Source organism: Pseudomonas sp. IT-P260 (assembly GCF_949768395.1).
GTDB classification, from domain to species: domain Bacteria; phylum Pseudomonadota; class Gammaproteobacteria; order Pseudomonadales; family Pseudomonadaceae; genus Aquipseudomonas; species Aquipseudomonas parakoreensis.
Map to the genome: position 1 here is coordinate 229,148 of NZ_CATKPO010000033.1, position 57,671 is coordinate 286,818.

At 60.4% G+C, this 57,671-nt stretch carries 42 protein-coding genes, 1 tRNA gene and 1 pseudogene (2 of these 44 running past the window's edge); 13 read left to right on the plus strand and 31 right to left on the minus strand.

Features of this window, described 5'->3' with window-relative positions; genetic code table 11:
- Positions 1 to 480, plus strand: partial view of an EAL domain-containing protein gene (locus tag ACM6HV_RS14995; RefSeq protein WP_414904599.1) — the end only. The gene continues 2,142 nt to the left of window position 1, outside the view; 480 of the gene's 2,622 nt are visible here — the last part of the coding sequence; its start codon lies beyond the left edge, outside the window; it ends in the stop codon at positions 478 to 480.
- Between the two features lie 346 nt (positions 481 to 826).
- Complete coding sequence (locus tag ACM6HV_RS15000; RefSeq protein ID WP_414904761.1) at positions 827 to 2,137, plus strand: ArnT family glycosyltransferase; 1,311 nt, start codon at positions 827 to 829, stop codon at positions 2,135 to 2,137.
- 191 nt (positions 2,138 to 2,328) lie between these two features.
- On the opposite strand, the pseudogene ACM6HV_RS15005 reads toward ACM6HV_RS15000, so the two are convergent.
- Positions 2,329 to 2,553, minus strand: a pseudogene (locus ACM6HV_RS15005) (hydrolase); the annotation flags it as partial.
- Positions 2,554 to 2,757: 204 nt separating this feature from the next.
- Between ACM6HV_RS15005 and ACM6HV_RS15010 the strand changes: the two are divergent.
- A complete protein-coding gene (locus ACM6HV_RS15010) occupies positions 2,758 to 3,387 on the plus strand; it encodes a DUF3885 domain-containing protein (protein WP_414904600.1) in 630 nt (209 codons plus the stop codon).
- A gap of 220 nt (positions 3,388 to 3,607) precedes the next feature.
- A complete protein-coding gene (locus tag ACM6HV_RS15015) occupies positions 3,608 to 3,826 on the plus strand; it encodes a hypothetical protein (protein ID WP_134786422.1) in 219 nt (72 codons plus the stop codon).
- A 310-nt stretch (positions 3,827 to 4,136) separates the two neighbouring features.
- On the opposite strand, the gene ACM6HV_RS15020 is transcribed toward ACM6HV_RS15015, so the two are convergent.
- The 6 genes from ACM6HV_RS15020 to ACM6HV_RS15045 form a co-directional block, all read right to left on the minus strand.
- Positions 4,137 to 5,384 (minus strand): MFS transporter, encoded by a 1,248-nt coding sequence (locus ACM6HV_RS15020; RefSeq protein ID WP_414904601.1) that lies wholly within the window; start codon positions 5,382 to 5,384, stop codon positions 4,137 to 4,139.
- Between the two features lie 819 nt (positions 5,385 to 6,203).
- The gene (locus ACM6HV_RS15025) at positions 6,204 to 7,550 is read right to left on the minus strand and encodes a glutamine synthetase family protein (RefSeq protein WP_414904602.1); all 1,347 of its coding nucleotides are present in this window, start codon (positions 7,548 to 7,550) and stop codon (positions 6,204 to 6,206) included.
- A 21-nt stretch (positions 7,551 to 7,571) separates the two neighbouring features.
- Positions 7,572 to 8,129, minus strand: a complete 558-nt coding sequence (locus ACM6HV_RS15030; protein ID WP_222014369.1) for a helix-turn-helix domain-containing protein — start codon at positions 8,127 to 8,129, stop codon at positions 7,572 to 7,574.
- 13 nt (positions 8,130 to 8,142) lie between these two features.
- Positions 8,143 to 9,432, minus strand: coding sequence for an NAD(P)/FAD-dependent oxidoreductase (locus tag ACM6HV_RS15035; protein ID WP_414904603.1), 1,290 nt, complete (start codon positions 9,430 to 9,432; stop codon positions 8,143 to 8,145).
- Positions 9,433 to 9,572: 140 nt separating this feature from the next.
- Positions 9,573 to 10,901, minus strand: coding sequence for an ATP-binding protein (locus ACM6HV_RS15040; protein ID WP_041064080.1), 1,329 nt, complete (start codon positions 10,899 to 10,901; stop codon positions 9,573 to 9,575).
- Positions 10,898 to 11,608 carry a response regulator gene (locus ACM6HV_RS15045; RefSeq protein ID WP_414904604.1) on the minus strand — a complete coding sequence of 237 codons (711 nt, stop codon included), beginning with the start codon at positions 11,606 to 11,608 and terminating at the stop codon, positions 10,898 to 10,900. Before ACM6HV_RS15045 ends, ACM6HV_RS15040 begins: the two co-directional genes overlap by 4 nt.
- Positions 11,609 to 11,773: 165 nt before the next feature.
- Here ACM6HV_RS15045 and ACM6HV_RS15050 point away from each other — a divergent pair, with 165 nt between their 5' ends.
- Together ACM6HV_RS15050 and ACM6HV_RS15055 are read left to right on the plus strand one after the other, a co-directional pair.
- Positions 11,774 to 12,097: a hypothetical protein gene (locus ACM6HV_RS15050; protein WP_414904605.1), complete on the plus strand. Its 324-nt coding sequence runs from the start codon at positions 11,774 to 11,776 to the stop codon at positions 12,095 to 12,097.
- 65 nt (positions 12,098 to 12,162) lie between these two features.
- A complete protein-coding gene (locus ACM6HV_RS15055) occupies positions 12,163 to 12,804 on the plus strand; it encodes a DUF3313 domain-containing protein (RefSeq protein ID WP_371260331.1) in 642 nt (213 codons plus the stop codon).
- A gap of 24 nt (positions 12,805 to 12,828) precedes the next feature.
- Here the strand turns inward: ACM6HV_RS15055 and ACM6HV_RS15060 are convergent, their stop codons facing one another.
- The gene (locus ACM6HV_RS15060) at positions 12,829 to 14,451 is read right to left on the minus strand and encodes a mechanosensitive ion channel family protein (protein ID WP_414904606.1); all 1,623 of its coding nucleotides are present in this window, start codon (positions 14,449 to 14,451) and stop codon (positions 12,829 to 12,831) included.
- 173 nt (positions 14,452 to 14,624) lie between these two features.
- Entirely contained in the window at positions 14,625 to 15,230 is a 606-nt protein-coding gene (locus ACM6HV_RS15065; RefSeq protein ID WP_041064099.1) for a TetR/AcrR family transcriptional regulator, read from the minus strand.
- A 159-nt stretch (positions 15,231 to 15,389) separates the two neighbouring features.
- Between ACM6HV_RS15065 and ACM6HV_RS15070 the strand changes: the two genes are divergently transcribed.
- Both ACM6HV_RS15070 and ACM6HV_RS15075 read left to right on the plus strand, forming a co-directional pair.
- On the plus strand, positions 15,390 to 16,772 hold the full coding sequence (locus ACM6HV_RS15070) for an aspartate aminotransferase family protein (protein ID WP_414904607.1): 1,383 nt from the start codon (positions 15,390 to 15,392) through the stop codon (positions 16,770 to 16,772).
- Between the two features lie 194 nt (positions 16,773 to 16,966).
- A complete protein-coding gene (locus tag ACM6HV_RS15075) occupies positions 16,967 to 18,259 on the plus strand; it encodes an OprD family porin (protein ID WP_414904608.1) in 1,293 nt (430 codons plus the stop codon).
- A gap of 248 nt (positions 18,260 to 18,507) precedes the next feature.
- Here the strand turns inward: ACM6HV_RS15075 and ACM6HV_RS15080 are convergent.
- From ACM6HV_RS15080 to fdnG, 7 genes are all read right to left on the minus strand, one after another.
- A tRNA-Sec gene (locus tag ACM6HV_RS15080) sits at positions 18,508 to 18,603 on the minus strand.
- A gap of 7 nt (positions 18,604 to 18,610) precedes the next feature.
- The gene (gene selB / locus ACM6HV_RS15085; RefSeq protein ID WP_414904762.1) at positions 18,611 to 20,527 is read right to left on the minus strand and encodes a selenocysteine-specific translation elongation factor; all 1,917 of its coding nucleotides are present in this window, start codon (positions 20,525 to 20,527) and stop codon (positions 18,611 to 18,613) included.
- Positions 20,524 to 21,936 carry an L-seryl-tRNA(Sec) selenium transferase gene (gene selA, locus ACM6HV_RS15090; protein ID WP_414904609.1) on the minus strand — a complete coding sequence of 471 codons (1,413 nt, stop codon included), beginning with the start codon at positions 21,934 to 21,936 and terminating at the stop codon, positions 20,524 to 20,526. The genes selB and selA overlap by 4 nt, the downstream gene beginning before the upstream one ends.
- Before the next feature lie 49 nt (positions 21,937 to 21,985).
- On the minus strand, positions 21,986 to 22,912 hold the full coding sequence (gene fdhE / locus ACM6HV_RS15095) for a formate dehydrogenase accessory protein FdhE (RefSeq protein ID WP_414904610.1): 927 nt from the start codon (positions 22,910 to 22,912) through the stop codon (positions 21,986 to 21,988).
- A 3-nt stretch (positions 22,913 to 22,915) separates the two neighbouring features.
- On the minus strand, positions 22,916 to 23,581 hold the full coding sequence (locus ACM6HV_RS15100) for a formate dehydrogenase subunit gamma (protein ID WP_414904611.1): 666 nt from the start codon (positions 23,579 to 23,581) through the stop codon (positions 22,916 to 22,918).
- The gene (gene fdxH, locus ACM6HV_RS15105) at positions 23,578 to 24,513 is read right to left on the minus strand and encodes a formate dehydrogenase subunit beta (protein ID WP_414904612.1); all 936 of its coding nucleotides are present in this window, start codon (positions 24,511 to 24,513) and stop codon (positions 23,578 to 23,580) included. Before fdxH ends, ACM6HV_RS15100 begins: the two co-directional genes overlap by 4 nt.
- The gene (fdnG, locus tag ACM6HV_RS15110; RefSeq protein WP_414904613.1) at positions 24,514 to 27,579 is read right to left on the minus strand and encodes a formate dehydrogenase-N subunit alpha; all 3,066 of its coding nucleotides are present in this window, start codon (positions 27,577 to 27,579) and stop codon (positions 24,514 to 24,516) included.
- A gap of 325 nt (positions 27,580 to 27,904) precedes the next feature.
- On the opposite strand from fdnG, the gene ACM6HV_RS15115 reads away from it, so the two are divergent.
- The 4 genes from ACM6HV_RS15115 (at position 27,905) to ACM6HV_RS15130 (ending at position 31,957) form a co-directional block, all read left to right on the plus strand.
- Positions 27,905 to 29,059 carry a MalY/PatB family protein gene (locus tag ACM6HV_RS15115; RefSeq protein ID WP_414904614.1) on the plus strand — a complete coding sequence of 385 codons (1,155 nt, stop codon included), beginning with the start codon at positions 27,905 to 27,907 and terminating at the stop codon, positions 29,057 to 29,059.
- A 206-nt stretch (positions 29,060 to 29,265) separates the two neighbouring features.
- Positions 29,266 to 30,123, plus strand: coding sequence for a glucose 1-dehydrogenase (locus ACM6HV_RS15120; protein ID WP_414904615.1), 858 nt, complete (start codon positions 29,266 to 29,268; stop codon positions 30,121 to 30,123).
- A gap of 6 nt (positions 30,124 to 30,129) precedes the next feature.
- Entirely contained in the window at positions 30,130 to 31,473 is a 1,344-nt protein-coding gene (locus ACM6HV_RS15125; RefSeq protein WP_414904616.1) for a cation:proton antiporter, read from the plus strand.
- A 187-nt stretch (positions 31,474 to 31,660) separates the two neighbouring features.
- Positions 31,661 to 31,957 carry a hypothetical protein gene (locus ACM6HV_RS15130; RefSeq protein ID WP_414904763.1) on the plus strand — a complete coding sequence of 99 codons (297 nt, stop codon included), beginning with the start codon at positions 31,661 to 31,663 and terminating at the stop codon, positions 31,955 to 31,957.
- 54 nt (positions 31,958 to 32,011) lie between these two features.
- Here the strand turns inward: ACM6HV_RS15130 and ACM6HV_RS15135 are convergent, their stop codons facing one another.
- From ACM6HV_RS15135 to ACM6HV_RS15155, 5 genes are all read right to left on the minus strand, one after another.
- Positions 32,012 to 32,548 (minus strand): hypothetical protein, encoded by a 537-nt coding sequence (locus tag ACM6HV_RS15135; RefSeq protein ID WP_041064140.1) that lies wholly within the window; start codon positions 32,546 to 32,548, stop codon positions 32,012 to 32,014.
- 66 nt (positions 32,549 to 32,614) lie between these two features.
- A complete protein-coding gene (locus ACM6HV_RS15140) occupies positions 32,615 to 34,537 on the minus strand; it encodes a PAS domain-containing sensor histidine kinase (protein WP_145598173.1) in 1,923 nt (640 codons plus the stop codon).
- Between the two features lie 97 nt (positions 34,538 to 34,634).
- On the minus strand, positions 34,635 to 35,543 hold the full coding sequence (locus ACM6HV_RS15145; RefSeq protein WP_145598174.1) for a zeta toxin family protein: 909 nt from the start codon (positions 35,541 to 35,543) through the stop codon (positions 34,635 to 34,637).
- Positions 35,544 to 35,728: 185 nt separating this feature from the next.
- Entirely contained in the window at positions 35,729 to 38,014 is a 2,286-nt protein-coding gene (locus ACM6HV_RS15150) for an ATP-dependent DNA helicase (RefSeq protein WP_414904617.1), read from the minus strand.
- The gene (locus ACM6HV_RS15155; RefSeq protein ID WP_414904618.1) at positions 38,011 to 39,663 is read right to left on the minus strand and encodes a VRR-NUC domain-containing protein; all 1,653 of its coding nucleotides are present in this window, start codon (positions 39,661 to 39,663) and stop codon (positions 38,011 to 38,013) included. The genes ACM6HV_RS15150 and ACM6HV_RS15155 overlap by 4 nt, the downstream gene beginning before the upstream one ends.
- Positions 39,664 to 39,868: 205 nt before the next feature.
- Between ACM6HV_RS15155 and ACM6HV_RS15160 the strand changes: the two genes are divergently transcribed.
- The gene (locus ACM6HV_RS15160) at positions 39,869 to 40,093 is read left to right on the plus strand and encodes a YgdI/YgdR family lipoprotein (RefSeq protein ID WP_047294538.1); all 225 of its coding nucleotides are present in this window, start codon (positions 39,869 to 39,871) and stop codon (positions 40,091 to 40,093) included.
- Between the two features lie 120 nt (positions 40,094 to 40,213).
- On the opposite strand, the gene ACM6HV_RS15165 is transcribed toward ACM6HV_RS15160, so the two are convergent.
- The 10 genes from ACM6HV_RS15165 to ACM6HV_RS15210 all read right to left on the minus strand — a co-directional run.
- Entirely contained in the window at positions 40,214 to 40,588 is a 375-nt protein-coding gene (locus ACM6HV_RS15165; protein WP_414904619.1) for a hypothetical protein, read from the minus strand.
- 239 nt (positions 40,589 to 40,827) lie between these two features.
- Entirely contained in the window at positions 40,828 to 42,681 is a 1,854-nt protein-coding gene (locus tag ACM6HV_RS15170) for a polyurethanase (RefSeq protein ID WP_414904620.1), read from the minus strand.
- A 272-nt stretch (positions 42,682 to 42,953) separates the two neighbouring features.
- Entirely contained in the window at positions 42,954 to 44,642 is a 1,689-nt protein-coding gene (locus ACM6HV_RS15175; RefSeq protein WP_414904621.1) for a polyurethanase, read from the minus strand.
- Positions 44,643 to 44,698: 56 nt separating this feature from the next.
- Positions 44,699 to 47,785 (minus strand): autotransporter domain-containing protein, encoded by a 3,087-nt coding sequence (locus ACM6HV_RS15180; RefSeq protein WP_414904622.1) that lies wholly within the window; start codon positions 47,783 to 47,785, stop codon positions 44,699 to 44,701.
- A gap of 301 nt (positions 47,786 to 48,086) precedes the next feature.
- Positions 48,087 to 51,038: an autotransporter domain-containing protein gene (locus tag ACM6HV_RS15185; RefSeq protein ID WP_414904623.1), complete on the minus strand. Its 2,952-nt coding sequence runs from the start codon at positions 51,036 to 51,038 to the stop codon at positions 48,087 to 48,089.
- A gap of 172 nt (positions 51,039 to 51,210) precedes the next feature.
- Positions 51,211 to 52,575: a TolC family outer membrane protein gene (locus ACM6HV_RS15190; protein WP_047597221.1), complete on the minus strand. Its 1,365-nt coding sequence runs from the start codon at positions 52,573 to 52,575 to the stop codon at positions 51,211 to 51,213.
- 2 nt (positions 52,576 to 52,577) lie between these two features.
- Positions 52,578 to 53,927, minus strand: a complete 1,350-nt coding sequence (locus ACM6HV_RS15195; RefSeq protein ID WP_007963525.1) for an HlyD family type I secretion periplasmic adaptor subunit — start codon at positions 53,925 to 53,927, stop codon at positions 52,578 to 52,580.
- Positions 53,924 to 55,699 carry a type I secretion system permease/ATPase gene (locus tag ACM6HV_RS15200; protein WP_414904624.1) on the minus strand — a complete coding sequence of 592 codons (1,776 nt, stop codon included), beginning with the start codon at positions 55,697 to 55,699 and terminating at the stop codon, positions 53,924 to 53,926. Before ACM6HV_RS15200 ends, ACM6HV_RS15195 begins: the two co-directional genes overlap by 4 nt.
- A gap of 203 nt (positions 55,700 to 55,902) precedes the next feature.
- Entirely contained in the window at positions 55,903 to 56,331 is a 429-nt protein-coding gene (locus ACM6HV_RS15205) for an AprI/Inh family metalloprotease inhibitor (RefSeq protein WP_414904625.1), read from the minus strand.
- A 92-nt stretch (positions 56,332 to 56,423) separates the two neighbouring features.
- Positions 56,424 to 57,671: the 3' portion of a serralysin family metalloprotease gene (locus ACM6HV_RS15210; RefSeq protein WP_414904626.1), read on the minus strand. The gene runs 216 nt beyond the window's last position; the window shows 1,248 of its 1,464 coding nt (coding positions 217-1,464); its start codon lies off the right edge, out of view; the stop codon is at positions 56,424 to 56,426.

Below are 57,671 nucleotides of genomic sequence, written 5' to 3' on the forward strand. Positions count from 1 at the left end.
GAAGCGCTGATCCAGACCCGTTTCCCGGCCAGTCGCCTGGAACTGGAAATCACCGAAAACGTGATGCTCGTCGACACCGATGGCGCGCTGGCCACGATGAATGCGCTCAAGGAACTCGGCGTGCGCCTGAACATGGACGACTTTGGCACCGGCTATTCGTCCCTCGGCTACCTGCGCGCCTACCCGTTCGACGGGATCAAGATCGACAAGCGCTTCATCGCCTCGATCAGCAACGGCGCCAACGATCGCGCGGTGGTCCAGGCGATCATCGGCCTGGGTAAAGCCATGGGCCTGACCGTGACCGCCGAAGGCGTGGAAACCGAGGAGCAACTGGCGATTCTGGGCAAGGATCAATGCAATGAGGTGCAGGGTTATTTCATGAGTCGGCCCATCGACAAAGCGGCGTTCGCCCGATTGTTGCAAACCGCCAGAACCGGGCCGGCCGATCATTCGCCGTCGAAGAAAGGTCGCGTCATCTAGCCGGCCTTGTATCACTGCCATTCAATCATTGAAATGCACAAAGCCCGTTTCGACACGCGTTGTTAATACGGTTTTCCTGTTGACTTCAATTGGTTTTGTTCAGGGTGTGTTTAGGGCCGTCATGCTTGAATAGTCCTCGCCGCGGGCCAGGCTCAACATCAAACTCGCGCCACACACAAGTTCAATGCAGGCGTCACCGGACTGTCAGGATTGCGGTCAAAAGAACAACTTCACTAAAGGGTTAGCGATGGATCGATATGATGCCCGGCTTGTTGTAGAGCGCACTTCGCGGGCTGGAATGTTGACGGGACTGATTACGAGAAATCCATGCCTGAGCATTTTTTTCATAACACTGGCCGTGTTCATGGCATTGCAGTACAAACCCGCGGTCCTCAACTACACAACACGCTTTGTCGACTTTGCCGATTACATGTTGCTGCACGGCATCACACTGTTCCCGATCGCCGAAGACCTAAAACCCTATCCCGACTACACGGTCCTCAATACCTTGTTGGTCTACCTGGTGTCCTTGCCATTCGGCCGGGTATCCGTTCTTTCCATGGGTTTTCCGTCCTGCGTGGCCGCGTCGCTGATGCTGGTATTCATTTATCGACTGGGCGCGCTGCACAGCAAGAAGTGGGGGGCGTACGGCGTTCTTTTCAGTCTGCTGACCTGGGCTTTTCTCGACGGCGTCAACTCGCTGGCACTGGATATCTATCCGGCGCTGTTAACGGTGGTGTGCTTCTACTTTGCCTATACGGCCGAGATCAAAAAAGACCCGCGCCGCCTTGTGTTTCTGTACGTCGGGCTGGCACTGGGTTTCGCTTTTCGTGGGCCTATCGGCTTGATCGGACCTGCGAGTGTCATTGGCGCTTATTACTTACTGAGCCGGCAGTGGCGCATGTTGCTGCTGTTTTCACTGCTCTCGGGGGTGATTCTGACTGTAGGGGTGGTGTTACTGGCATGGGCGGCCTACGTGCAAGGAGGGCCAGCGTTCCTCGACGAAGTGCTGAACATGCAGGGCATCGCACGCTTCGGTTCCGACCACGCGCCACGCTATTACTTCTACTTCTCGACAGGTCTGCTGACCTACGGCATCACGGTGTTTTACGCCATCAACGTCATTCTCAAGAAGTACAAACTGTTCTTCCGTTCGAACCGCGATAGAAACATCGACCTGCTGCGCTATCTAACCGGCTGGCTGCTAGTGCTGCTGGTGCTGTTCACTCTTCCGAGTTCCAAGAAAGCACGCTACATCCTGGCAATCACCCCGGCGATTTCATTGCTGGCCGCTTACCTCTTCGTCAGCAAGGAAGCCGCCTTCGTCCGCGCCAAAAACGGCCTGCTCAACGTCTGCCTGAAGTTGCCCCTGCTTGGGTTGGGGATGCTGGTAGCGGTGCTGGTCTACAACAACTTCGCCGATGTTCCGTTACAGCCCAACTACTTGGGTGTAGCCTTGGGATTGTCTGCGCTGCTGAGCTTCTACCATGGCAAACACCAGTACTTCGCCGAGCATCCCTATCGGGAGTTCATGACGCTGTCGTTTGGCGTAGCGGCTTTTCTGATACTGGATATGTTTTTCTTCAACCCGATCACCTACCACCTGGAACTCATGATCGAACCCACGCCAAAGTTTTTGCCGTATTGGTTTTGGTGAAGCCTCTTCCTGATTCATGAGTAAGCGACACGACTGTCCAGTATTCACATGTTGATATCTGACAGAGTCATGACGCATTCAGGGTACTGAATCGGCGGCAGGGCCCTGCGCAAAAGCAGTCGTTTGCAGCAGGAAAAAAATAAAGGTGGCGCCCGCTTTCGCGAGCGACACCTTCATCCACTGCCCGCTAATCAGGCCTTCTTGTCCGCTTCTTCCAGCGCTTTTTCAGCGTTGAACCCGTCGAAGTTCTCGAATACGCCCAGAAAGCCCGGTACGGTCACTTCTCGCGCCCAGTCGCGCTGTAGTTCGCAGTACATTTGCGCCCGGCTTATGAGCTTCGCGCCCGCCTGTTCCATTCTGCGCAACGCCGCCTCGTGCGCGGCGAGCGATGTGCCGCCGACCGCATCGACCGGCACATCTTTATCCGCCATTCGCGCAGGGCCGCTATGGGAAAGCGGTCACTCGCGGGTGTCGCCTTCTGACCGGAAGCTGCCCGTAGGCACAGACAGCAATCGGCCAATAAAGGACGATCGCGGTTTAGCTCAGATCTAACGTATACAGTAATATCCGTCTGCACCGCCCAAGCCATGGAGTCGGGCTATTAGCCATGAAGGGATCAAGTGAATCTACAACTTGAAATTGAGAGGATCTTCGAGGGTAAAGCATTTGCCAGGCCACTTTTCTATACCTATCCAGGAGGTCTGCGTTTTGAGCTCTCTGAAACTGGCGGAGTGATTGAGCAATTTCTAACAGCACTACGAAAATCAGCAAAGATCTGCAGCGATATCTTCCTTGATGACGCGACGCTTGTTGCTTGTCTGCGCGTTCATTCTGGCATCAACCGATTTGCTCATCGGCCCCTGATTCGCGCTCTTCGATCTGCAGACATTAACATACCCACGGAATGCTCAGTCTGGAGTGAGGAAATAGATCCGGAGGAATGGTTTTGCGAAAAGGAGCCGGAGTATTGGATCAACATCGCATTTGAAGCACCCGCCACCCAGCTTCAAACATTTCTTTGGTGTGCCTTGGCTAGGGACTTTTCCGCAATTCAGCCTAAACCCAACTGCATTTTGTACCTCTTCAATTTGAAGAAACATGTCATGGTTTTCCCCTACGACGACAGAGGTATGGATGTGGTCGGCCCCAACAAAAATCTGCTTTTACAGCTGTATCGTCTCCATCATGCTTACCTGCTGGATTACGACCGACACACGATGGACACCACATTTTCAGGGCCTGCGTGCTAGCCTTATTGCTCACATTGGAGCTGAAACCATGCCCACAGCCCACATGGAAACCGTCTCCTTTGTGTCGTTTGCTGCCTCTCACGAAGGGCAGGAACCTGTCCAGAGTGTGTAAAAACTCCAAAGCCAGCTCGGATGATTAAAAATCGCCCCCAAACACGCATTGCCGCATCTGTCCGGCGTCAGTAGGATTCGGTCATCGCTGACATAAATGGATGTGTATATGGAAAGCATGCCGAGACTGGAAATTGAGCGCGTTGCGTATCAAGAGTTTTTAACTCTTTGGGAACGCGGTGTATTCGATAATCAGCGCTTAGGCCAAGCGTTCTATAACCATTTTCGGCTTCATCGTCTGAGCGACCAAACGCGCCTGTTCGGTCTCTATGAAACTGACGGAGACAAGGCCATAACCGCGATCTCCCGCCTGTTCCAAATCAGATAACTTTGACCCCGCGTTTCGCGAGAGCAGGGTCAGCCTTGAAGACCGAGAGGAGATCTAGCGTTTTTACACACTCCGGGCTAGAAGCGGACGTATTGGCATTTGTGTAGTATCTGCCTCTCTTCCAACCTATATGAGGTGCCCGACGTCTAGTCGACACCCCCATCCCCTACAAGAGCTGTCCTAGACCTGCAATACGCCCTTTACTCGATGGAGCGCCCATCACGGTAAGGTCATGTTTGTATGACGTACACGAGCAACCACAATCCCTTGATATTTTACAATAAACCCTTCCATTTACCTGAAGCCTATATCATGTAGCCATAACTGCCGCGAGCTTCGGATGTTTATTTTGATAATACAGCTCCACCTCAGCATCATTCTCCAGGAATTGCCATACCTCTTTTGAACGCATGGAGTATAAAAAGATAACTGCAAACACTCCCAGATACAGCCATACCAGACTCGCCGTGCCGAATTTAGACATGATAGCGCCAGTCATCACGAATGAAACCGAGCTTCCCAACTGACTAATAACCAACGTGGACGCCATCAATCTTACGCGTGCACCCGAAGGTATAGACACAACTCTTTTATCCATTCCGATCAAGGTAATACAAGCACTGGCCGCCCCCGCGAAAAACAGCCAAGGAATCAATAGCCAAACTTCATCGCTTTGCGTCGTCGCGCAAAGTGAAAAAGTCAGTAACGACCAACATCCAAGATATTTTTTGCGCTGATTGTGTCTTTTAGCAATAATTGGGCTCAAAATTAACAAGCCTGCAATAGCTCCACTCGCGAAGACAGCATTCAACAGGCCTGCATTGCCTTCCGCAAGATTGCGAGTATGTATAAGTGTCGGAATCAGCATCGGCACGATCGCCGTGACGGTCAAACCAAGTAGCAGTCCGGAACAGGTCAAAAATTGTTCTGGCGGAAGAATGCATTTAAGTTTAAGCCCAAGAAACATGTCATTAATACGATGTGATGTTGATCTTGGCTTTGTGGGGGCTTCACTTATCGGTAGAGCCATTGCTATTACTACGGCTACCAGTCCCAGTATTGAAGAAAAAAGTAGCGAGATGTCCAATGAATACACCGCAATTACAATGCCCGCTAACAAAGGCCCCGCAACCCTACCCACGGTAACAACGATACGCCGAATGCGAAATGCAGCACTCGTTTGATGTTTATCAACAGTTTCAGCAGGATAGATGCCAAAAAGAGGCTGGACCACTCCAAATGCTGCTACGGCGATAACGTCGATGAGAATCAGGGCGTCAAGCGAATACCAGTTAGAAGCAAATAAGTACCGCAATGCACTGGCAAACAAGATTACAATACAACCTGCCTTAAGAGCAGTACTACGGCGCATCGACTCAACGCGTGGCGCAAAGCACAACATTGAAATTATCGCTGCGAATGCGAGTGCTGTTTCGTAGACAGCCAGTTCAAACAGGCTGCCCCGATGTACAATAATCAGAGGCAGCGTTGTGTTCCAACATCCGAGGTAGATCCAGAGCAATAACTCCAGGTATAGATACGTTCGGAATGTACTCAATTCATAATTTCCTTCTTCGTATGGGGGCCGCTATAGCTCCCTGCCATGGCGACCCCTTCACACGAATCAGCCTGCTACAAAATGATTGACTTTAAAGCTATCTGCGCTCACACCAAACTAAGAAAAGAGGTGGCCGTGCATTTTATTCTTGTCTATATCTCGATTCTTTTCGAAGTACTCTCGATCATACCATCTTACGCCGAAAAACATGGTCAACCCCCTTACCACAGTCGCAAGCTGCCAATCGTAGAAAACGGCCTCAACCGGTCGAACTCCCAATCGCTCATACTGCTCAATACGAAGTAGCAACCCTTAAACACGAACCGTAGCAGAGTGTGTTTCACATTCCAGTTGAGCGCCCTGATAATTAATGTTCAACCAAACTGCGCTGTCAAACTATTTTTTTATGCACCATTGTGGCAAATAAACCACGACCAACGGAGCCTTTAATTGTGGAGATGTGGCTGCAACAGCATCAAAAAGGAGCGCATATGAATTATTTGGTGCACCTCCATAAAGCAAAAAAAGTGTGAAGAAATAATAGTTAGAGACTGACAACCATCCTTTGAATGACCCCTTCTGGCCGATAGCTGCCAGCCAACGTCAACTATTTCCAACTCAGCGCAGACACCGCATGGGATGGCGTTGGATTTTCTCCAGACGTCATTCAAGCCGTTCTTTCGCCATCGTCACGCCCGGTGTTCAAAATACCTGGTGGCTCCATCATCAGTTTGATGAGCGATGGAATTCACCAGTACTGAATTCCATCCGGTCATCGCGGCCGCTGCAACTGACTCAAGTGTGGCGCTGAACCTGTGATCACAAATACCAGCGATACTCCCGCGCACTGATCTCCTGCATGAATGCCAGGTGATCCTGACGTTTGTTCTCGCAATACACGTCGACAAACTCGGCGCCCAGTCCCGCACGCAGTTGTGGCTGATGCTGCAAGGCGCGCACCGCGTCGAGGATTTCCGTCGGGAAATCGATGCCGCTGTTGCGATCGTCGTTGAGGGGAGGGATCGGTTCCTTGCCTGATGCCAGACCATGTTCCAGGCCCACCAGAATTGCCGCCAGCACCAGATACGGGTTGGCGTCGGCGCCGGCCAGCCGGTATTCGATGCGCAGGTTCTTCGTGTCCGACTCGGGGATGCGCAGGCAGGCGTCACGATCCTCGTAACCCCAGCTCGCTTTGGTCGCAGTGTTCACCGTGCCGCTCAAACGGCGCATGGCGTTCTGGTTCGGCGCGAAGATCGGCATGCTGTGCGGCAGCAAATCCAGGCAACCGGCCACTGCATGGCGCAGCGGCTGTTGGTGATTGGCGGCCAGCAGGTTGTTGCCGGCGGCGTCATACAGGCTGACATGCACATGCATGCCGCTGCCCGGATGCTGCACGTACGGCTTGGCCATGAAACTGGCGCGATAGCCGTGCTTGAGCGCAACGCCGCGGGTGCTGCGACAGAACAGCGCCGCCCAGTCGGCGGCGCGCAAACCGTCGTCCAGATGGCCGAAATTGATTTCGAACTGGCCCGGCCCCAGCTCGGCGGTAATCACCGTGGCATCAATGCCCTGCGCCCGCGTTGCTTCAACCATGTCGTCAAGCACCGGGGCGAAACGCGACAGGCGTTCGATGTGCATGTTCGGCTGATCATCGGCGTCGTCGCTCAGCTCGTCGCGAGGGAATTGCGGCAGGCCGTCGCGCAGTTTTTTGTCGAACAGATAGAACTCAAGCTCAAACGCGACCACCGGATGGATGCCTTTGCCCGCCAGTCGGTCGAGGACTTTTGCCAGCACTTCGCGGGGTTCGAATTCGATCGGTTTGGCGGTGCCGTCGGAGGTGATCAGCATTTGTCCCAGCGGTTGACTTTCCCAGGTCACGGGCTTGAGTGTGCCGGGCACCAAGCGGCGCACAGCGTCCGGATCACCGTCGTTGAAGCAGTAATCACCGATCTTGAACAGACCGCCCTGCACGCCCAGCAACACGCAGTTCTGCGGCAGTTTCAAGGCGCTGCCCGCCGCGACTTTTTCGAGCATGTCCACCGGATAGCGCTTGCCGTAAAAATGCCCCGGAATGTCCAGGGAAATCAGGTCGACATAGCGTACCTCGGGGTAGCGTTGGCGAAACGCGCGCACTTCGGCGAGCAGGTCAGAGCAGACAGCGTCCATCGTATTCATCCTTTGTTGTTATCAGGTGTAGACCCAGAGCACGCGAGTGAGCTGCCCGGTGCGGTTGCCGTAGCGGCAATGGGTGTGACTGTCGAATTGAAAGCTGTCGCCGGCACTCAAGGTCACCGGTTCGTCGTCGTTGCCCAGCCACAAGGTCAGTTCGCCTTCGAGGACGTAACCGCCCTGCTCCGAGCTGTCGCTCATGTGCCGGTCACCGCTGCTCGCGCCCGGTTCCAGATGACTTTCGAGCATCGAGAACGAGGCACGCATCTGCGGCGACACCAGAATGTCGGTAATGCCGCTGGCGTAATACAGCGTGCGGCGCTCGTCCGGGCGGGTAACCCACGGCACTTGTCTGGGTTTGGGCAGGCTGTAGAAATAGGTGGTCGGCACGCCGAGGGTTTCGCTGATCGCGGTGAGGTCGGCCACGGTCGGGCGCGACAGGCCGCGTTCGACTTGCGAGAGAAACCCCACCGAACGGCCGATTTTGTCCGCCAGTTCCTTGAGGGTGCATTTCTTGTGCTTGCGCAGGTCGTGGATCAGGATCGCCAGCGCCGCGATTTCTTCTTGCTTGTTCATGGTCAACATCTCATCAAATGCTATCGCGCAGGCGATACCAGGCCTTGCCGATGGCTTCCAGCGGTGCGGCGAAGTGCTTGCCGCCGGGGAAACGGCCATTGCTCACACCTTGATACAACGCCAATTCATCCGTCTCGCCAAGAATTGCATCGGACACCGCGCGGGCGGCGGCCAGTGTCGGCAGCACGCCATGCCCCGAATAACCTTGAAGCCAATAACGGTTGCCCTCGCCGCCGACATCCGGCGTACGGTTCATGGTCAGGTCGATGTGCCCGCCCCAGGCGAATTGCAGTTCAACGCCCTTGAGTTGCGGGAACACCCGTTCGAGAAACGGCCGGGTCGCCGCCGCAATGTCCTTGGGCATGCCACCCAGATAGGTGCAGCCGCCGCCGAACAACAAGCGGTTGTCCGGCGTGCGGCGGAAGTAGTCGAGGACAAACTGGTTATCGGTCACGCAGACGTTGCTCGGCAGCAGCGCGATGGCTTGCTCCGGGGTCAGTGGCGCGGTGGCGACTTGATAAGTGCCGACCGGCAGGATGCAACGGGAGAGTTGCGGATCAAGTTCATCAAGATAGGCGTTGCAAGCCAATACCAGCACGTCCGCCTTCACCGAACCGCGTTCGGTATTGACCCGAAAACCGTCGCCCTCCTGCTGATAACTCAGCGCTTTGCTTTGCTCATGAATACGCCCGCCAGCGCGCTCGATGGCGGCCGCCAGGCCAAGCGCCAGTTTCAGCGGATTGAGGTGCGCGCCTTCGGCGTCGTATAGACCGGCCTGATAGCGTTCGCTGGCGACCCATTGCGGCAGGTCTTCACGGGGAATGAATTGCAGGCCGTCATGGCCCCATTTGTGACTGGCTTCGTGTTGCCATTCAGTCAGCAGGCTGACCCGACGCGGCATCACCGAAGTCCACAAATGGCCGGGGCGATAGTCGCAATCAAAACCGTGTCGCACGGGCAATTCACGCAGTTCCTGCGCGGCCCAGCGCATGCCGTCCCATAGGCGACGGGCGCGCTCATAGCCGAGCGCAGCTTCCAGCGGCGGCATGTCGCACGACCAGCCCAGAATCGCCTGCCCGCCATTGCGTCCCGACGCGGCCCATGCCACGCGACTGGCTTCGAGCACAGTGACGCGCTTGCCGGCCAAAGCCAGACGCAACGCGGTGTGCAGCCCGCTGAATCCGGCGCCGATGATCACCACTTCCGCGTCGTGCGCGCCTTCCAGCGCCGGCCGCGTGCTGAGAACATCGGCGCAACTGTGGGCGTAATAACTGGCGACATGCTGCTGGGATTGCTGAAACATTCGGCGCCTCATGAAATTTATTTCTTATAATTTCATGAAAATCTACAGAACAAATTTCATAGCGACAAGCAGCAAAGCGTTTTCCCCCGTTATCAGGGTCGCCATAACAGCGGGATGTTTCGCACCTCAGGCCTGAGGTGCTACAGCGGCAGCTCAACCCGAGCCTGCAAGCCGCCGCTGCTGCGATTGCTCAACGTCAGTTCGCCGCCCTGCTCGCGCACGATCGCCCGCGCCGCCGACAGCCCGAGCCCGACGCCACCAGTTTCCCGGTTGCGCGAGGTTTCCAGGCGGAAGAACGGGTCGAACACCCGCTGCAACGACGCTTCGGGAATCCCCGGCCCCTCGTCGCTGACGTCAACGCAAACGCTGTAGCCATCGCTGCTCAAGGTAATGGCCGGCTGCTGCGCGTACTTTTCGGCGTTTTCCAGCAGATTGACGATCACACGCTTGATTCCCAGCGGGCGACCTTCGTAGACCAGATGCGCCGGGCCATGGAAATCGATAGCGATGTTCTGGTCGCGGTAGTCGTCGATGATGGTCTGCAGCAACTCCGACAGGTCGAACGCAGTGCTTTGCTCCGGTTGAGTGTCTTCCCGAAAGAACGCCAGCGCAGCGTTGATCATCGACTGCATTTCTTCAATGTCGCGGATCAGTTTGCCCTGATGATCAAAGTCCTCCATGAACTCGCTGCGCAGGCGCATGCGGGTCAGCGGCGCACGCAAGTCGTGGGAGATCGACGCGAGCATGTGCGTGCGCTCGCTGATGTAATGCTGGATCTGCGCCTGCATGGTGTTGAACGCGATGATGGCCTGGCGGATCTCGTCCGGGCCTTCGACTTTGATCGGCGGCGCGCGCAGATCACCGCCAAAGCGGCGGGCGGCACTGGCAAAGCGTTGCAGCGGTTTGGCCAGTTGCTGCGTGGCCAGCCAGGCCACCAGCACGGTGGCGATCAGACCGAGGGCGATGATGATCGCGATGCGTGTGCCGATGTCCAGGCCCCAGGAGCGTTCAGGCGAAGAGAACAATAACCAGCTGGCATCCGGCAGTTGAATCAGCGCCGCGTAGCGCGCCAGCGGACTGCCGCTCGGCCAGTCGGCGGGATTGAACACCCGAATGTCTCGCTCATCACCCAGCAACTGATGCAACCCCGACGTCTTGTTGGCGATGAGCTGCGTACCCCCCGCTGGCAATCCGAGTTCGTCACGTTGCGCACTCCATGTCACCTCCTGCGTCGGGCCGGTTGCCGCGTGCGCGAGTTTCGGGCGTAAAGGCGCTGGTGCAGCCTCGATCACTTTGACGGTCGCAGCAATCTGCTCCAGCAACCCGGTACGTTCAATCGGTGGTCGCGCCCAGGTCCCGGCCACCTCCACGAACAGAAAATTGAGCGCCAGCGAAGCGAGCATGGCCGCGACGATGGTCAGGGCGATCCGTCGACTCAGTGGATCACGGCGCAGGAATCGACGGATCATGCGCGCGTGACCTTGGCGGTGAACAGGTAACCGCCGTTGCGCACGGTGCGGATCAGGTCCGGACGCTTGCTGTCCGGCTCGATCTTGCGGCGCAAGCGGCTGACCTGCACGTCGATGCTGCGATCAAAGGCGTCGTGGCCCTGGCCGCGAGACAGGTCGATCAGTTGCTCGCGGGTGAGAATGCGTTGCGGGTGATCGAGAAACACCACCAGCAGATCGAACTCGCCACCGGACAGCGGAATCATCACGTTTTCCGGGGAGCGCAGTTCGCGACAAGTGATATCCAGATGCCAACCGGCGAAAGCAATCACCGGTCGCGAAGGTTCGCTGACAGGGCTGAGCTGCTCACCGGCACGACGCTGCACGGCGCGCAGGCGGGCCAGCAGTTCACGCGGGGCGAACGGTTTGGTCACGTAGTCGTCGGCGCCCAGTTCGAGGCCGACAATCCGGTCGCTCAATTCGCCCATGGCGGTCAGCATGATGATCGGAATGCCCATCTGCGCCCGCACTTTCTGGCACAGGCTCAGGCCACCTTCACCGGGCAGCATCAGGTCGAGAATGATTGTGTCCGGGCGCTGCTGGGCAATCGCCGCCCACATCGCTGCGCCATCAGCGGCGACATCGACCTCGTAGGCGTGCTGGATGAAGAACTTCTTCAGCAGGGCGAGAATTTCCACGTCATCGTCGACGATCAGCAGTCTGCTCACGGGCACAGGATCCTCAGGCCAAAAAAGAACGCATCTAAAACCATTCTGGCCGCCAGGTCATATATTTCAATCGAGCAACATTCCTTCGTCGCGGACATCAAGCGGACATGCTGCGGCAAAACCCCTCAGGCACTCTGCTCGCCATCGACAACCGGGGGGCATTCAATGAGCGCATTGCACGACAGGTACACCGCCGAGGGCCACGACGCCCGCTATCCGTTGATTCTCAGCCAGCGCACCAGCGCGCCTGATCAGAATACGCCGTTGCTGTTTCAGGAGTTCTGCCTGGGCCTGTCAGATGACCAAAGCCGTATCGTCCTGCGCCGCTATTTCGAGCAGTACGGCCCCAGCGATTCGCAATGGGTGGAGTACGTGCATTCGATTCCGACCGCCGACCTCATCCAGTGGATCATGAGCCACGGCCAGCTGCACATCGAATGCTCGGACAACACCCCGCCGCTCTCCTCCCCAATCACTGCCCGCGCTTGAACGACACGGGTCAAAAGCGCAAAACAAGGATTCGCATGATAAAAAGCCATTGCTTGATGACACTGATGTGCACAGCGTCTCTGAGCCTGTCGGCCTGCAGCAGCAAAACCGTTGAACCGCAGAAGTACACAGGATTTCTGCACGATTACAGCGTGCTGAGCGAGCACACATCGCCATCCGGGCAGACCGTGCTGGGCTGGGTCAGCCCGGCGCTGGCCCGAGGGCGTTACACCCAGGCCTATCTGGCGCCCAGTCAGTTCTACCCCAGCGTCGCGCCGACCGAGCGAGTTCCGCTGAGCACGCTGTCCGGCGTCACCGACTACTACGACGCCGCGCTCAGGCTGGAGCTGGGCAAGGTCATGCACCTGGTATCGCAACCCGGGCCGAACACCCTGACCGTCAGACCAGCGATTACCCGCGTCGCCGCCAGCACCCAAGGCTTGCGCTTTTATGAATGGCTGCCGGTGACCCTGGTTGCCGCCGGCGTGAGCACCGCCACCGGCATCCGCGATCAGGACAGCGAAATCACCACCGAAGTCTCGTTCGAGGATGGCTCCACCGGCGAAGTGGTCGCCGAAGTGGTGCGCAAGGGCACCGGCGTGCCGCTGGAAAACGACAAACAGGTGCTGACTGCCGATGACGTCAAAGGCGTGCTGGACGGCTGGGCCAGCGATCTGGGCAAGTCGTATGCCGCGATCCGGCGCTGACGCCCCCCCAAAGAACGGCACTGACTAAGGCAAATCCTGACCCTCCGGTTTTTGTGCGGGGGCCGTGAACCACTTGTCCTTCGGCACTCGCTTCTCTTGCTGCGGGTCATCCAGATAATGCGGCGACATGATCTGCACGCCATATTCGTTGAACACATCCTGAATATTGGCGTGAAGCATGCTCAGCAACACCGCACGCGGGCGCGGCTGGCTCGGAATGGCCTGCGCTACCAAGCGATATTCGGGATAGAAATCCGACAAGGCAGTCTGGAACACCTGAGCCGGCGGGTCTTCCAGAACACCCGGCGTGCGGCGGGCCGCCTCCAGCAACATCGCCTCGACCTGCCGCCACGGGGTGTCGTAACCGATGGTGACCACGGTATCGACCACGTAACCGGGACCCTTCACGGTGCGCGAGTAGTTTTTGGTGACGGTGCCGGTGATCATCGAATTGGGCAGCGTCAGCACTTCACCCAACCCCGTGCGGATGCGTGTGGTGAACATGCCCAGCTCGGTGACGGTGCCCTCATATTCGCCGATCCTGACGAACTCGCCGGGGCGCAAAGTGCGCGTGTAGGTCAGGATCAATCCGGCTGCCGCCTGCCCCACCACACTGGTGGCACCGAGGGAAATCATCAGGCCGATCAGCACCGACAAGCCCTTGAACGCATCGGTGCCGGCGCCCGGCAGATACGGATACGCCATCGCCAGGGCAAACAGCCAGATGGCCAGCGAGGTCAGGCGTTGGGTCGGTTGCAGGGTCTCATGGTTCAGCCAACTGAAGGTGCCCGGGGTCGCCATGCGCCGCAAAATGCGCCGGGCAAACGCCGTCACCCCACGGGCGATAAAGAAAATGGCCAGCGCCACGCCGAGCCCGGGAATCGCCCCGACAATGCCATCCAGCAGATAACCGGCCAACTCGAACAGGTAGTTGTTGAGGCTTTCACCCCACGGCCGGGTGTAGGGAAATCGCGACAGGACAAACCCGAGCCATTCATAGGTCAGTAGCGCAATCACCAGCCAACGCAACACCAACAGCAGGCGACTGACCAACGGATAGAGAAAATTGGCGTCGATCAACTGCACCCGCCCGACTTTCAGCACTTGGGTATGGCGCTCCATCAACTCGGGCAATTTGCTCAGCAACTTGCGACGCAGGTAGGCCAGGCACCAGAGCAAGCCGACATAGATCACAGTGGACGCTGCCGCCAGCGCCAAAGACCTGAGGATCAGATGCAGGCTGCGCGCCTCACCGGTTTCTGTGACCACCTGGCGCAGTTTCTCGGCAGCGCCTTCGGCAGCCTGCTGCACTGAGGCGTATTCGAGGCCATCAACGTCCTTGGGCGCGACGATGAACGCGCGCTTGTCGCCCAGTAAAACCATGTAGCTGTTGTGGATCGGGTCGATCGAGACCGTCAGATTCTCCGACTCGTCCAGCGCCTCGGTGATGACCGTCTTCGCTCGCTTGACCCGCGTCGCCGGCGATTCGCCCAGCAGCGTCGCGCGAAACAGCATGATGCTGCGGTTGGCGACCTTCAGCTCCACCGCTTCATTCGCAGGCTTTGCCGTCTCCTCAAGCGCCCAGCCAGCTGCGGACCCGAGCAAGGCACACACCATCATCGCTACCGCCAGCAGCCTGCTTCGCATGCGCGTGTTTCCTTACGCCCGGGTGTCAGAGGAATACGTAAGGCAGCGTAGTTGAGCGCTGAACGGTTGTCAGATCGGCTTGCAGGATGAGGGTGATGACAGTATTTCTTCATTGCTGTCATTCACTCTGCGGACAGCCTTCGCCTCCTGACGGGGCGGACCTGTCAGTCCGTTCAACCTTCCAGCATGCCGTGACACAACAGCGTCAGCACCCCGCGCATGTGCAAGGCATGCGCCGGTCGGTCCGGCACTTCCTGGGTCGCCAAACGGATGAACGCCATGTTCGCGTACTGGTTGAACAGCGTTGCCGCCACGTCCAGATCGACCGACGCACGCAGCTTGCCCTGCGTCTGGAAATGCCCGAGCAGCGCTTTGGTCTCCTCGATCACCGCCGCATTCCACGGACTCAATGCCTGAGCCAGTTCACCCGTGAGCAGAAACGGCGCCAACTCACGCCACAGTGAGGCCGGCATCGCTTGCAGTTGGTAGTCGGTCATCAAGCCTTCGAACTCGCACAGCGCCTCCAGCGGATCACTGTCGTCGTCCAGATTGGCCCGCGCATCACGCATCGCCTGCTCGTCCGGCTGTTTGAGCAAGGCCAGCAAAATTTCCTGTTTACCGCCGAAATAATTGACCACCGTTGGCGCGGAAACCCCGGCCTGATTGGCGATCTGCTCCAGCGTGGTCGCGCCGAAGCCGTTGCTGATGAACAACTCCAGCGCTGCCTGCGCGATGACTTCCCTGCGCTGTTCCTTTTGCCGTTCTCTGAGCCCGCTCATGGTGCTGGTGTCCTGTGTTGCTGATGGGCGTCAGCCTACGGATTTCTTTTTTCACCGACAAATATTTTCTTTACAAAAATATTTTTAAGTGACAAATATTAGCCGTGCACCGCTGGAATGAACGCGCACTCACTTGCCCCGTTTCTCTGGAGAACCGCCATGTCCGCCGAATTCGATCCGACCCGCAGCACCCGCGATTATCAGGCCGCCGACGCCGCCCACCACATTCACGCCTTCGTCGACCAGAAGGCGCTCAACGAGGAAGGCCCGCGGGTGATGGTCAGCGGGGATCGCCTGGCGCTGTGGGACAACGACGGCAAGCGCTATCTGGACGGCATGTCCGGGCTGTGGTGCACCAACCTCGGTTACGGGCGCAAGGATCTGGCCGCCGCGGCCACCGCGCAGCTGCAACAACTGCCTTACTACAACATGTTCTTCCACACCACTCACCCGCAGGTGATCGAGCTTTCCGAGCTGTTGTTCAGCCTGCTGCCCCAGCACTACAGCCACGCGATCTATACCAACTCCGGCTCCGAAGCCAACGAGGTGCTGATCCGCACCGTGCGCAAGTTCTGGCAGGTGATGGGCCAGCCCGAGAAGAAAATCATGATCGGCCGCTGGAACGGCTACCACGGCTCGACCCTGGCCGCGACGGCGCTGGGCGGCATGAAATTCATGCACGAAATGGGCGGCACCATCCCTGACGTGGCGCACATCGACGAGCCGTACTGGTTCGCCCACGAAGGAAACCTCAGCCCGGAAGCATTCGGCCTGCGCGCCGCACGGCAACTGGAAGACAAGATTCTTGAATTGGGCGCCGACAAGGTCGCCGCGTTCGTCGCCGAACCGTTCCAGGGCGCTGGCGGCATGATCATCCCGCCCGCCACCTACTGGCCGGAAATCCAGCGCATCTGCCGCAAGTACGACGTGTTGCTGTGCGCCGACGAAGTGATTGGCGGGTTTGGTCGCACCGGCGAATGGTTTGCGCACCAGGCCTTCGGTTTTGAACCGGACACACTGTCTATCGCCAAAGGCCTGACCTCCGGCTACATCCCCATGGGCGGCCTGATCCTGTCGCGACGCATGGCCGAAGCGCTGGTGGAAAAAGGCGGCGTGTTCGCCCATGGTCTGACCTACTCCGGTCACCCGGTGGCGGCGGCGGTGGCGATCGCCAACCTCAAGGCCCTGCGCGATGAAGGCGTGGTCACGCAGGTAAAAAACGACACCGGCCCGTACCTGCAGAACTGCCTGCGTGAGGTGTTCGGCAACCATCCGCTGGTGGGCGAGATTCAGGGCGTCGGGCTGGTGGCGGCGCTGCAATTCGCCGAAGACAAAGCCACCCGCAAGCGCTTTGCCAACGAGAACGACATCGCCTGGCGCTGCCGCACCATTGGTTTTGAAGAAGGCCTGATCATTCGTTCGACGCTGGGCCGAATGATCATGGCCCCCGCATTGATTGCCACGCGGGCGGAGATGGATGAGCTGGTCGACAAAACGCGCATCGCCGTGGATCGCACCGCTCGCGAATACGGCCGCCTGTAACCCATACCCCCTGTGGGAGCTAGCCTGCTGGCAAAAGCGGAGTGTCATTCAACATCAATGTCGACTGGCAGGCCGCCTTCGCTAGCAGGCTAGCTCCCACAAGGGCACTCGGTTGAACTCAGCACATCGGCTCAATCCCGCCCGGTTGATCGTGCCCATCATCGGAGACTTTCCCTGATTGTCGGTCTCTTTCGATGGCTCCCTCGACACCACGCCTTGCACTGTTGGCCCTGCTTTGCGCAGCGACCGACACTGTTTTCGCCAGCGACTTCTTCAACGACGCCAAAACCGACGTGCTCAGCCGCAACTTCTTCCTGAGCAACGACTACCGCTCGCCCTCGCCCTCCGGCAAAAACTATAAGCAGGAATGGGCCCAGGGTTTTATTGGCACGTTCACCTCTGGCTACACACCGGGCAGCGTCGGTTTTGGCATCGATGCCCACGCCTTTCTCGGCCTGAAACTCGACGGCGGCAAAGGTCATTCCGGCACGGGGCTGTTGCCGGTCGACAGCAGCGGTCGCAGTGAACCGAACTACTCCAGCGCTGGCGGCGCGTTCAAACTCAAGGTTTCGCGAACGACCCTCGCGTTCGGCGAGATGACCGTGGAAACCCCGGTGTTCGACACCTCGGACAAACGCCTGCAACCGGAATACGCCACAGGTTTGCTGTTGAACAGCCGTGAAATCGACAACGTAAACCTCACGGCCGGACACTTCACCGCGTTCAAGAATCAGGACAGCTCTTCAAGCCACGGCGACTTTTCCGGCTACGGCGCCACCACCGAGGCCGGCGGAATCAGTTTTCTCGGCGCCGACCTGTATGGCGGCAGCCCCGTCGGTGGTTCGCTGTACGCTTCGGAACTGACAGACACCTGGCATCAGTACTACGCCAATCTGCACGTCAAACAGTCCGGCCTGCTGCTCGACGCCAACCTCTACCGCACCCGCGATACCGGCCGCGCGCTGGCCGGCGCCATCGATAACACGGCGTTCAGCCTGTCCGGCAAGTACAACTTTGGCCCGCATGGAGTGATGCTCGGCTGGCAACGCATCAATGGCGATACACCGTTCGATTTCGTGGGCGGCGACTCGATCTACCTCGCCAACTCGATCAAATACGCCGACTTCAACGGCGCCGGCGAACGTTCCTGGCAAGCACGCTACGACCTTGACCTCGGCGCCTTCGGCATCCCCGGCCTGACCTTCATGACCCGATATGTTCGCGGCAGCCACATCGACGGCACCCACGCGCCCAAGGGCGGCGCGTACAACCTGTTCGATGCCGACACCGGCGACTATCAGCCGCAGCAAGGCGCTGGCGGCAAACATTGGGAACGGGACATCGATCTGAAATACATCGTGCAATCGGGAGCGGCAAAGGATTTGTCGGTACAGCTGTCGCACGTCTCGCACCGAGCGAATGAGGCACAGGCCGGCGATGATATCGACCGGATTTATGTGGTGATTCAGTATCCGTTGGGGCTTTGATGGCGGGTGGTCAAACCCAGACTCAGAGCCGACATCGCCCTACGAATCCATCGACTGGAAAAACTCCACGAAGCCGCCGACAACGAAACCCTGCTATACACGCCAGTCTGAAAACCCCAATCCCCTGTGGGAGCGAGCCTGCTCGCGAAAGCGGCCGGTCAGCCGACATTGATGTAAATGACACACCGCTATCGCCAGCAGGCTGGCTCCCACAGGGGACAGGAAGCGTTTTTTGGAATCGGGATAATTGGCGGAAGGCAGCCGGAGTCGAACCTGCCCGGGAACGGATGCCGTCCCCAACCGGGTTTGAAGCCCGGCCGCGCCACCGGGCGCGATTGCCTTCCTTTGAACTCAGGGTGCGTCGGCACTGGCCAGCGCGTTGTCATGGCGGATCACCCGGGATTCGCCAATGCGTCGGGTCAGGCCGACGCGGTCGAAGTATTCCAGATACTGAATACAGCGTTTGCGTCCCAAGCCTAGCGCATCACGAAAAGTTGTCACCTGGATCTGTGGATTTTCCTGCTCGAGTTGCAACAGGACGTCGGCCATGCGCCGCAGTTGCCCGGCAGACAGAAACAGGTCGCGCACCACCTGATGCATCAGCCCCAGGCGCGCCAGTTTGCGCAGCAGCAGGCGCACCCCCGCGTCGTCTTCACCGAGCATTTTCGCAACATCGCGCACCCATGGCGGATCGTAGCCGGCTTCTTCGAACAGCGGCTGCATGCGTTGCCACAGGGTTTCGTCTTCGGCATTCAAACGCACCTGATGATCCGGCAGATGCAGCCACGGCCCGCTGGTGTTGATCGATCCGGCGCTGCGCAGTTCTTCCAGCAGAGTGGCAAAGGTCGAGCGCTCCAGCGCCAGACCACTGAAGCGTCGCAGACGGTCGCGATCCGGTCCCATCTGGTCCGGTTCCAGCTCATGCAGTTTGGCCAACTGCTCCAACAGGGTGAACTTCAACTGCCCCCAGCGCTGCACGTTGAACAGCACCGGGCCTTGGCGGGTGTCGATCAGGCGCACGTTGGCCGGTAGTGACCAGTCTTCACGCGGGCGATTGAACTGACGCTCCAACCGTTGCGGATCGAGGCCGCCCGCGCTGTGGTCGAGCAACAGTGGTAGCGCTTGCTCAAGACTGTCGTTGTCGGCCAGCGCTTGCAGCTGTGCCAACCTTTCCGGGCTGCGGCGCTGCCGGGCCGGGGCGAACGGGTCGAGCACCTGACCGCCACCGAGGGTGCGTTGCGCGCTTTGGTCACGCAGGATCAGGCGGTCGCCCTTCACCGCGTGCACCGGCCCGTTGATCAGCAGTTGCGCGAACATGCGCTCGCCAGCACGCAAACGCGGGCCTTCGAGCAATGCCACGCGAGCGATGACGTCCTGAGTGCCGAGGTGCACGTGCACCGGGTGAAAGTGTTCGAACGTGCGCTCGCCGGGCAGCAGTTGAAACTCAATGTCGACCCGTTGCGTCGGTGCGTGCAGCCACTCGGCCAGCAGCCATTGGCCGCGATGAATCTGCTCCAGGGTCAACCGGTCACCACTGATATTCAGCGCCACCCGTTGCCCGGCGAAGGCTTGTTCGGCGGCTTGATTCTGCGCGTGCAACCCGCGCACCCGCACCGCTTTACCGGACGGCCCGAGGGCCAGTTTATCGCCAACGCAAACCGCGCCCGACAACGCGGTGCCAGTCACCACGATCCCGGCGCCCGCCACGCTGAAGGCGCGATCAATGGCCAGGCGAAAACCACCTTCGCGGCTGCGCTCATGGACTTCACGTTGAACCTGCAGCAAGTTCTGGCGCAGTTCATCGACGCCCTGCCCGGTCACGCTGGACACCGTCAGCATCGGTGCTTCGGCAAACGGCCCGGTTTCCAGCAGGTCGAGTACCTGACGTTCAACCTCTTCCACCCTGCCCGCTTCAACCCGATCGCATTTGGTGATCGCCACCAGCGCCCGGGGAATGCCCAGCAACTGCACAATCGCCAGATGCTCACGGGTTTGCGGCATCACCCCGTCGTCCGCCGCCACCACCAGCAACACCAGATCGATGCCCTGCGCGCCGGCGAGCATGTTGTGGGTGAATTTCTCGTGGCCCGGTACATCGATGAACCCGGTCAGCCCGGCACCGGGCTCCAGCTCCGCGTAGAGATAACCGAGGTCGATGGTCATCCCGCGCTCGCGCTCCTGCGGGCGGCGGTCGCCGGTTTGCCCGGTCAGGGCTTGCAGCAAGGAAGTCTTGCCGTGGTCGATGTGCCCGGCGGTGCCGACGATCACGACTCGACCTGCAACTGCGGCAACTGCGACAGCCACGCCGGTTCATCGTCGAGTTGGCGTAGATCGAGCCACAGCGCATCGTCGTCAATACGCCCGAGCACCGGGATCGGCAACCCGCGCAGTGCCGCTTCCAGAGTCAGCAGACAACGCCCGCGCAAGCGTTTCGACACTTGCGGACGCAGGCACAGCGCGGCACTCGGCAGGCGCGCCACCGGTTGGCTGCCGCTGCCGATCATGCCCAAGGCCTGCACGGCGCTGACCTGCCAGGGTTCGCCCAAGACGCCAGCCATCGCCGGTTGGAGACGGCAAGCCTGGGCGAGGATCTCGGCTTGCGGACGAGTCAACAGCCGCAAACTCGGCAGCCGTTCCGCGAGGCGATCCGGGTCGCGATACAGGCCAAGCACCGCTTCCAGTGCGGCCAGGGTCAACTTGTCGACCCGCAAGGCGCGCTTCAGCGGATTCTTTTTGATCTTCGCGATCAAGTCTTTGCGCCCGACAATCAACCCGGCCTGCGGCCCGCCGAGCAATTTGTCGCCGCTGAAGGTGACGATATCCGCGCCATCAAGCAGCGCCTGCCTTACCGTCGGTTCCGCTGGCAGGCCCCAGCGGGTCAGGTCGAGCAGACTGCCGCTGCCCAGATCCTCCAGCAACGGCAAACCATGCCGATGGGCCAGTTCGGCCAGTTCGGCGGTGGGCACCCGGGCGGTAAAGCCTTCGATGCTGTAGTTGCTCGCATGCACGCGCATGATCAAGCCACTGCGTGGGCTGATCGCGGCTTCGTAGTCGCGGGCGTGGGTGCGGTTGGTCGTGCCGACTTCGTGCAGGCGCACGCCGGCGCGGGCCATGATGTCGGGGATGCGGAACGCGCCGCCGATCTCGATCAGTTCGCCGCGCGAGATGATGCCTTCCTTGCGCGCGCCGAGACTGTTGAGCGTCAACAGCACCGCCGCGGCATTGTTGTTGACCACGGTGACGGCTTCGGCGCCGGTCAGCTCGCGGATCAGGCCTTCGATCAGGTCGTCGCGATCACCGCGCTTGCCGGTCGCCAGATCGAATTCCAGATTGAGCGGATAACGTGCGGCCATCTGCACCGCGTCGATTGCTTCTTCGGGCAACAACGCCCGGCCGAGGTTGGTGTGCAGTACCGTGCCGGTCAGGTTGAACACCCGCCGTACGTTGCTGCGCTGCTGCTGGGCCAGACGTTCGCCGACGCGGCCGGCGAGCACGTCGGGGCTGATTTCAATCGCCGACAATTGCCCGTTCAATACGCTGGAACGCAACTCATCGAGCAACTGGCGCAAACTGGCCAGCAACGACTCACGCCCATAACGCTCGGCCAACGGCAGACAGGCCGGGTGACGTAACAACCCATCAATGGAAGGTAAACGCGGGGCCACACTTGCGGACATCAGCCACTCCCGAAAAAACAAGACTGTCCGGCGAGTGTAGACGTTCTGGTCATTCGTCTCCCGGCGCCAGCAACAGATTCGGTGCCAGGCGCTGATAACCGTCCTGCGCCAGACGCATGTCGAGCAGCAGGCTGGTGAGATCCGCCGACAGCGCTTCGCCTTCGGCATCGTTTTCCAGGTACACCAGCTTCAGATAGCTGTTGCAACCCGGGCACACCTCCGCCCGAATCGGCGCCTGATTGGCAGCGTGGCGATCGTCTTCGAGGCTCAGGTAATCCAGCCCCTTGCTCGACTCGCAATACACGCACTTGACCCGCACCACATGCCATTCACAGGCGCACAGCGAACACACCAGATAACGCAGACCGTTGTGCTTGCCGCGATGGCGGATCACCCCGGCCATCGCCGGTGAGCCGCAGCCCGGGCATTGGCTGAGGCTGTCGCCGGGTTTCAGTTGCAGGTTCGGTGCGCTGAGCAGCCAGTGGCTCCACGCCGCTTGCAGGCCGGCGCCGAGGAACGGCACCAGCGCCGCCGGTACCATTGAATACTGGCCGCTGACCAGCGCCACGGCCCACGCGCGCAATTGCCCGACACTGGCACCGCGCAGTGTAGCGAGCGCGTCGACTACGGCGGGTTGCTCGGGCGCCACGTAACGTTGCAATAAAGCATCCAGATAAGTCTGCCAAGCGTCTTCGCGCACCAGTGTGTCGGCGGCGAACGGCGGTAAACCATGTTGCTGACAGGCTTCGATCCTTTGCTGATCAAACGATGCCGTCAGCGGCGGATCATCGAAAACCTGCTGCTGAGCCCGGCACAATCCGGCGATCAGTCGCAGGTAATCAGCCAGCGGATGCCCATGAGCCAATTGCTCCAGACGCTGGGCGCGCAAAGTGAACAGGTTGTGCGGCGGCAGGTGCAGAAACGGCGGCGAACTGGCCGCCGCTTCGATTTCCCCAGGTTCAAGAATGGTTGGCAAAAGTCAGCCCTTTTTGGTGATCGGTCGCTCCGGCACGTCCGGAGTGCGTTCATTGCGGGTGATGTCGCGATACCAGAGCTCGTGGTGTTTCCTGGCCCAGGCGCGACTGACCCAGCCATGCAGCATCGCGTCCACCGAACCCTTGATCCACAGCCCGGCGTAAATGTGAATGATGATGCTGAGAATCAGCACAAACCCCGCCAGCGCATGCAGGAGCATGGCCCAGCGAATCACGGTGATGCCGAAGTACGCGCTGAAATACGCGCGCCAGATCACCAGCCCGGTGAACAACAAGCCGAGCATGCACAGCAGTAAAGTCCAGAACAGCAGCTTCTGCCCGGCGTTGTATTTGCCCACCGGCGGCACGCTTTCTTCATCGTTGACCAGCACCCGGTCGATGCGGCGCAGCCACTTCCCGTCGTTGTCGATAAAGAAGTTCGCGCGCCAGAAGCGGAACACCAGGCCGAGGAACAACACGAACATCAGCACGCCCATGAACGGGTGCAGAATCCGCGTCCACGGCCCGCCGCCGAACAGGTGGGTCAGCCAGAACATCGACGGATGAAACAATGCCAGCCCCGACAGCCCGGCCATGAAGAACAGAATCGCTACCAGCCAGTGATTGGTGCGCTGGTTGGCGGTGTAGCGCAGGATCGTCTTGTTGCTCATGGCCGGTCCTCCCCGCGTGGATCGAAGGTGTGCACCGCCGGATCAACGACATGCACCGAGGTATCAGGTGGCGTCGGATGTTCATCCTCCTCGACGCGATTCGGCCCGATACGCACGTAGTGGAAGAACCCGGCCAGCACCGCCGCGCCCATTGCCAGCAAGCCCAGCGGTTTGCTGATGCCTTTCCACAAGCCCACCAGCGGACTGATGGCCGGCGCATCCGGCAACCCGGCGTAGATCTTCGGCGTGTCGGCGTGGTGCAGCACGTACATCACATGAGTGCCGCCGACGCCTTCCGGGTCATACAGCCCGGCGTTGTCGAAGCCACGGCTTTTCAGGTCGACGATACGTTCGGCGGCGTGCTCCTTCATGTCCTCCTTGGTGCCGAAGACGATGGCGCCGGTCGGGCAGGTTTTCACGCAGGCCGGCTCCAGCCCTACCGCGACGCGGTCGGAACACAAGGTGCATTTGTAGGCCTTGTGATCCTTCTGCGAGATCCGCGGAATGTTGAACGGGCAACCGGTGATGCAATAACCGCAACCGATGCAGTGATCCTGATCGAAATCGACGATGCCGTTGGCGTGCTTGATGATCGCCCCGGGACTTGGGCATGCCGCCAGGCACCCCGGCTCGGCGCAATGCATGCAGCCGTCCTTGCGGATCAGCCACTCCAGGTTACCGGCGTCGGTCTCGTGTTCGGTAAAACGCATCAGGGTCCAGGTTTCTGCGCTCAGGTCCTGCGGGTTGTCATAGGTCCCGTGGTTGTGGCCGACCTCGTCGCGCAGCTCGTTCCATTCCGAGCAGGCGACCTGGCAGGCCTTGCAACCGATGCATTTGGTGGTGTCGATCAGCTTGGCGACTTCCTGCTGATTCCTCACCGAGGGCGGCACCGTGGTGGTGGCCGAGCGGGCAATGATGTCTTGGCTGGCCATTTACAGTTTCTCCACGTTGACCAGGAATGACTTGGATTCCGGGGTCTGTGTGTTGCCATCGCCGAGGAACGGCACCAGGGTGTTGGTCAGGTAACCATGGCGCGTTTGACCGGTGAATCCCCAGTGCAGCGGGATGCCGATCTGATGCACCACCTGGCCGTTGACCTGCAGCGGCCGGATGCGTTTGGTCACCACCGCCACCGCCTCGATGAACCCGCGCTTGCAGCTGACCCGCACCCGATCTCCGGCCGCGATGCCCTTCTCCTTCGCCAGCACTTCGCCGATTTCGACGAACTGCTCGGGCTGGGCAATCGCATTCAACTTGCAATGCTTGCTCCAGAAGTGGAAGTGCTCGGTCAGCCGGTAACTGGTGCCGGCGTACGGGAAGTCCTTGGCTTCGCCGAGGCTTTCCCAGACCGAGTCGAAGATCCGCGCCGCCGGGTTGCTGGTGGCTTTCTTGTTCTGCGGGTGCAGCGGGTTGATGCCGATGGGCGTTTCGAACGGCTCGTAGTGCTCGGGGAATGGTCCCTCGTTCATCTTGTCGACGGCGAAGAACCGCGCCACGCCTTCGGGGTTCATGATGAACGGGTTCATCCCGGCTTCCGGCGGCACATCGGCCTTGTAGTCCGGCACATCGGTGCCGCCCCAGGCCTTGCCGTTCCACCACACCAGACGTTTTTTCGGATCCCACGGTTTGCCCGCGACATCTGCCGAAGCGCGATTGTAGAGAATCCGCCGGTTGGCCGGCCACGCCCAGGCCCAGCCCAAATGCTGATGCATGCCATACGGGTCGGCGTTGTCACGCCGGGCCATCTGGTTGCCGGCCTCGGTCCAGCTGCCGGCGAAGATCCAGCAACCGGACGCGGTGCTGCCGTCGTCCTTGAGCTGAGCGAATGCCGCCAGTTGCGAACCGGCCTTGACCGTCGCGCCACTGGCATCGGTGAAGTCGGCCATGGCGCTGCCGTTGATTTCCTTCGCCAGTTCTTCCGGCGAAGGTTCGTCGGGGATCTTGTACGGCCACGACAGTTTCAGCAGCGGATCGGGGAATTTGCCGCCCTCGGCCTGATAACGCTTGCGCAGGCGCAGGAACAGTTCGCTCATGATGCGGATATCGGTTTGCGCTTCGCCCGGGCCGTCAGCGCCCTTCCAGTGCCATTGCAGCCAGCGGCTGCTGTTGACCAGCGAGCCGTCCTCCTCGGCGAAGCAAGTGGTGGGCAGGCGAATCACTTCGGTCTGGATCTCCGCGCTTTTCACGTCGTTGTACGGCCCGACGTTGTGCCAGAACTCCGAGGTCTCGGTGGCCAGCGGGTCCATCACCACCAGCCACTTGAGCTTGGCCAGTGCGCCCATGACCCGGTTCTTGTCCGGCAGCGCGGCGATGGGGTTGAAGCCTTGGCACATGTAGCCGTTGACCTTGCCCTGGCTCATCAGGTCGAACATTTTCAGCACGTCGTAGTTGGGAATGTCGAGTTTCGGCAAATGGTCATAGAGCCAATTGTTCTCGACAGTGGCGTTGGCGCCGTACCACGACTTCATCAGGCTGACGTGGAATTTGCTGTAGTTCTGCCAGTAGGACAGCTGCCCCGGACGCAGCGGCATTTGCGTGCGCTTTTTGATGAAGGCGTTGTAGTCCTGCTCGGCATCGCCCCCCAGGGTCAGATAGCCCGGCAACGAGTTGGACAGCAACCCGAGGTCGGTCAGGCCTTGAATGTTCGAGTGGCCGCGCAAGGCATTCACCCCGCCGCCGGGCATGCCGACGTTGCCCAGCAGCAATTGCACCATCGCCGCGCTGCGGATGATCTGCGCGCCAATCGAGTGCTGCGTCCAGCCGAGGGCGTAGAGAATAGTCATGGTCTTGCCCGGGATCGAGCAAGTGGCGATTTCTTCCCAGATCTTTTTCATCGCCTCGACCGGCATCCCACAGATCTGGCTCGCCAGATCAATGTTGTAGCGGCTGTAATGCTGCTTCATCAACTGATAGACGCAGCGCGGGTCCTGCAGGGTCGGGTCGACCTTGACGAAGCCGTCCTCGCCCAGCTCGTAACCCCAGCCGGATTTGTCGGTGTAACTGCGCTTGGCCGCGTCATAGCCGCTGAAGAGACCGTCTTCGAAGCTGAACCCGGCTTTGACGATGAACGAAACGTCGGTGTAGTTGCGCACGTACTCGTGCTGGATCTTGTCCTCGGTCAGCAAGTAATTGATCAGCCCACCCATGAAGGCGATGTCGGTGCCGGTGCGAATCGGCGCGTAATAGTCGGCCACCGAAGCGGTCCGGGTAAAACGCGGGTCGACCACGATCAGCCGGGCAGCGTTGTGCGCTTTGGCCTCGGTCACCCATTTGAAGCCGCACGGATGCGCTTCTGCTGCGTTGCCACCCATCACCAGGATCAGATTCGCGTTGGCGATATCGGTCCAGGTATTGGTCATGGCACCACGGCCGTACGTCGGGGCAAGACTTGCCACCGTCGGGCCGTGTCAGACACGCGCCTGGTTATCGAACCCCAGCATGCCGAGACTGCGAATCACCTTCTGGGTGATGTAGCCCGCTTCGTTGGACGCTGCCGACGCGGCGAGAAACCCGGTGGTGAGCCAGCGGTTCACCGTTTGCCCGGTGGCATTTTTCTCGATGAAGTTGGCGTCGCGGTCGGCCTTCATCAGGTCGGCGATACGATCCAGCGCCTCGTCCCAACTGATCCGCGTCCATTCGCTGCTGCCGGGCTTGCGCATTTGCGGGTACTGCAAACGGCCCGGGCTGTGAATGAAGTCCAGCAGGCCTGCACCTTTTGGACACAGGGTGCCGCGGTTGACCGGGTGGTCGGCGTCGCCCTCGATATGGATGATATTTTGCGCGACGTTCTTCGCGGCATCGCCCTGGCTGTACATGATCAACCCGCAACCGACCGAGCAATACGGACAGGTGTTGCGGGTTTCATGAGTGTGGGCAAGCTTGAAGTGACGCACCTGCTCGGCGAAGGCCTGCGTCGGGGCCATGCCCAACGCGCCCAGGCTAGAGCCTGCAAGGCCGATACCGGCGACCTTGAAGAATTGACGACGGCTGAGATCCATCGTGCACTCCTGATCAGGTGGAACCCGGTACTTGAGCCGGGCTTTTTCTGGACAAACACGGTTACGGCAGAATGGCTGCCGGCTTTTTCACTGTAGACAATGACCACACGCTCTGTGTGAAAACCGACCGTCGGCGACAGTCGGTCATGCCCTGGATAACCTGTGGGAGCGAGCCTGCTCGCGAAGAGGCCCTGTCAAATGAGACAAATATTGACTGACACACCGCCTTCGCGAGCAGGCTCGCTCCCACAGGTTTTGTATATCCCCCAAGTGTCATGGGTTTATCATGGCGCCCAGAACCAACCCCGCCTTCACGAGACCGCGCATGACTTTCGATTTTGATCAGGTATTCGACCGCCACAACACTGGCAGCACCAAATGGAGCCGCTACCCGGCCGATGTCTTGCCGATGTGGGTCGCTGATATGGATTTCGCCGCGCCGCCGGTGATCATCGAGGCATTGCAGCAGCGCCTGTTGCACCCGCTGGTGGGCTACAGCGTGGCGCAGGACAACCTGCGTGAAGCCATCGTCGCCGACCTGTGGAACAAGTTCGCCTGGCAGGTCAAACCGCAGGAGCTGATCTTTCTGCCGGGCGTTGAATCCGGTTTCAACATGGCTTTGAAAGCCCTGGTGCAGCCGCAGCAGAACGTCGTGGTGCAAGTGCCAAACTACCCGCCGCTGCGGCATGCGCCGGGGCATTGGGGGCTGAACAAGGTCGAGCTGGAATTCGTCGCCCAGGCCGATGGCACTTACGCCACCCCGCTGGATGCGTTGAGTCAGTCCCTGGCCAATGGCGGTGCGCTGCTCCTGAGCAACCCACACAACCCGCTTGGCAAGGTGTTCAGCGCCCAAGAGCTGACGGATATCGCCGACATCTGCCTGGCACATGACGCCTGGATCATCTCCGACGAGATCCACGCCGAGCTGTGCTTCGACGGCCGCGTGCACGTTCCGACCGCCTCCCTGAGCCCGGAAATCGCCAAGCGCACCATCACCCTGATGTCGGCGAGCAAGGCCTACAACATTGCCGGCCTCAAGACCTCGTTCATGATCATCCAGGACGCCGCCCTGCGCGAGCGCGTCAACCACGCCCGTTGCGGCATGGTCGACAGCGTCAACCCGCTGGGCATGGAAGCCACCCGCGTCGCCTACAGCGAAGGTGCGCCGTGGCTGGCCGAACTGAAAACCTACCTGCAGGCCAATCGTGACTGGCTGGTGGATGCGGTGCGCAGCCGCTTGCCGGGCGTGACGATCAATGTGCCGCAAGGGACCTATCTGGCGTGGCTCGATTGCTCGGCGCTGGACCTGGACAATCCGCAGCAGTTTTTCCTCGAACAGGCCAAAGTCGGCCTCAGCGCCGGACTGGATTTCGGTGATCAGCATCAACAGTTCGTGCGCCTGAACTTCGGCTGCCCGCGGTCGCTTCTCGAAGAAGGCATCCGCCGCATGGAGCATGCCCTGACCCAGCGCAATACCTGAAAACACCACCTCCCCTGTAGGAGCTGCCGCAGGCTGCGATCTTTTGATCTTGTTTTAAAAAACCAAAGTCAAAAGATCGCAGCCTGCGGCAGCTCCTACAGGGGGTTTGTGTTTGCTGTTGGTGTGCAGCGCAAATCCGATCGAACTCACGGCAAACCGTCCGGGTCAACCGCCCATACCCGCCCTGAGAACCTCGGAGATTTGTGATGACCGATTACCCAAAACCACCCTTCCCCAAACAAGCTCAAGCCGTGCCGGGCTCGCAAAGCAACATGCAGCCCTACCCCGATTGCGGCGAGCAGACCTACGTCGGCTCCGGACGGCTGGCCGGCAAGATTGCGCTGATCACCGGCGCCGACAGTGGCATCGGTCGTGCGGTGGCGATTGCCTTCGCCCGTGAAGGCGCTGACGTGGTCGTGGCCTATCTGAATGAACATGACGACGCCAAAGAGACCGCGCGCTGGGTCGAGCAGGCGGGCCGTCAGTGCCTGCTGCTGTCCGGCGACCTCGCGCACAAGGCCCATTGTCAGGCACTGGTGGACAAGACCGTTGAGCGCTTCGGGCGCATCGACATTCTGGTCAACAACGCGGCGTTCCAGATGACCCACGAAACCTTCGAAGAAATCCCCGATGACGAATGGGTGATGACCTTCGACGTCAACATCACCGCGATTTTCCGCCTGTGCCAAGCGGCGATCAAACACATGCGCCCCGGCGCCTCGATCATCAACACCAGCTCGATCAACTCGGACATGCCCAAACCGACCCTGCTGGCCTACGCCACCACCAAAGGCGCGATCGCCAACTTCACCGGCGGTCTGGCGCAGATACTCGGGCCGAAAGCAATCCGCGTGAACTGTGTGGCCCCGGGGCCGATCTGGACGCCGTTGATTGTCTCGACCATGCCCGATGAGGAAGTGCAGAACTTCGGCAGCGAAACCCCGCTCGGTCGCCCCGGACAACCGGTGGAAGTGGCGCCGATCTATGTGCTACTGGCCTCGGATGAAGCCAGTTACATCACCGGGCAGCGATACGGCGTCACCGGCGGCAAGCCGATGTTGTAAGCCTCCATGAGCTTTGTCATCTGGGTCGCGGTGCTGGGCGCGGTGTTGTTGACCCTCGCGTTGACCTCGTCGTACCTGCGCTGGATGCCGGTCACCACCTCGGCCGTGTGCCTGTTGCTAGGGATCGGCATCGGCCCCAGCGGTCTGGATCTGCTGAAGCTGTCACTGGAAAACGCGTCGGTGTGGATGGAGCACCTCACGGAAGTGGCGGTGCTGTTTTCGCTGTTTGTCTGCGGCCTCAAGCTGCGCCTGCCACTGCGCGACAAGCGCTGGCGAATTGCGTTTGGGCTGGCCGGCCCGGTGATGGTCCTGACCATCGCCGGGGTCAGCGTATTGCTGCATTGGGGCCTGCAACTGTCGTGGGGGCCGTCGCTGCTGATCGGGGCGATGCTGGCGCCGACCGATCCGGTGCTGGCGGCGCTGGTACAGGTCAACGATGCGCGGGACGTCGACAGTGTGCGCTTTGGCCTGTCCGGTGAGGCCGGGCTCAATGACGGCATCGCGTTTCCGTTCGTGATGCTCGGTTTGCTGCTGTTGAAGGCCGACACGCAACCCGGCGCACTGACCGATTGGCTGCTGCACGATTTGCTTTGGGCGGTGCCGGTCGGACTGCTGAGCGGTTACTGGATGGGTCGCGGTATCGGTCGGTTGACCCTGTCGCTGCGCATCCGTAACGACGACAGCACCCTGAGCCCGAATGATTACCTGGCGCTGTCGCTGATTGCCCTGGCTTACGTCGGCGCAGAGGCGATTGGCGGTTATGGTTTTCTGTCGGTGTTCGCTGCCGGTCTCGGCTTACGCCAGGAGGAAGTCAAATCCACCGGCGCCAGCCAACCGCCGGCCGAGCATCTGGTGCAACCGGTGGTGGGCCATCAGAACATCGAACCGCAGAACGCGGTGCACGGCGATACCGAACGACTGGAAAGCAGTCAGGTCGCTGCCGGCATCATGATGGGCGACATGCTCTCGTTCGGCAGCCTGGTGGAACGGGCCATGGAAGTGTTTCTGGTAACGCTGCTCGGCGTGGTACTGGTGCCGCATTGGGATTGGCGGGCGTTGGTCATTGGCGCGGTGCTGTTTTTCGTAGTGCGTCCGCTCTGCGTCGCGCTGATGCCATGGGGTAACTTGCTGGATGGTGGTCAGCGCCTGTTGATCGGCTGGTTCGGCATTCGCGGAATCGGCAGTCTGTTTTACCTGTTTTATGCCTTGAACCATGGTCTGAGCCCTTCAGTCGCGACGTTGTGCACCCACATCACCTTGTCGGTGGTGGCACTGAGCATTTTGCTGCATGGCATCAGCACTCAGCCGTTGCTGGCGCGCTACGAGCAACGGCAAAAACGAAAAAACTGATTTTTCCGGTGGGATTATCTTGGGAAATCCATCGAAGTTTTTTCTGAAAATAAATGGATCCCTCTCCAGATTCCGACAGTCACAACCATAACCCCTCGCTGGATGCACTCGGCGGGGTCCGGCAGGTTCGGTTCCCCTGCGGCTTGCAGCCCATGAAGAGGAATCTTTGGATAACAAGGTCACGGTCATGAAAGAATGCTCGACTCCGGCACAAATCAAGGCTTGCAGGGCTTTGGCCCTGGAACGCAATCGTCAACTGTTCGAAGATGCCCACGCCCTCAACCGCGCCGCTTACGAGCTGCTGGAAGCGGACAATCTGGACCTTGAGCAGTTTGAGCACTATCGAGCACTGCGCCGCAAAGCCGATATGAAGTTCGAAGAAGCCATCGATCACTTGTGCGTGCTCAACGAGGACTTTCCGCCGATTCCGATGTCCCCGCATCACTCGCAGGAATTGCGTCGGCAGCTTGAAACCGTCGAATAAAGCGCACAAGAAAAAGCCCGGCTGCGAAGTCCGGGCTTTTTCTTTGGGTGGCGCTCAGCCCCCCGGGTTGGTCACCTGAATGAACACCGCATAAGCGCCCAGCAGGATCCAGAATGTGGCGAAAATCCACGGCGTGCGCACCGAAAACAACAGCGATTTGCGATAGCCCTTATGGCTTGACTCCATCTCGCTGAACAGTGGCGACTCGTCGTAAGCCATGCCCATGATCGGTTCGCTGCGCAACAACTCACTCTGTTTGTAATGCCAGTGATCAATGATGTCGTACGCGGCACGAATCCCCGGCCACGCATTGAGCGAGCTGAGCAGCCCGAGCAGCGCCAGGAATGGCGGCACCACCAGCGTGAACAATTTGCCCCACTCGGGGTTGAGGTTGGACATGCACGAAGCAAACGCAATCACCAGAAACGACTGCGCGGCCAGATAGGCATCGGTGCGATTGGCCAGAATGCTGGTTTCGTACTGAATTTCCTTGCGATAGAAATCCAGCCGTTCCTTGGGTGAGCCGAACATCTTGGCATCGTGTTCGGTCAGGTGCTCTTCAGCGCTGGGCTGAGTCAATATGCGAGGCAAGGGACGCACGCTCCGGGGCGGGGAAACCTGTTAGAAGGCCCCTGCCCCGGACAAGTTCAGGCGGATTCACTTCATCGACCGGGCGATGATTTCCATCAGGTTCAACTGGGTGAACGGCTTGGGCAGACGCGGCAATTGCGCGGCAAAACCCTCCAGACGTTCGGCGTAACCGGTCGCCAGGACGATCGGCAGATCCGGTTTGAGCAGACGCACTGCGTGCGCCAATTGCGCGCCGCTCATCTGCGGCATGGCCATGTCGGTGATCATCAGATCGATGACTTCGCCCTGCTCGAACAACGCCAGCGCCCTGGCACCGGAAGTCGCGCTGACCACACGATGGCCAAGGTCTTCGAGCAACAGCGTGGTGCTGGTCAACACCAGCGAATCGTCGTCCACGACCAGCACGCTCAGGCGTGGCACCGTGATGGGTGCGCTGCCGGGCTGCACCCGTGGAGCCTGTGCGCCATCCGCTGCGACCGGTAACCAGAGTTCAGCTGCCGTGCCTCGTCCCTTCTCGCTCTTGAGGATGAAACGGCCGCCGAGTTGCTCAATGAATCCATGCACCATCGACAGCCCAAGCCCGGTGCCTTTGCCCAGGCCTTTGGTGGTAAAAAACGGATCCCGGGCCGAGGCCAGCGTGTGCTCGTCCATGCCTTCGCCGGTGTCGCGCAGACTCAGGCACACATAACGTCCCGCCGCCATGGTCGAATCGCTCGCTTCAAGGACGACTTCCGCCCGGGCGCTGATCACCACGTTGCCGCCATCAGGCATGGCGTCGCGGGCATTGGTCGCCAGATTGAGCACCGCCAGTTCCAGTTGATTGGAATCGGCCAGTACCGGTTCCAGCCCCTCGGGCAGCGAGGTTTCGATACTGATCCCCGGCCCCAGCGAACTGCGCAACAGCCCGGTAATGCCTTGCACCAGTTGCACGATGTCGACCGGTTCGGTCTTGAGCTCCTGACGCCGGGCAAAGGCCAGCATGCGTTGGGTCAGTGAGACGCCGCGCAGCGCACCTTGTGTGGCATTTTCCAGCAGGCGATTGATTTTCGGGTCGTCACCCACGCGCTTGCGCACAATCTCCAGGTTGCCGAGGATCACGGTCAGCAGGTTGTTGAAGTCGTGGGCAATGCCGCCGCTGAGCTGACCGATGGCCTGCATCTTCTGCGCCTGGAGCAATGCCTCGCGGGTTTTCTCCAGCGCCTGCTGCGATTCATGGACCTCGGTCACGTCACGGGTAATTTTCGCGAAGCCGAGCAATGTCCCGGTCTCGCCACGAATGGCATCCACCACCACATGGGCGAAGAATCGGCTGCCGTCCTTGCGCACTCGCCAGCTTTTGTTTTCGAAACGCCCTTCCCGCGCCGCGATTTCCAGCGCCCGTTGCGGCTCGCCGCGCTCGCGGTCTTCGGCGGTGTAGAAGACCGAGAAATGCTCGCCGATGATTTCTTCCGGCCGATACCCCTTGATCCGCTGGGCGCCCTGATTCCAGTTGGATACCCGACCGTCGGGGCTGAGCATGTAAAGCGCGTAGTCCGTGACGCCCTGCACCAGCAGACGGAACTGCTGCTCGCTTTGCTTGAGGGTTTCTTCGGCCATTTTGCGGTCGGTCAGGTCGCGGGTGATCTTGGCGAAGCCCAGCAGCGTGCCGTCCGGATCGATGATCGGGTCGATCACCACATGGCACCAGAAATGCGTACCGTCCTTGCGAACGCGCCAGCCTTCGCCTTCGAATCGGCCCTCGCGAATTGCGGTGTCCAGCGCCCGTTGCGGCAAGCCTGCCGCACGGTCCTGCTCGGTGTAGAAACGCGAGAAATGCTCGCCGATGATTTCCTGCTTCTCGTAGCCCTTGAAGCGTTTGGCCCCCGTGTTCCAGCTGGTGATGATGCCGTCCGGATCGATCATGTAAATCGCATAATCGACCACTGCATCGATCAGCAGACGGAAACGCATCTCCTCGATCGCGGCAGTTTTGCTCGGGTTGTCACTCATCAGGTTCACCGCTGGTTTTCATTAGCGCAAGTATGCGGCAATCCGGCGCCATGGGAAGGTGCAAACGCGCTTCTAATTACCACCACCGCAATGATGCTCAACGATTGGCGTATTTGATAATGCGTGAGTGCAAAGCGTTGTAAACAAATGCCGGGACCTGATCGGCGTATTGAGCGGTTTTTTGCAGGGCCAGATGACACTCTTTGATCATCTCGTCGCGCTCGGCAAAACTATTGATGGTGTTGCTCGCAATGCTTTGGTAAGTAGCGTAGTCGTACCCTTGTCCGGTCGCAGTCAACTCCAGTGTGCCTTTCGCATTCCGCGTGCAGGTACTGTGGCCGCGCATCGCCCTGTCTTTCAAGGCGCCCAGCCCACGCTCATAAAGGAATATCTGCGAACCCTCGACGGCTTTTGCGGCGGATTCAAGCTGAAAGATCACGGCGTGCGAGTTGTTCAAACTGGTTTTCAGATCCGAGGACCGGACAAACCGTTCCAGCTCCGATTTTTCCAGGCTTCTCAATCCGCGTTTGACATTAGACAGAAAGGCGAAGGCATGACTGCAGGCAACAATATGGATTTCCAGCTGATAGCCTTTGGTCGCAGCCGCCATCGGCAACGCAGCAAAATCGATGCTATCGAAGGCGCACTCCAGGATGATATTGAGTTTGCGCCGGAATGCTTCCTCGAAAATCTTGGCACACACGGCTCTCACAAAGGCTTCGGTGTGTTCATAGGCATGCAGTTTGCCGAGCTCGACCATTTGGCTGTATTGCGGATGCTCTTCGCGGTACTCCGGTATGTACAGGCGCACATAATTATCGTATCGACCCGAAGTCAGCAGGCTTTTCTCCAAAAGATAGGTTTTGCCTGATGCTTGTAGACCTGCGGTAATCAGCATCCGGGGAATGGCTTCGGCGGTTTTCCCGGCGAACAAAGTGGCGCTGATTTTGTTGAAGGCTGTGTTGACGTCAGCGGCGGTGTAGGTATAAGCGGTGGTCGCGTTCATATCTTGATGTCCTTATCAAGGGTCGATGGCAGATGCTCTGCCCTCTTAATAAAACCTGATTGCAGACGTTATGCAAAAAGCACTTCAAGACAGAATATGTCTCTGTTTTTTAGAAGATATTTTCCTACACCAGAACAGCAAACCGCTGACATCTGATGAGCGCCGGACGGACAGAAAATACCGCTTCACCCTGTCGATATCGGGGCGTTTTCGCCCATATTGAGCGACCACCAGCGTGGCAACAGTTGCTGGATCCTGGGTTCGGCGAAGCGGTCATCGATCAGCATCACCACGCCGCGATCCTCACGCGTGCGGATCACCCGCCCGGCAGCCTGCACCACTTTCTGCACGCCCGGATACAGATAGGTGTAGTCGTAACCGGCACCGAAAATCGCCGCCATGCGCCGTTTCAACTGTTCGTTGACCGGGTTGAGCTGCGCCAGCCCCAGAGTCGCAATGAACGCGCCGATCAGCCGTGCCCCGGGCAGGTCGATGCCCTCACCGAACGCACCGCCCAACACGGCGAAGCCAATGCCTTGGCTGTCGGCGGTGAACTGATCGAGAAAGGCCTGCCGCTGCCCTTCGGCCATGCCCCGGGACTGCTGCCACAGATTGATCTGCGGATGGCGTTCGGCGAGCAGCGTCAGTACATGTTGCAGGTAATCGAAGCTGCTGAAGAACGCCAGGTAATTGCCCGGGCGTTTACTGAACTGGCGGGCGATCAGCTCGACGATCGGTTCCAGCGACGCCTGCCGATGATTGAAGCGCGTGGAAATGCGGCTGACGATCTGCACCTGCAACTGTTCGGCGCTGAACGGCGATTCGACATCGATCCAGACCGTGTCGGCGGGCGTGCCGAGCAGATCGGCGTAATAGCGCCGCGGGCTAAGTGTCGCCGAGAACAGCACGCTGCTGCGCGCCGCTTTCAGGCGCGGGCCGAGGAACGCCGCCGGCACCACATTGCGCAGGCACAGTTGCGACAGCGGTCGTTTACGCTCGAGGTCGCGCTTGCTGATGTCGAACAGGTAATGCTCATCGAACAGCTCCGCGACCCGGCCAAACTGCAGCATGTCGAAATAGAAGGTTTGCAGCGCGCTGTCGAGCCCCTGCGGATGATCATTGAGGTAATCGCCAATGGCCGCGCTGCACAGGGACACGGCTTGCAGCAGTTTCTCCGGGGCTTTGTCGTAGGCTTGATACGGCGCCAGTTGCGGCTGATGCAGCGCGTTCCACTCGCGGTTGACCCGTTGCAGGGATTTCTTCAAGGCTTCGGGGGCGGACTTGCGTACGCTGGCCAGCGCGGCCTGATCGAGACTGGCGCTGTACATCGAGCGCCCGCGTTCGACCAGGTTGTGCGCTTCATCGGCCAGCACCGCGACTTTCCACTGGTTGAGCTGAGCCAGACCGAACAGCAGCGCACTGAAATCGAAGTAATAGTTGTAGTCCGCTACCACCACGTCGGCCCAGCGCGCCATCTCCTGGCTCAGGTAATACGGGCAAACCGTGTGCTGACGGGCCACTTCGCGCATCGCCGCCTGATCGAGCAGATTGATCCGGCTGGCCGCTTGCCGGGCGGCGGGCAGGCGATCATAGAAGCCCTGGGCCAACGGACAGGATTCGCCGTGACAGGCTTTGTCCGGGTGTTCGCAAGCCTTGTCCCGGGCGACCATCTCCAGCACCCGCAGCGGCAAATTTTGCGCTTGATCGAATAACACCTGACTGGCATCCAGCGCCAGTTTGCGCCCCGGGGTCTTCGCGGTCAGAAAAAACACCTTGTCCAGTTGCTGCGGCGCCAGCGCCTTGAGCAGAGGGAACAACGTGCCGAGGGTCTTGCCGATCCCGGTGGGCGCCTGGGCCATCAGACAACGGCCGGTGCTGACCGCCTTGAACACCGATTCGGCCAGATGCCGTTGGCCGGGGCGAAAGTCGGCATGGGGAAAGGCCAATTGCTGTGCGGCCAGATTGCGCGCCTCGCGATGGGCCATTTCCTGCTCGGCCCAGTTCAGGAACAACCGGCATTGTTGTTCGAAAAACGCCTGCAAGACCGGCGCACTGAAGGCCTCGACCAGACAGGTTTCCTTTTCGCTGACGATGTCGAAATACACCAGCGCCAGATTGATCTGCGCAAGCTCCAGCTTGCGGCACATCAGCCAGCCGTAGATTTTCGCCTGCGCCCAATGCAACTGGCGATGGTTGGCCGGTTGCTTGCTGAGGTCGCCGCGATAGGTTTTGACTTCTTCCAGGCAGTTCTGCGCCGGGTCGTAGCCGTCCGCCCTGCCCCTGACTTTCAATTGCAGAAACTCGCCTTCCAGCGCCACCTCGCTTTGGTATTTATCGCTGCGCCGCGAGGCCACGGTACGGTGCCCGAGCATGCCTTCGAGCGCTGTCGGCGAAGGGGTAAAACGCAGATCGAGGTCGCCGGTCTTGGCGGTGAACTCGCACAGCGCGCGGACGGCAATGCTGTAGCTCAAGCGCTCTGCTCCGCCCATTGCACGTAGCACACGGCGACCGGCATCTGGTGTTGGTGGCAGAATTCCAGCCAGCGCAGCTGGTTGTCCTGCAGGCGGTCACCCGGGCCTTTGACTTCGATCATCCGGTAGGTCTTGTGCTGCGGCCAGAACTGAATCAGGTCGGGCATGCCTGTGCGGTTGGCCTTGATGTCGAGCAGCAGGCGATTGAACCAGTGCTTGAGGTGCTGGGCAGGCAAGCACGCCAGCGCCTGCTCCAGCAGTTGCTCATTCAACGCGCCCCAGAACACGAACGGCGACTGCACGCCCCATTTGGCGACGAACCGCTCACGAATGGTTGCGGCGTAACGGCCGTCGTCGAGCTGGTCGAGGCAGGCCTGGAACAGTTCGGCGCGGCGTTGCTGAAAGTCTTCGTTGAGCAGATCCACCGGCCCGCGCTGGAACGGATGAAAAAACGCCCCCGGCAGCGGTGCGAATATCGCCGGCCAGCACAGCAGGCCGAACAGCGAGTTGATCAGGCTGTTCTCGACGTAATGCACCGGGCCGCTGTCTTCGTGCAGATGCGCTTGCACATGGAACTCCACTGACAATCCCGGATCAGTGCGCCGCAGTTGCAGATCGAGGCGCTCGACCGGGCGTGGCGCTGCCCGCTTGAGCGGCGGCCCGCCGAGTTTGCGCCGCAGCCGTTGCAACATCCGTTGCAGGCTCTGTTGTTCGGCGGCGCTTTCCGGCGCCTGTTCGGCAAGCGTCGCGAGCTCCAGCGCCAGTGCGTATTCGCCGCAGCGCTCCAGCACCCGGATCATTCGCTGACGGGCGCCGGGGTAGGTGCAATCGCGGTAAATGCTCAGCGCCAGGGCGAACTCAGTGATGCGTTCGCAATACTGGCCGATCTGGAACAACACCTTGCCGCGCCGCCGTTGCAGCCACGGGTTGTCGAATTGCAGTGCGCTGACCTGCTCGACAATGGCTTCCAACGGCTCACCCGCTTCAAAGCGTTGCTGGCACTGATGCAGGAACAGGCAGGCGTCAACGTCCTCTCGACTGCGCAGACCACGGGAGTCGGCGCAGAACTCGACTTTTTCGTAGGTAAAGATCCCGAGGTCGGCGAGGACGAATTCCGACCAGTCCTGGTACAGGTTGCCGAAGAACATCAGACGCAGACGGTCGCACAGGTCCATGATGGTCAGGCTGAGCAAGCGGTCGCCGAGCGTCGGCGCCCACTCGCAAAGGCCGCGCGATTCGCTGAATTGCTCGGCGAGCGCCGGCAGCCAGTCGTCCTTGCGCCCCTTGGGCTGTTCGATGAACTGGCCGAACGCCTGCAGCAGTTCAGCCTTGAGCAACACGTCGAACACCTCGGCCACGCTTAACAGAGCCTGATCGTCGAGCCAGCCGTGACTCAACAATGGCTGCGCGGCGTCGCTGATGTCGCCGATTTCCGGGTAGTTGAGTTTGCCGAGGCGAAAATGCACGCCCTTGCGCATGACCATGCGCACCAGCAGCCCCTGCGAGGCGCGCGGCAAGATCTTGAAGTCGCGGATGAAGCCATGCTCGGATTCGCTCATCACATCGGCATAGCGAAGCTCAAGCCAATCAAGCACTTGCCGGAAGTTGTTGAGGTAATAGAACGGATCGTCGAGTGGGTTGGCAGTCACGGGAATTCAGGGCCATGGCGAGCGAGTACTGGTTATGCGTACAGATACCAGCTCTGCCCGGTCGCGTGCAAACGGAAAAAGATCAGTGGCAGCGGCAATCGGGATTTTTTCAGGGTGCCATCGAACTTTTCCCGGTTCGATGGCACCAACCGCGTTAGAGACCGGATACGGTCAATTCATATGGAATGAGGTATTTGAGGTGGGTATGAATATCAAGACTCTGGGTCTTCCCCTGGCGGTAGCAGCCTTTCTGGCATTGGCCGGTTGCTCGACACCGACCGTGGTGACCTTGCAGAACGGCACCCAGTATTTGACCAAGGACATGCCGAAAACCAAGAACAAGGACGGATTCTATGAGTTCGAGGACATTTCCGGGACCAAGGTGAAGGTCCGCTCCGATGAGGTAGCGACCGTACGCAAGGAAGACTGACACCCCGCTATACCTGTAGGAGCTGCCGAAGGCTGCGATCTTTTGACTTTGATCTTAAAAACACGATCAAAAGATCGCAGCCTTCGGCAGCTCCTACAGGAAGAGCGTGATCTGTGTGGGTTATTCGGAAGCAGGCAAACCCACAATGCTGTGATCACAGCTGAAATACTGTTCACCCCGGCGCGCCAGCTCGGCTTGCAGACGTCGGCAGCGCTCCAGATCCTGCTGGGTCATGCGGTCAATGCTCAGATTGCCAGTGGCCTGCTGTTGTTTGCCGTCACCCAGGCGAATGGTCACGAACGGCTGTTCGGGCTGGATCTGAAACAGGCTTTTCTCTTCGACCGGTTCGATTGCTTCCGTCTTCGCCGGCTTCGGCAGTTGATCGCTGCTGATGCCGTAACGGCTCAGAATCGAGGTTGGCGGCAGATCGGCCCAGGCATTGGCCGATAACAGCGCCAGTCCGACAAGTCCGACATACCCCTTGACCCTTCTCACGTGTGCATCTCCTGTACTCAATGGCGGCTGGCTATAGAACGTGTGGGCACGTGCTGGCTTTAGGCCGCTTTTGCTGTTTGCACAGCTTTTGAGTCAGGGCGTGGCTGTCGAGTCACTTTTGATACCGAGCTGAATCCTTCGCGAGCAGGCTCGCTCCCACACTGGACCTGTGTCGATCACACAGTCCCATGTGGGAGCGAGCCTGCTCGCGAAGGGGCACTGCCGACGCCGTATCAACCTCAGGCGATCACAATTCCATCGGCACTGAGGCTATTCAGCGCCACCCCAACCAACGTCACCGAATCCCCGCCAAACTTCAGCACCGTGTCTTGCCCCACCGTCGAGGCATGGGCGCGGAAATCGTCGTTAGGCAACACACCCTGCACGCCAAGGAACACCAGTTTGTCGTTGGCCGTAAAACCCACCACCCGATCCTGACCGAACGCGCCGTTGAACAGGAACGTATCCGCCCCGCCCCCGGACTCCATCAGATCATTGCCGGCGCCACCGACAAACACGTCGTTACCCGCGCCACCAACCAAGTGGTCGTTGCCGTCCAGGCCGAACAGCCAGTCACCGCCGGCATGCGCCTTGAGCGTGTCGGCACCGCTGGTGCCGGTGACACTGGACTCGTACTGCGTGACGTTGTTGCCGACCTTCAAACCGCTGGCCGTGACGCTGTGGGTTACATCGTCCTTGAACAGGCCCCAGAGGAAGCCCGGCTCCTTGGTGACGATGCTGCCGATGTCGCGGGTGATGCTGATCCCGCCATTGGCGTCGCGGATGTACAGGTTGCCGGCACCGTCGTTGGCGAAGTCGAAGGTGTTCACCGCTTTCTGCAACTCGAGGGTGTTGTTACCCGCGCCACCAAGAATCACGTTGTAGCCGCCAGCGTCACGGAAAGTGTCGTTGCCGGCCCGCCCTTCGAGGTAGTCGTTGCCGCTGCCGCCCTGGATCAGGTCGTTGCTGTCGCTGCCGATGATGAAGGTGCTGCCCTTGTGGGTTTCGGCGTTGCGGTTCAGATCCTGCACCCAGGTGTTGGCCCGCGCCGGGTCCGACAGGTTGGCGACGATGATCGTCGAGTCCTTGCTGGTCAGGTCATAAAACTTCGACTCGATGATCCGGTTCATGCCGTCGCCGTACGCAGTCGGCAGGTGCGAAATCCAGGTCGGGATGTTGAGGATGGAGAACGGCAGCAGATTCCACGCGGTCGAGGCGTAGTGATCGTTGAAGCTGACGATGTTGTCGGTGGCCGATTCCTTGGGCGCGTCATGCACGCCGACCGAGGCGCCGGTAAAGGTCGAGCCGTCCAGGGCGCGGAACACCGGATCGTTTTCGTAACCGACGTTGAGCACCTTGTCGGTGCCGCTCTGGGTCGGCGAGGCGTAGGCAATGTAGTTGGAATCGGCGAAGAATCCGCCCCATTTGCCGCCACTCAGGTCAGCCATGCTGTTGACCGCCAGCCCGCCGAGGCTGTGGCCGCTGACCAGCACGTCTTTGCCGCTGAGGCCATTGGCCTTGGCGAACGCCACCACGTCATTCAGTAGATTGCCGAACGCTTCGCCGACGTAATTCTTGGCGTAATCCTTCGGACCGAAAGCTGCCAGCAGGTCGTTGATCACGTCGCCGATGGAGTCGAGGATCAGGTTTTCCCGCGGGCCACTGGTGCCGCGAAAAGCGATGCCGATTTCGGTGAGATGGCCCTGAGCGTCGTATTTGCCGAGGATTTCCACCTGAGCGGTGGTGTAACCGGCCTTCTCGCCGAAGAAGGTTCCGCGCGCGTCGGTCTTGCCGTCGTAGCCCAGTTGCGAGGCGGTGATCGGTGTCCAGCCAGCCTTTTTCACCGCGTCGAGGGCGAGTTTTTCCGAGTCGGGGTTCCACGGAATGCCGGGGATCACCCCTTGCGAATCGGTGCCACCGAGCAGCGCGGTCACCAACGTGGCGGGCAGACCGAGGCCGAAACCGTTGTGCTGATAACCGGCGGCAAAGCCGTTATCGAGGTTGTGATAGGAATACAGCGTGATCGCCATGGCATCGCTGAACAGCGCCTTGGAATCGGCTGTGCCGAAGTTCTTGTAGTCATACACACCCATTGCTATTGCCTCTCTTTTGTTGGAATTGTCAGAGATAGCTCACAGCCAGGGCGCCCCTCGCGGGCACGCCCCGGAGCATTTCAGTACTACTTGCATAAAGGCTTTGATCTTTTGATCTTAAAAATCAAAAACAAAAGATCGCAGCCTGCGGCAGCTCCTACATCCATAAATCCGTGTAGGAGCTGTCGAGTGAAACGAGGCTGCGATCTTTTGATCTTGAAAATCAAAATCAAAGATCGCAGCCTGCGGCAGCTCCTACAGAGGCTGGTTAATCAGGCGAAGACGAACGCCGAGTCCGACAGGTTAGCCACTCCCACCCCCACCAGGGTCACGGCATAGTCGCCAATCTTCAGCACCGTATCAGCGCCGGACTGGGCAACATGCTGCTTGTAGTCGTAGCCCTGCCCCGCGCCTTCGACGCCCATGAACACCAGTTTGTCGCTGCCCTGGTAGCCATTGATCGCGTCGAAACCGAAGGCGCCGCTGAACAGGAAGGTGTTGTTGCCGCCCACCGCCGTCATCACGTCATTGCCGGCGCCGCCCACGAACGTCACGTGGCCCTTGTCGCTGATCAGCTTGTCATCGCCCCCCAGACCGAACAGCCAGTCACCGTCGGCGCTGGCGTGCAGCGCATTGCCGTACCCATCGCCGTTGAGCGAATGGGTGTACTGGGTCAGCTCGTTGCCATTGGTCAAACCCTTGGCCGTGACGCCCCAGGTAATGTCCTTGCTGCCCCACCACGAACCCGACTCCTTGCTCACCAGCGCGCCGATGTCGCGGGTCATGCTGATGCCGCCGTAGGCGTCGCGCACATACAGCGTGCCGTCACCGTCGTTGGCGAAGCTGAAATTCTGCAGCGGTTTCTGCAGCTCGAACGTGTTGTGGCCCTGACCACCGAGCAGAATGTTAAAGCCACCGTCATCGCGGAACCGGTCATCACCGCCCAGGCCTTCGAGGAAGTCGTTACCCGCCCCGCCCTTGAGCCAGTCGCCGCTCTGGGTGCCGATGATGAAAGTGCTGCCGGTGTGCGGCTCGCCGCTGCGCCCCAAGTCCTCGACCCAAGTCTTGCCCCGGGAAGATTCCTCCAGGTTGGAGACGATAAGGGTCGAGTCCTTGTGCGTCAGGTTGTAGAACTTCGAGTCGATGACCCGGTTCAAGCCATCGGCATACCCCAACGAGCCGTGGGCCGACCAGCTCAGCGGATTGACGATGCTGAACGGCACCAGGTTCTGCGCGGTGGACGCGTAGTAGTCATTGAAGTTGACGATGTTATCGGTGGTCGACTCATGCGCCCCGTCGTGCTTGCCCAGCGACCCGCTGCTGAACGTGGTGCCGTCCAGTGCGCGGAACACCGGATCGTTTTCGTAACCGATGTTCAACACGTTATTGCCGGTGCTGCTCTGGGTCGGTGAAGCGAACGCGATGTAGTTGGCGTCCTTGAAGAATCCGCCCCAGTTGCTGGCGCTCAACTCGGCCACGCTGTTGACCCCGAGGCCACCGAGGCTGTGACCGCTGAACAGCACGTCCTTGGCGGCAATGCCGTTGGCGATGGCAAACGCGGCGACGGCCTTGAGCAGATTGTCGAAGGCATTTTTCGCGTAGTTGCTCGCGTAATCCGATGGGCCGATGGCGGCGAGCAAATTGTTCTTCATGTCGCCGAAGGTGTCGCTGTAACCCAGCCCGCCAGTGCCGCGAAAGGCCACGCCGAGGCCGATCAATTTGCCGCCGGCGTCGTACTTGCCAAGCACTTCGGCCTCGGCGCTGGTGAAGCCGTCCTTCTCGCCGAAGAATGTGCCTTGCGCGCCGACCTTGCCCTGATACCCCAGTGCCGTGGCGCTGAGCGGTTTCCAGGCGGTCGCCGGCAAAGGCTGGCCGGTGGGCGTGTAGGCATACAGCGTCAGGGCGATGGCATCGCTGTACAACGCTCTGCCATCGGCATTTTTGTAATCGAACAATCCCATGTTGTGCTCTCTCTTCCTTCAAAACCGGCAGCCCGCAAGGGACTGCCGGCACGCGTTTAGAACTGCCAGTCGAGGGTCAGACCCACACCGTGGTCTTTCTCGTTGTTACCGATCAGTCCGTTGTAGTCCAGGTTGACCCGGACATCGCGATTGAGCGCCAGCCCGGCACGGACGCCGACCACGGCCGCATCACGATCCATCGACACACTCTGCACGGTGAACGCGCTGTTGCCGTTGGCGAAGGCCAGGTGGCTGTCAGCATCGACACTGCTCAGATTGTGCTGCCAGCCGAGGGTCGCGCCCAGTTCCAGCTGATGCTTGTCCGACAGGGCGAAGCTGCGCTTGGCGCGTACGCCAAGGGTCGACAGCACCACATCGCGGTTGTCTTCACCGCCCTTGAGCGCCGCGGCATCACCCTTTTCGGTGAAACTCTCGGTGTTCAGGTGCACGTACGACAGATTGGCGAATGGCTCCAGATTCATCGGTTGCAGACGCAGATCGTAAGCCGCTTCGGTGAACACTTGAGTGGTCGCGGCATCGTGCTTGGTTTTCTCTTTGCCATTGACGCCGGCGAACTGCAGATCACGCTTCACGTCCACGCGGTGCCAGCTATACGCCGCACCGGCAGTCAGACGCAGCGCATCGATCTGATGCCCCAGGTACGCGCCGAGGTGGTAGCTGTCGACCGAGGCCGACGAATGCGTGCCGCTGCCCATGTTCAATGAACTGTCGCTATAACCGGTAACGAAACCCAGACGGGTATCTTCAGCAATCAAGCCGTCGACACCGGCCAGCAAGCCGCCGATGGAGCTGTTGGCGTCGGCGTTTTCGTGGCCGCCATCGCTTTTGCCCCACGAACCCAGTACCTTGACCCAGGCGTTGCTGCGGTCGTCGGTCGGTGCGTCGGCATTGAACAGATCACGCTCACGCAGACGCTCGCCCACCGCTTCACGCAGGTAGCGGCTGTCGTTGATCAGCATCGTACCGATGGCCGGATGAATCTCGCCGGACAGTTGCTGGAACGCCTGTTGCGCCGACGCCGCGTTTGGCGACAGCAGCAAGGTTTCGAACAACGCATTGCCCGCGCCCAGCCCCTCGGCAGCCGCACCGACCGCACGCTGATTCGGCGTCAGGCCGACACTGGCGAACGACGCGCCGTTGCGCCCGACGTCCAGTTGCACGCCGTTTGCCGAGTACGCCAGGGTGCCGCCGAGGAACGCGTAGTTCGGCAGCACTTGCCCGAACTGGCCTTGGATGCCACCGGCCGCTTGCAGGATGTTGAACTGCGAACCGAGCAGGCTCTTCACTTCAGTCGTCGTCAGCAAGGTCGGGCTGTTTTCCAGCGACAGACTGACCGTGGCGCCATCAATCACCGCTTTGCCACCAGCAACGATCTTGTCGCTGCTGGTCGGCGAGACTTCCACCGCGTAGGTCGAACCGCGCTCGAAGGTCACGTCACCGGCGACGTTCAGCGTGCCGATCGAGTTGCCCGGGGCGACGATACCGCCGCTTTTCGCGGTCAGTGCGCCGATGCGGCCGTTACCGCCGAGGATGCCGCTGTCGTTGACCGTGACTGCCGAAGCCAGCGAGCCGTTGATCGCCAGACGCCCCTGATTGACCAGGGTCGGGCCGCTGTAGCTGTTGTTGCCGGTCAGCACCAGCGTGCCGATACCCTGCTTGGTCAGGCCGCCGTGTCCGGAAATGTCGTTGCGCCAGGTGTCGAGGCCGCAGGTGATGTCGGTGCAGACGCGTTCGGTGGGTTTGCCCTTGTCGATGATCGCGCCGATACCCGGCAGATCCGCCACAAACTGCCCGGAACCGTAGGCACCCTGAATGCGGAATTCCTCCGGGATGTCCTGTTCGGTGACGAACATCGCCGGGCCATCAATGCCCTTGCGCAGGTTGATCATGCCCCAGCCGTACAAGGCGTCGATGCCCGGTGCGCCGAGGTCGGTGGCGGTGGTACGCAGCACCGTGGCGACCTGGTCACCCGTCATGTACGGGAAGCGCTCCATCAACACCGCCATCGAGCCGGCCACGTGCGGCGCCGCCATCGAGGTGCCGTTGTAGTTTTTGTAGCCGGTGGTCAGGTTGTCGGCGTTGGTGCCTTCGATGATCGAGCTGAAGATCTTGGTGCCCGGCGCCGAAACGCAGAAACTCGCGGTGTAACCGCAACGCGAAGAGAACGTACTCATGATGTACGGGTTGGCGCTGGCCAGATCCGGGTTCTTCTGCAACGCGGCGACGGTGATCCAGTTCGGCGCGATGTCCGGCACGAAGTAACCGAGGCCGGCGATGGCGTCCGGATTGTTCAGGTTGTAATCGTTGCCGGCGGCAAAAATCGTCACGATACCGCTGCGGGCGGCGGCAATCGCGCCGTCGTAGGCGCCGCCGGGCTTGGTGCCGAGCAGTGTGCGGATTTCGTTGAACTGCACTTGCGCGTCGTTGACGGTGAAGTGCGGATACGCCGGGTCGCGGCCGCCAAGGTCGAAACGGTCAGTGATGCCGATGCCCCAACTGTTGTTGATGATCCGCGCGCCGCTGGCGATCAGCGCATCCCATCCGGCCTTGTACACCGCGCCGTCGTTGCCACGCACAATGCCGTCTTCCGGGCCCGGGTCGCCGTTGTCGGCGCTGATGATCTGCGCACCGAACGCCACGCCGTGCATCGGCCCGCCGTCACGGCTGCCGGCAGCGATGCCACCGACGTGAGTACCGTGGGCGCCGAGCTTGCCGTCGGAACCGACCGAGGGCGAACCGTCATAGCGGAACGCGTCTCCGGCTTTGACCGGGATGTAAGGGTCGGTGTATTCGCGGATCCCGCTGGTGACCAGGGTCACGACTTTGTTGGGACCGGAGAACTCCGGGTGCGCGGCGTACACCGGCTGGTCAAAGATTCCCAGTTTCACGCCTTTGCCGGTGTAGCCGGCAGCGTAAGCGGAATCCGCCCCGATGGCGCCCAGGCCCCAATCTGCCTGGAACTCGGCGCTGCGCCAACTGGCGGGATCACCGCTGCGGCCGTTTTCCACATAAGGCGCCGCGTGCGCGGTGCCCCAGGTGGTCAACGCACAGAGTACGGCGCAGTTGAGGGTTTTCATGGCGAAGCGACCGCCCGTTTGCGCGGGGGTATTGTTGTTATTCATCCGGCGACCTTCCTTAGTGTTGTTGCGAAAAATCCGTCTATTTCCAATCTCATGAATGCTGCTTTTCGTGGCGAGGGAGCTTGCTCCCGCTGGGGCGCGAAGCGGCCCTCTGCATTCTTCCAGTCGAACCCCGCTTGGCGGATTTACGACTGCTGCGCAGCCGAGCGGGAGCAAGCTCCCTCGCCACAGGTATGTGTTCACGGAACCTGTAGGAGCTGCCGCAGGCTGCGATCTTTTTAACAGCAAGATCAAAAGATCGCAGCCTGCTGCAGCTCCTACAGGGATACGTGTTCACCCTCCGTCAGAACTGCCAGTTCAGGCTCAGCCCCACGCCGTGGCTCTTCTCGCGGTTGGCCAGTTGTCCGTTGTAATCGAGGTTGACCCGTACGTCCTTGCTCAACGCCAGGCTGGCTTGCACGCCGACCAGCGCCGCATCACGCACCAGCGCAGAACTTTCGACCGAATACGGCGTGCTGCCGCTGGCGAAACGCAGATGCTGTTCGGCGTCGATGTCACTCAAGCTGTGTTGCCAGCCGAGACGACCACTGACGTCCAGCGCCTGTTGCGTCGACAGATTGAAGCGCTTGACCGCCCGTACACCGAGGGTGCTGAGCACTGCGTCGCGCTGATCGCCCGAGCTTTTCAGTGCCGCGGCGTCGCCCTTTTCGGTAAAGCCTTCGGTATCCAGATGTACGTAAGCGAGGTTGGCGAACGGCTCCAGCGCGACCGGTTGCAAGTTCAGGCGATAAGCCGCTTCACCGAAGACCTGCGTGGTGGCCGCATCGACCTTGGCTTTCTGTTTGGCGCTGACGTCGCCGTATTGCAGATCGCGTTTCACATCGGCGCGATGCCAGCTGTAGGCCGCGCCGGTGCTCAGGCGCCAGGCGCCGATGTCGTGACCGGCGTAAGCGCCGAGGTGATAGCTGTCGACCTTGGCCGACGAATGCGTGTCCGAGCCCATGTTCAACGAGCTGTCGCTGTATCCGGTGACCAGACCGATACGCGTCTGATCGTCCAGCGCGCCGTCGACACCGGCCAGCAAACCGCCAATCGAGGTGCTGTAGCGCGAGGTGTCGTTACCGGCGTCGGTCGAACCCCAGGCGCCAAGGGCCTTGATCCAGCCATTGCCTGGTGTGGCGTTGGCATCGTGCAGACTTTCGCCGACCGCGTCGCGCAACTGGCGGCTGTCATTGATCAGCATCGAGCCCAGTGCCGGGTAGATTTCGCCGCTCAATTGCTGGAAGGCTTGCTGCGCCGATGCAGCAGACGCCGACAGCAGCAGGCTTTCGTACACCGAATGGCCGGCGCCCAAACCTTCGACTGCAGTCGCCACCGCACGCTGATTCGGGGTCCGCCCGACGCTGGCGAACGAGGTCGCATTGCGCTGGATGTCGAGCTGAATGGCGTTGGCCGCGTAGTCGAGGTTGCCGCCGATAAACAGGTAATCCGGCAGCACCGCGCCGAACTGACCCTGAATGCCGCCGGCTGCTTGCAGAATGTCGTACGAATGCCCAAGCAGGCTGCGCGCTTGCGTGGTGCTGAGCAGGGTCGGGCTGTTTTCCAGCGACAGGCTGACCGTGGCACCGCTGACGCTCGCGCTGCCGCCGGCAACGATGCGGTCGCTGCTGGTCGGTGACAGCTCGACCGCGTAGGTCGAACCGGGGGCGAAGGTCACGTCACCGGCCACGTTCAACGTGCCGATGGAGTTGCCCGGCGCCACGCGGCCGCCGCTGTTAGCGTTCAACGAGGCGATCCGCCCCGAACCGCCGAGGGTGCCGCTGTCGTTGACGGTCACCGCCGAGGCCAGCGAGCCGTTGACGCTGAGCAAGCCGCCATTGACCGTGGTCGGGCCACGGAAGGTGTTGTCGCCGGTCAGCAGCAAGCGCCCTGCCCCGGACTTGATCAGGCTGCCCTGATAGATCCGCGTCGCCGCTGCGGCATCACGCGCCATACCGACCGCGTAGTCGGTCTGATCCTGCTGATTGGCGCCGGCCGGAATACCGTTTTGCCAGCCTTTGTCCTGCAGGGTTTGCTGCCAGGCGCGGTGTTCGGCGAGGTCTTCGCGCTGGCGCTGAATCAATGCCTTGTCGGAGATGTCATTGCTCCAGACATCGCTCTGCCCGGCGGCCAGATTGGCATCGAACGCGCCGAGCAGTTGCCCCGGCCCGCGCATCGCCCGATCGAGGTTGGCCACGCCCCAGCCGACCCGCTCGGTCGGCGCATCGGTGACCGAGCCGTCGAGTTGCGTGGCGGTGGTCAGCAGCACGTCGAGCGCTTGCTGATTGTTCATGTACGGATAGCGTTCCATCACCAGCGCCAGGGCCCCGGTGGCGTGCGGCGCGGCCATTGAGGTGCCGGACTTGATCGCGTACCCGCCGCCCGGGATGGTGCTGTCGATCTTCGCCCCCGGCGTGGTGATGCACCAGTATTTGGCGATGCCGCACTGGTTGTACTTCTGCTGATTGCTTTGGTCCAGCCCGGACACCGCCAGCCAATGGCCTTCCAGATCCGGCTGAAAGTACGGCAACGCCGAGCGCACGCTGGCGTTCGGATAGCCGCTGTTGCCGGCGCTGAACACGTTGATCACGCCACGGCGCGAGACGTCCGCCGCCGCGTCGAGCCAAGTGCCCTGATTCCAGTGCTGAGCGTATGCGGCGTGCAGATCGGCCAAAGTGCGGTAGCTGACATCCGGCGGCTGACTGCCCCAACTGTTGTTGATCGCGCGTACGCCGGCGGCGGCCAGGGCGTCGTAGGCCGCTTTGAAATAACGCGGTTCGGGTTTGGGGCCGAACAGGAAACTGTCGTTGTTGTTGGTGTTGCCGACGTAGATCTGCGCGTTGTACGCCACGCCGTGCATGCCGGTGCCGTCGCGGCTCGCGCCCATGGTGCCGACCACGTGAGTGCCATGGGAGTCGTTGTTGGGGTTGAGGGTGCCGTTGACGTTGAACAGCGAACCGTCGACGTAACTGCCGGACGCCAGCACCGGGTGGTAGCGGTCGCTGGCGAACTCGGGATGGGCGGCATCGAAGCCGGAGTCGAGGGCGCCGATCTTCACGCCTTTGCCGGTGATACCGGCGGCGTAAGCCTGATCGGCCTGCATCCGCGCCAGGCCCCAGTCGCGCTGGAATTCGGCGCTGCGCCAACTGGCAGGATCGCCGGGCTTGCCGGATTCAAGGTACTGCGCATGGGCTTGCGCGATGGAAACTGCGAGCAACAGGGTGCCGACCGCTGCCGGCTTGATGCGTACGTCCATGTTCACCACTCACTTTTCTTATTGTTTTGCAGGCACTGACAGCCAGATCAAAAGATCGCAGCCTTCGGCAGCTCCTACAGGGATTACTGTTCAGCCAGTTCTTGCTCAATGTAGGAGCTGCCGCAGGCTGCGATCTTTTGCTCTGCTTCAAGCGCCTACAGGATTTTCAGTGTTACTGGGTTTTCGGGCCTTGTCCGAAGGCCTCATCCACCCGCGCCAGATCCTGTTCGTTCAAGGTCCCCGCGTAGTAATGCAGTTTGGTCCAGGCCATCAGATAGTCGTAGCGTGCCTGGGCCAGATCGCGGCGGGTGGTAAACAGTTGTTGCTCGGCGTTCAGCGCATCGAGGTTCGTCCGTTCACCGCCAAGAATGCTTTGCTTGGTCGACACCACCAGCGCTTCAGCCGACGCCAGGGCCTTCTGATAGGCACGCAACTTGTTGACGCCCGACAGGCAGGCGCTGAACTGGCGGCGCAGTTCGATCAGCGTCTCGCGGGTCTTGCCGTCGAGTTCGTATTCCGCCTGCTCCATGGTGCGGCTGGCCTGCCGGGTCGAGGCCGACACCCCGCCACCGGCATACAGTGGAACGTTGACTTCAAAGCCGATCGTGTTGGTGTCATAGCGCTGGTTATAGGTGTTGCCGCTGTCCGATTCAGTCTTGCGGATCGACGCATAGGCACTGACTTTCGGCAGGTGCCCGGCGCGGTTGCGCTCGACTTCGTACTTGGCCACTTCTACCGCTTGCCGTTGCGACGCCAGGTTGGGGTTGTTGCTGATCGCCAGCTCATGCCAGGTGTCGTAGTTGGCCGGCATCAACGCGAAGGTCTGGAAGTTCTGATCCAGTGGTGCCAGCTCGCTGATATCCACCGTCTGCACGCCAACCAGCGCGCCCAACTCGCGCAGCGCCGCGTCCTGCTCGTTGCGCGCCTCGATCTCTTCGGCGGTCGCCAGTTCGTAGCGCGACTCGGCTTCGAGAATGTCGGTGCGGGTGCCCTCGCCCTGTTTGAACATGTGTTCGTTCTGCTGGAACTGCTGCTCGTAAGCCTTCTTCTTGGCCTGGGCGATGTCGATCTGATCCTGGGCGAACAAGGCTTTGGTGTAGTTGTCCAGCACCCGTACCAGCAGTTCCTGACTCTTGCCGCGAAACGCTTCGTCGGCGAACAGCGACTGCGCCACGCCTTTGCGATACGCCGCGTAGGCTTCGTAGTCGAGCAACGGTTGCTGCAAGGTCAGGGTCGAGCCGTAGCTGTTGTAGTTGCGGTCTTCGGTCAGATTGCCGCGAGCGGTCAGTTGCGTGGCCTTCGAGGTGTTGTGGCCCCGGTTGTAGTTGTAACCCAGTCTCGGCAACAGCCCGGCGCGGCCGATGATGCGGTTTTCCAGGCCCGCGTCGCGCTCTTTGATCGCGCCAAGGAACACCGGATCGTTGCGCAATGCCTGTTCGTAGACCTCGAATGGCCCCATGGCCGCCAGCGCGCTGTTTCCTGCGAGCAGCGCGAACGCCGCCCCCAACATCGAAAGCTTATTCATACAGCCGAACATCCTTATTCTTCAGTCAACGCAGAGCCAGCGCGATCGAGCAATGGTTTGAACAGGTAGTTGAGCAGTGAGCGTTCGCCCGTGCGCACGAACATTTCCGCCGGCATACCGGGCTTGATCACCAGGCCGTGGAGTTTCTCCATCGCCTGATCACTGACGCTGCTGCGCAACACGTAGTACGGCACGCCGGTTTTCTCATCGACCATCTGGTCGGCGGAAATCAGGCTGACCTCACCCGGCACGCGCGGGGTCTTGCTCTGGTTGAACGCGGTAAACAGGATATCGACCGGCAGATGCGTGCCGACCTTGTCGATCAGGTTGATCGGCAAGTGCCCTTCGACTTCCAGGGTGGTGCCTTGCGGGACGATCTCCAGCAGGGTTTCGCCCTGACGCACCACGGCGCCTTCGGTGTGTACGCCGAGGTTGACCGCCACGCCGTCGGCAGTGGCGAGGATCTCGCTGTGCTGCAGGTCGAAACCGGCCGAAGTCAGTTGCTCCGACAGGGTCACGCTTTTGAGCTGCGCGTCGGCCAGTTGCGTGCGCACTTCCTTCTGATATTCCTCGCCATGCTGTTGCAGCTTCAGGCGCGATTCGAGGATGCCCTGCTCCACTCGGCCGCTTTCACCGGTGTTTTCCGCCAGTTGTTGCTGCACTTGCGACAGCTGCCGCTGGTACTCCATCAAGCGGTTGCGCGGGATGTAGCCGTTGTCCGCCAGCGGCTGCAGGTTGCTCAGTTGCTGCTGCAGCGAATCGGCCTGGGCGTTGAGGTCGGTGCGGGCGCGACGCATGCCCGCCAGTTGCGCAGTGGCACCTTCGATGCTGGCGCGCAGACCGGCCTGCTCGCGGTAGAACGCTTCACGGCGGCTGCTGAACAGTTGACGCTGGCCTTCAAGGACCAGCGCCAGACGCGGATCCGGATCATTGCTCAACTCTGCCGGAAAGGTCACCTGCTTGAGGTTATCGCGCTCGGCCTGCCAGCGCGCGAGGCTGGCCCAGGCCATGCGGTACTGGGCTTGCAGCGACTGCACGTCGGCCGCGACCTGGGTCTGGTCGAGGCGGAACAGTGGCTGGCCCTGTTTCACGATCTCGCCTTCGCGCACCAGAATCCGACTGACCACGCCGGCACTCATTGACTGCACGGCTTTGCGCTTGCCCGACACCACCACGGTGCCCTGCACCGGGATGCCTTGATCCAGCGGCGCCAGTGCGGCCCAGGTGAAGAAACTGCCGGCGCCGACGATGGCCAGAATCCAGCCCATGCGCGCGAAGAATTTCGCATCGCGCTCCGGGCGCTCGGTGACGTATGCGTGTTCCATGGAGGCTTCGTTTTCAGTGTTCATGCTGGCGCTGCTCATACACCCGAATTCCTTGTCGTGGGCTGGTACTGCCGGCTCATGCTGAGCCCGCCCGGTGCCTGCGCAGATTTTTCCCGTGATTGTTCCTGAGCGCCGGACAGCGCCTTGAGTACATCCTGACTGTTGCCGAATGCCTGCAGACGACCGTCGTTGAGCACCAGCAACTTGTCGGCCTGGGCCAGTACCGAAGAGCGGTGTGTGACCAGCACCACGGTAGTGCCCTTGGCCTTGAGCTGGGCGATGGCGCTGGCCAGCGCGGCCTCACCGACGGTGTCGAGATTGGAGTTCGGCTCATCCAGCACCACCAGGCTCGGGTCGCCATACAGGGCGCGCGCCAATGCGACACGCTGCTTCTGGCCGCCGGACAGACCGCTGCCGTCCTCGCCCAACTGTGTGTCATAACCTTGCGGCATCCGCAGAATCATTTCGTGTACGCCAGCCTGTTGCGCGGCGGCCACGACCTTTTCCGGGTTGGCTTCACTGAACCGGGCAATGTTTTCGGCGATGCTGCCGCTGAACAGTTCGATGTCTTGTGGCAGGTAACCGATGTACGGGCCGAGCTCATCGCGGTTCCAGCGATGGATGTCGGCACCGTCCAGGCGCACCGTGCCACCCAGGGTCGGCCACACGCCGACCAGCACTCGGGCCAGGGTCGACTTGCCGGACCCGGAAGCACCGAGCACGCCCAGCACTTCGCCCGCGCGAATCGCGAAGTTGACTATGTGCAGGGTCGCCGCGCGTTGCCCCGGTGGGCCGGCACTGACTTGCTCAAAGGCAATCTGGCCCTTTGGCGCAGGCAACGCCATGGCCTCGTCGCTCGGCGGGAACGCCTGCAGCAAGGCATCCAGACGGCGGTAGGCGAGCTTCGCCCCGCTCCACTGTTTCCAGACGGCGATCAACTGATCGATCGGGCTCAGCACCCGGCCCATCAGGATCGAACCGGCGATCATCATCCCGGCCGTCATGTCGCCCTTGATCACCAGCAACGCGCCAAGACCCAGCACCAGCGATTGCAGGCACAGGCGCAGGGTTTTACTGATCGAGCTGATCACCGCACCGGTGTCGCTGGCCTGGTTCTGCAGACCGAGGAAGCGCGAATGCACGCCGAACCAGCGCTTGCGCAACGCACCGAGCATGCCCATGGCCTGAATGGTTTCCGCGTTGTGCAGGTGGCTGGTCGCCAGTTGACTGGATTTCTGCGAGTAACCGGCAGCTTCGCCCAGCGGCTTCTTGGTCATGTATTCGTTGAGGCACGCCAGCGCGATCAGCAGCAGCGCACCCGCCGTGGCGAGGACTCCGAGCCAGACGTTGAACAGGTAAATCACGAACAGATAGACCGGGAACCACGGCGCGTCGAAAAACGCGAACAGGGCCGGGCCGGTGACGAATTGGCGAATGTGGGTCAGGTCGCCCAGCGATTGCCCGGCGTTACCCTCGCCCTTGAACAGGTTGCGTTCGAACGCTGCCTGATAAACCCGCAGGTTGAAGCGGCGCTCCAGTTGGCTGCCGATGCGGATCACGATGAAACTGCGCACCACTTCCAGCATGCCGATGAAGGCAAAGAAGCCGACCACCATCAAGGACAACATCGCCAGAGTGGTTTCGTTCTGCGAAGACAGCACGCGGTCGTAGACCTGCAGCATATAAATGGAGGGCACCAGCATCAGCACGTTAATCAGTGCGGTAAAGCACCCGACGCTGATCAGAATGCTTTTATAGTCACCCAAAGCCTTGAATAAGGGAGCGGTGGCTGGGGCCTTCGCCATCTTCATTGATTATTCCTGAATGTAATCCCCGCCATTCTTTGGCGAGACGCTTCTATTAATTATCCGTGCACAGACCGGACGGGTTCTTGCAACTTGCATTTACACTTCAATAACAACTTTCAACAGTTCAACGCCACTCGTTGCATTGAGCTGTTGCTTATAACTGCAACATCAAACCTTATAGTCAACCGCTCAGTCAGTGCCGTTGTTCACGGCTGCGGTGTATGGCGCGTCAGCGTAATCACCAGTCCCGACTTCAAAGTGCTCAGATAAAGCCCATCACGTTGTCGGCTGAAGAACTGGATTCTTGAGCCTTCCTTGCCGGTAATCGACAGGCCGTCCGGATCAGGAAACCAGCCGACTGGCGCTTGCTCGAGCCATGCCCCCAGGCATTCGGCGCCCTTGCCCAGTGTCTGGTTGGGTTCCAGATCGATCAGACAGGTGTTCGAGGGTTTATCCTGCAATGCCTGCGCCTCTGCGGCGTCATCGGGTGCAGTCAGAATCGCCTGCCACTGCCCGGCGAACACGGAGGGGTCTTCCAGTCTGAGGCTGCTTGCCATGGTTGCTTCTCCAGAAATCATGATCAGCGCCGCCGAAAGCCACGCCATTCCCTTGTAGGTAAAAACTTTACGGATCATCAGAAAATTCGCTCCGGCACCTAGCCTTGCCCAGCCATCAACACGATGCAAGCAAAGAAAGCGACGCATCAAGCGCCGCTTTCCCGTTTACATCACGCCACGATGTCGCTGGTCGCTGCCTGGCCAACGGTGCTGACCTGGAAGTCCGCCACGCCGTGCCCGGAGAAGTCCACCGACAACAGGCTGTTGCCGCCCGACGAGGTCAGGATCGCGTCGCCGGCCGAACCGGTGAAGCTGCTGACAAAGTGCAGGCCGGACCCGTTGGTGATGGCGCTCAGGTCGATTTTGTCCAGACCGCTGACGAAATCGAGGATCTGATCGATTGCGCCCGGCTTGGAGTCGGAGCTGGAGGCAAACACGAAAGTGTCCGAACCCGAACCGCCCCACAGTTTGTCCGCACCACCGGCGCCGTAGATGATGTCGTTGCCGGCACCGCCCTTCAGCTCGTTGGACACACTGTTACCGATCAGCAGGTCGTTGCCCGAACCGCCGATGGCGTTCTCGATGGTCACGCCCTTGGCGATGGATACGTTACCGATCATGCCACCCACGTCAGAGAACGAGGCTTCATTGAGGTTGATCTTCTGGTTCTGGGTGAAACCCGAGAAGTCGAAGGTGTCCTTGCCGCCCGCATCCCACACCGAGAACACCAGCTTGTCGCTCGACGACGAGGCGCTGAGGAAATCGCGACCGGCGTTGGAGTTGAAGCCGTAGGTGGTGTCACCGGTACGGGTCGTCAGGTTGGCGCCGTACAGTTTCTGGATCGCGGCAATGTCGTCCATCAGCGGGCCGGAGGCATAGGCTTCCACACCGCCCTTGCTGAAGTTCTGGGCGGTGTTGCTTTCACTCCAGTAACTCATGAGGCTGTAACCGCGGGTGTCTTGCCCGTAGGAAGCATCCTTGTAAGTCGGGTTGCCTTCGCCGGCGTTGTAGTCGCCAGGGTGAGACAGGCCCAGGGTGTGGCCGATTTCGTGCGTCAGGGTCTGACGCCCGTAATTGTTCAGACCCGGGGTTTTGTTGACGTCGTAGCCACTGCCGGTCAGATACCAGGACTGACCGTCATAACCTGGCTCGGTGCCTGGCAGGAACGCAAACGCCGCCGCGCCTTCCTGGCCGCCGCTGTAGTTGCCGAAGGTCATGTGACCGTCGCCACCACGGGAAGCTTCGGTGAACGTCACGTTGGCGACATCCGCCCAGGATTGCATGGCGAGCACGGCCTGGGCTTTTTGCAGGGCACTGAACTGACTGAAACCGGTGACGCCCAGGCCGCTGAAGTTAGCGGTTTTGGCGGTCAGAAAGGTGTAGGTCAGTTCGATCTTGCCGCTGTTGTCGAGGTCGTG

What these genes read in the sequence shown, in the direction of transcription:
- ACM6HV_RS15015 (WP_134786422.1), top strand. Translation starts at nt 3,608, where the DNA reads ATGGAAAGCATGCCGAGACTGGAAATTGAGCGCGTTGCGTATCAAGAG.
- ACM6HV_RS15025 (WP_414904602.1), bottom strand. Translation starts at nt 7,550, where the DNA reads ATGGACGCTGTCTGCTCTGACCTGCTCGCCGAAGTGCGCGCGTTTCGC.
- ACM6HV_RS15030 (WP_222014369.1), bottom strand. Translation starts at nt 8,129, where the DNA reads ATGAACAAGCAAGAAGAAATCGCGGCGCTGGCGATCCTGATCCACGAC.
- ACM6HV_RS15035 (WP_414904603.1), bottom strand. Translation starts at nt 9,432, where the DNA reads ATGTTTCAGCAATCCCAGCAGCATGTCGCCAGTTATTACGCCCACAGT.
- ACM6HV_RS15040 (WP_041064080.1), bottom strand. Translation starts at nt 10,901, where the DNA reads ATGATCCGTCGATTCCTGCGCCGTGATCCACTGAGTCGACGGATCGCC.
- ACM6HV_RS15050 (WP_414904605.1), top strand. Translation starts at nt 11,774, where the DNA reads ATGAGCGCATTGCACGACAGGTACACCGCCGAGGGCCACGACGCCCGC.
- ACM6HV_RS15055 (WP_371260331.1), top strand. Translation starts at nt 12,163, where the DNA reads ATGTGCACAGCGTCTCTGAGCCTGTCGGCCTGCAGCAGCAAAACCGTT.
- ACM6HV_RS15060 (WP_414904606.1), bottom strand. Translation starts at nt 14,451, where the DNA reads ATGCGAAGCAGGCTGCTGGCGGTAGCGATGATGGTGTGTGCCTTGCTC.
- ACM6HV_RS15065 (WP_041064099.1), bottom strand. Translation starts at nt 15,230, where the DNA reads ATGAGCGGGCTCAGAGAACGGCAAAAGGAACAGCGCAGGGAAGTCATC.
- ACM6HV_RS15070 (WP_414904607.1), top strand. Translation starts at nt 15,390, where the DNA reads ATGTCCGCCGAATTCGATCCGACCCGCAGCACCCGCGATTATCAGGCC.
- ACM6HV_RS15075 (WP_414904608.1), top strand. Translation starts at nt 16,967, where the DNA reads ATGGCTCCCTCGACACCACGCCTTGCACTGTTGGCCCTGCTTTGCGCA.
- selA (WP_414904609.1), bottom strand. Translation starts at nt 21,936, where the DNA reads ATGTCCGCAAGTGTGGCCCCGCGTTTACCTTCCATTGATGGGTTGTTA.
- ACM6HV_RS15100 (WP_414904611.1), bottom strand. Translation starts at nt 23,581, where the DNA reads ATGAGCAACAAGACGATCCTGCGCTACACCGCCAACCAGCGCACCAAT.
- fdxH (WP_414904612.1), bottom strand. Translation starts at nt 24,513, where the DNA reads ATGGCCAGCCAAGACATCATTGCCCGCTCGGCCACCACCACGGTGCCG.
- ACM6HV_RS15115 (WP_414904614.1), top strand. Translation starts at nt 27,905, where the DNA reads ATGACTTTCGATTTTGATCAGGTATTCGACCGCCACAACACTGGCAGC.
- ACM6HV_RS15120 (WP_414904615.1), top strand. Translation starts at nt 29,266, where the DNA reads ATGACCGATTACCCAAAACCACCCTTCCCCAAACAAGCTCAAGCCGTG.
- ACM6HV_RS15125 (WP_414904616.1), top strand. Translation starts at nt 30,130, where the DNA reads ATGAGCTTTGTCATCTGGGTCGCGGTGCTGGGCGCGGTGTTGTTGACC.
- ACM6HV_RS15130 (WP_414904763.1), top strand. Translation starts at nt 31,661, where the DNA reads ATGAAAGAATGCTCGACTCCGGCACAAATCAAGGCTTGCAGGGCTTTG.
- ACM6HV_RS15140 (WP_145598173.1), bottom strand. Translation starts at nt 34,537, where the DNA reads ATGAGTGACAACCCGAGCAAAACTGCCGCGATCGAGGAGATGCGTTTC.
- ACM6HV_RS15145 (WP_145598174.1), bottom strand. Translation starts at nt 35,543, where the DNA reads ATGAACGCGACCACCGCTTATACCTACACCGCCGCTGACGTCAACACA.
- ACM6HV_RS15160 (WP_047294538.1), top strand. Translation starts at nt 39,869, where the DNA reads ATGAATATCAAGACTCTGGGTCTTCCCCTGGCGGTAGCAGCCTTTCTG.
- ACM6HV_RS15170 (WP_414904620.1), bottom strand. Translation starts at nt 42,681, where the DNA reads ATGGGTGTGTATGACTACAAGAACTTCGGCACAGCCGATTCCAAGGCG.
- ACM6HV_RS15175 (WP_414904621.1), bottom strand. Translation starts at nt 44,642, where the DNA reads ATGGGATTGTTCGATTACAAAAATGCCGATGGCAGAGCGTTGTACAGC.
- ACM6HV_RS15180 (WP_414904622.1), bottom strand. Translation starts at nt 47,785, where the DNA reads ATGAATAACAACAATACCCCCGCGCAAACGGGCGGTCGCTTCGCCATG.
- ACM6HV_RS15185 (WP_414904623.1), bottom strand. Translation starts at nt 51,038, where the DNA reads ATGGACGTACGCATCAAGCCGGCAGCGGTCGGCACCCTGTTGCTCGCA.
- ACM6HV_RS15190 (WP_047597221.1), bottom strand. Translation starts at nt 52,575, where the DNA reads ATGTTCGGCTGTATGAATAAGCTTTCGATGTTGGGGGCGGCGTTCGCG.
- ACM6HV_RS15195 (WP_007963525.1), bottom strand. Translation starts at nt 53,927, where the DNA reads ATGAGCAGCGCCAGCATGAACACTGAAAACGAAGCCTCCATGGAACAC.
- ACM6HV_RS15200 (WP_414904624.1), bottom strand. Translation starts at nt 55,699, where the DNA reads ATGAAGATGGCGAAGGCCCCAGCCACCGCTCCCTTATTCAAGGCTTTG.
- ACM6HV_RS15205 (WP_414904625.1), bottom strand. Translation starts at nt 56,331, where the DNA reads ATGATCCGTAAAGTTTTTACCTACAAGGGAATGGCGTGGCTTTCGGCG.